The organism is Fictibacillus sp. Mic-4, assembly GCF_049843615.1.
Classification (GTDB): Bacteria; Bacillota; Bacilli; order Bacillales; family Fictibacillaceae; genus Fictibacillus_A; species Fictibacillus_A gelatini.
Map to the genome: position 1 here is coordinate 1 of NZ_JBBHZM010000018.1, position 55,040 is coordinate 55,040.

Here is a 55,040-nt window from a genome sequence, read left to right on the forward strand (position 1 = left end):
TGTTTTTGTGAAAATTTGTAGAAATTTGCCGATAATATTTGCGAATACTTTAATTATGTTGTATAATATCGCGTAAATAGGAGGTGTGGTCTATGGGATGAACAGATGCTCCAAAATCGGGGATGTCGTTTTAGCTGCCAAGCCACAATCACCAGAGATGCAATTTACGAAAATAACGTGTTCAAAAATGGTCAATACTAGCTCTAATTTGTTTTGAACATTGATGTGGGCTATAGCAGCGAAGAACCGACAGAGGGTTTCTTCGCTTTTTTAATACTTTTAAAAAATATAATGAAATTGCAAGAAAAAATTAAACAGTTTTTTCATACTTATTTAACAATAGAGCGTCTATACTGTAGTATGAAACCATTAAAAACGTAGGGAGTGGTTTTTTGAGTCCTTCAACTGACCGAATGTTAACCCGTGTTAAAGCCATGTATCTTTTTATCCGGAAGAAAGGAACTGTTACAACACGAGAACTAGTTGAAGAATTTGGAATCACGCAACGAACCATCCAACGCGATTTAAATGTATTAGCATACAATAATTTAGTGAAAAGTCCTAGTCGGGGCATCTGGCAACCGACTTCAAAAAAAGTTAAAGTATCATAAACCGCTAAAGCGTTTTTCTACTAAGGAAAGCTCCCTATGCTTTACACAGGGAGCTTTCCTTATCTTGTCTTTAGCGGAATATCATTGATCTCTTCTACTAACTGATCCTTCATAACCGGTGAAACGATCCATTTTTCATTGAGCCAATCCACTTTTCCTTCCAGTGGCATATATTTGGTTCCTTCTCCCAACAATTTCGACCAGAACCCTTCGGAAAGCTCAAATCCGACCGCTTTCATCGATCTTGTTTCAAACACGATATCTTTAATTTTCCCAATCTTTTCGCCATCGGCCATCTCAACTTCCCAATTTTTCAATTGTCCGGCAGGGAAACAATTTTCCGTTTCTTCGGTTTGCCGTTCATTCCCTTTATATAAAATAACATTATCAATCGAAACGATCTCATCCACTGGTATATAGAACGTCTCTTTTACATATTCCTGACCGGCAATCGGCGGCATCCTTCCTGGAATTCCAGCATTTGCTGCACCTAATCCATTCGTCGCTGCAATCACGTTTTCAACCAATCGGTTATCCGGTTCATTTAAGGCTTCTTTTTTTCTCTCTTCAATCAGGGCTTTCTCTGTAAAGGCCAGACAACATAAGGAATAGTCATTTTTGTTAAGTAAAATACTGCTTAACTCAATATTTGTCTTACCGGTATGTTGATGTACAACTTTCATATTTAACAGATCTTTCCCTTTGATCAACATGAACCTTTCCTCCTTTAAGCTAATCAGAAGCCCTTACATTCCCATCGCTTCTCTTAAAGAAGATATACCCCGAAAAAGATTTTTACAAACTTACTTTTCTTTTAACGCTTCCACTTCATCCTCTGTCAACTCGCGGTATTCCCCTAATTCAAGTGACTCATCAAGGGACAAATTCCCCATTTTTATTCGTTTTAAATATCGCACTTTCTTTCCGACGGCCGCAAACATTCGCTTTACTTGATGGAATTTCCCCTCAGTTATGACAAGTTCAATCTCCGATGTCTCCCCCGAACGCAAGATCGTTAAATCTCCCGGCTTTGTTTTGTAGCCGTCGTCCAATAGAACCCCTTCTTTAAAAGCGGACACATCATTTTCATCGACACGTCCTTCAATGATCGCGTAGTACGTTTTTGGCACATGTTTTTTCGGTGATAAAAGAGCGTGGGATAGTTGCCCATCGTTTGTTAATAACAATAGCCCTTCCGTATCTTTATCTAACCGGCCAACAGGAAATGGGGCAAAATGTCTATCCTCTTCTGAAAGCAAATCAATAACGGTCTCTTGTTGCACGTCTTCCGTTGCAGAAATCACGCCCTGTGGCTTGTTCATCATTAAATAAATAAACTCTTTGTAAACAACTTTTTCTCCAAGTAAAAAAATCGTTTGCTCAACGGGGTTGACTTGTGTCTTTCCATCTTTTATGACAGTCCCCTCAACCTGTACCGCCCCTGACTTTAAAAGCTGCTTGACTTCTTTTCTACTGCCGAAGCCCATATTCGATAAAAGTTTATCAAGACGCACTCATCTCACCTCATACATAAGTCATGATTATTTTTTCCTATAAATTTGTAAAATTATGTTTTATACTGGATGAAACGTGGTATTTTACTCTTATAAGGGGGAAAGAACTATGAAACGCAAAATCGGGTTGCTTGCAACGGCAAGAAAAAAAGCGGACGAGCCTGCAGCCGCTATCGATTTATACATAAGTCCTTTGTTTCAAAAGTCGGTTCGATATGCCGTGCAAAACTATGATGATTTCTATTTATTTAGCGCAAAAGAAGGGCTCTTACAGAAAAACCAGTTTATTTATCCTTATAATGTTTCGATTAAAAATTTCAGCTTAAAAGAAAAACAAGAATGGGCAAAAAAGGTCATTTCCAAACTCCGTGAATTCGAGAGACCGGATCTTTGTATCATCTACCTTCATGGCGGCTGGGTGTACCGTGAATTCCTGCAGCCCGAACTCGAAAAGAACGGGTATGCCTATGAAGTTCCGTTAGAAGGATTAGGCATAGGAAAACAGCTTAATTGGTATGACTTACATATTAAGTAAGAAAGACCATAGCGCTTGTTTTTCTTACGAGGTGAGAAGTGAGAGGTTGGATTAGACTAAATTGGCGAAATGCCAATTTTTCACTTTTTAAGAAAGCAGGTCGATGCTCCGACCTGCTTTCTACCCTCGCTGTTGTTTTCTTTTTTTCAAAAATGCCAACCGATCGCCAAATATAATTCCGAGCAAGCCTGATCGGTAGCTTAAGAAAAAATAGACGAGAGCACCAAGCCCAGCTCCTACAATTAAAGTGAAGATGGAGCTCCATTTTGTATATTCCCCGCCAAACATCGCAAGAAGCGGTATTTTCACGAGCCACACGATGAACGCCATAATAAACGAAAAGAGAAGGATGAGCACTGTTCTCCGATACACCCATTTATACGAAAAGTTCCCATACTTTTTAATGACGACTAAATTCAAGCCGACTGATACGATATAACCGCCATTTGTCGCCATTAATGAACCGATTCCTTCAAACCAATGAATGAACGGTTCATTAAATACCATTTTAAATAAAACACCGAGCAGCATGCTTAATAATGCAAATTTTTGTTTATTCAAGCCCTGTAAAATTGCCGCTGTAATTGTAAACAATGCAAAAAGGATCGCTGTCGGCGAGTACCATTGAAGCAGCTGCCCGCCAAAATGGTTCATATCTTTAATCGAAAATAATGTGCCGTATGCAGGATAAGCAAGGACAGACAAGCCAATTGCAGCCGGTACGGTTAAAAATAAGACGATTTGAAAGGTTTGCGAAATGTTTTTATTTAAAGCCTTATAGTCATCCTTTACATACGCCTGTGTAATAATAGGAATCAGTGTAAGAGCAAACGCAGTTGCCAATGATACAGGAATCATCACCAGTTGATGAGCGGTCTGCGTCACAATGGCGACAACATTCTCTGCCGCGCTTTGCTTATATCCGTCTTGTTCAAGCGCCCTCACTACTGTAAATTGATCGACCATTTTATAAAGCGGAATTGCAATGCCGACCGCAACGAATGGAATGGCATAAGTAATCGTTTCTTTATACATTTGCGCAAGTGAAATGTTAGAATTTACTTTATTCTCTTTATAAAGTTTTTGCAAATGCGGACTTCGTTTTTTCCAATACCAGAGAAGCACAATTAATCCGCCAACCGCTCCAATCGTTGCGGCAAATGTAGCAAGCCCTACAGCCGTCGTAATTTCACCATGAAACACTTTAATGACGACGAAGCTTCCAACAATGATAAAGACAATCCGAATGATCTGTTCAATAACTTGTGATACCGCTGTCGGACCCATCGACTGAAACCCCTGGAAATACCCGCGGATTAAGCTCATCGATGGAACGATGATCAATGCCGTGCTGACCATCCGAATGACAAACGTAATATCTTCCTGACTGTTCCCCTGCGTTCCGCTTCCGCCGACAATCCGCGAAGAAAGGAATGGAGCAATTGTAAATAGAACGATAAAGGCTAAAAAGCCCGTTAAGGTCATTAACAATAACCCGGTTTTTAAAAGCCTTCTCCCTGTATTGTAATCGCCCAGCGCATTGTACTTGGAAACAAATTTTGAAACCGCTAGCGGGACGCCCATTGTCGCAATACTTAGCAAAATCGTATAAGGATTGTACGCATACGTATATAGTGCTACACCTTTCAATTTGACTAAATACGTAAACGGAACGATATAGATCATCCCAATGAATTTTGAAAAGAAAGTTGCAATCGTTAATATAAATGTTCCTCTTAATAATCGAGACATTGATTCCTCTCCTACAACTACCAAACTGCTTGAAGTCTTCTTTAAGGCAATACTAGTATTGTATCACATCTTCCCGCATTCGAGAAAAATGTCGATAATTCTTACAAAAAAATTAGTTGGAAGCGGTAGATGTCGATTTCTTTTTTTGGCGAAACTATGATATCGTTTGTCTATATATACATAGGTGGGATTGTAATGAAAACAGACGTTATTGTTATTGGCGGAGGTCCATCAGGGTTGATGGCGTCCGTTGCTGCAGCAACTCAAGGAGCCCGTGTGCTGCTCATTGATAAAGGAGATAAACTTGGAAGAAAGCTTGCCATTTCCGGCGGAGGGCGGTGCAATGTAACAAACCGGCTTCCTGTCGCTGAAATCATTAAACACATTCCGGGAAATGGCCGCTTTTTATACAGTGCGTTTTCAATTTTCAACAATGAGGACATTATCGCGTTTTTCGAAGGGCTTGGAATCCGGTTAAAGGAAGAAGATAATGGGCGGATGTTTCCCGTCAGCAATAAAGCGAAGGATGTCGTTGATGCACTGCTCGACAAAGTAAAATCACTCAATGTACTAATTCGTACGAATGCTCCTGTGAAAACGATTAACTTTTTAGAAACCGGAAAAAAAGAAGTTGTCTTAAAAAGCGGCGAAGTGTTATCCGCTTCGGCCGTTATCGTTGCTGTCGGGGGCAAGTCCGTTCCACATACTGGATCGACGGGTGACGGCTACGCGTGGGCGAAAAAAGCGGGTCATACGATTACGGAACTTTATCCGACAGAAGTTCCAATCACATCAAAAGAGAAATTTATAATGAAAAAAGAGTTGCAAGGATTGTCATTAAGAGATATTCAGTTATCCGTCTGGAATCCTAAAGGCAAACCAATCATTTCGCATCGCGGGGATATGTTGTTCACCCATTTCGGCATTTCTGGCCCAACAGCGCTCAGATGCAGCCAATTTGTCGTAAAAGCGCGAAAAAAATTCAATGTGGATGAGATCACGATGAGCCTCGATGTATTTCCGGATAAGAATGAGGAAGAATTGTTTCAAGAAGTGACAAAGCTATTGAAAAACGAGCCGAAAAAAGCGGTCAAAAACGTGTTGAAAGGATTTTTGCCTGAACGTTATTTGTTGTTTTTATTAAACCGGGCGGAAATCGGGCATGAAACAACATTTGAGCATTTGCCGAAACAAAACTTGCGCCAATTCGTCGCTTTCTTAAAAAAGTTTCCATTTCAAGTAAACGGTACGCTTTCCATTGAAAAAGCGTTTGTGACGGGTGGCGGGGTGTCGATTAAAGAAATCCATCCGAAGACGATGGAATCCAAAATAAAAGACGGGCTTTATTTTTGCGGAGAAATTCTCGACATTCACGGCTATACTGGTGGATACAACATTACCGTCGCATTCGTCACCGGGCATTTGGCCGGAACAAATGCAGCGTTAGGAAAGAACATGTAAGGGAAGTCGGCTTATTCGATTTCCCTATTCTCGATAAATGATCATTGCGGAATACGAGTAAATCGTTTCATCTTCGTCGTCTTTTAAACTATCGCTAATGGCAACCTGGTATTGGATCTCTTTAAGCTGGGGTTCTGTTATCGTCTCAAGAAACGCGTTAACCGCTTCTTCAAGGTCTTCCTCATGTTCCTCGTCAAACAGCTTCACTTTGAGCATTTTCAGCACCTCCTGCATGAAAATTTCAACCAGGAGCCTGTCGAATCCTTTGTAGGAAATTGACTAGTTTTGCAATCAAAAAACACCTTCTGGCTAACTATACAGAAGGTGTTTTTCAACTTACTCCGCTTTATTATATTTCAGCATGCCGCCAACCATGTTTTTTACCTTATAACCATGATCCTGCAAGAACTGGCATACCCGTTCACTGCGTCCACCGGAACGGCAAATGATAATATGTTCCTCATCTTTGTCGATCTCATCCAAACGTTCCGGAATATCGCCCATTTTGATATGCTTCGCTTCCGGAATTTTCCCTTCCGCTACCTCTTCATCTTCACGAACGTCGATAAGAGATACTTTTTTACCTTCTTTCAAAAGTTCTTTTACTTCGTCTGTTGTAATTGTCGGTACTTGTTGTTCCATTTTATCATCCTTCCATTTGTTTTCATTCCTTTATTTTTCATGTTCAGAGGATGAAAGTCAAGTTTGCAGCTGAAGTTTGAATTCATTTTTAAAACTATTCATATTCGAACATTCTTATTAGTTTTGTTGATATAATGTAAACAATCATTAATTTCCCCGGAGGATGGAATGAATCCCGAACCACGAATTACACGCAGACAGTTTTTAAAAAAAAGTAAAAAATTGCTTCTTGGTGCAGCTGTTATTTTAGCAACCGGCTCTTATTCTACTTTAATCGAGCCGTTTTGGATTGAAATAAAAAAAGTTCATATTAAAATAAATAACCTTCCTCCTGCTTTTGATGGATTTAAGATCATCCATTTTAGCGATATTCATCTCGGCTTTCATTTTCAGCCCGGACATTTACCGAAAATCGTGCAAATTATCAATCGGTTAAAGGGCGACCTTATTTGTTTTACAGGTGATTTGCTTGATACTATTCATTCGCTAGATTCATTGCCTGGTTCAATTTCTGCCTTGCAGCACCTTAAAGCTCCATTAGGCAAGTTAGCTGTTTTAGGGAACCATGACTATATGGCCGGAGTTGATCGGGTATCCCAAGGACTTAGACAGTCGGGATTTCAGTTATTAATTAATGAAAATACGGTAGTTAGCAAAAAGCGAGATCTTCTATTTATAAGCGGGATTGATGACAGCCTGTTCGGGTATCCATCTCTTGAAAAAGCAACAGCAAACGTTCCGGATAATGCGTGCCACATTCTATTGTCCCACGAACCTGATATTGCCGAGATTAGTAGCCGATACCGGATTGATCTACAGCTCTCCGGCCATACTCATGGCGGACAAGTCCGTCTTCCATTTGTCGGGCCAATTCTTACTCCTGACCTCGGAAAAAATTACGTTTCAGGATTATACCGGGTGAATCATTCTAACTTGCAAGTGTACACGAACCGGGGATTAGGAACGACCCATTTGCCTATTCGTTTTTTATGCCGCCCCGAGATCACGCTCATTACCCTTGAAAAAGCTAAAGACCGCAGGTGAGCGGTCTTTTTAGTTTGCAGGAAACCCATCTTCTACTCATTATTCCGCCAATTCCAATAATATTTCCGCCGAAATTGGTTATAATTTCGCCGATTTAAGGCAGTATTCCGCCAAAGGAAAAGACCGCTCATTATAAGCGGTCTTTTGGACTTAATTCGCAACAATATTGACGAGTTTGCCTGGTACGGCGATCACTTTACGAACCGTTTTTCCTTCAATGTTGCTTTGTACGCTTTCATGGTTCAACGCAACTTCTTCCATTTCCTCTTTCTTCAAATCAGCAGGAACATTAATCTTCGCTTTCACTTTCCCGTTAATTTGTATAACGATTTCGATTTCTTTCTCAACGAGCTTCGACTCATCCCAGATTGGCCATGAGCTATAGGCGATTGTTTCATTGTGCCCTAGCTTCTCCCATAGCTCTTCACAAATGTGCGGAGCGATTGGGGACAATAGCTTCACGAAACCTTCCATGATCTCTTTCGGCAATCGCTCTTGCTTATTTGCCTCATTGATAAATACCATCAATTGTGAAATAGCTGTATTAAAGCGAAGTCCTTCAAAATCTTCCGTTACTTTCTTCACCGTTTGATGATACACTCGCTCGAACGCTTCAGTCGGTTCGACCTCTTGAATCGCCGGATGAAGCTCACCTTCTTCAGTTACATATAATCGCCATACACGGTCAAGGAATCGGCGGGCACCATCTAACCCTGTCGTGCTCCAGGCGATGGATGCGTCAAGCGGTCCCATGAACATTTCATACAATCTTAGCGTGTCTGCTCCGTGGCTCGCGATAATTTCGTCAGGGTTGACGACATTCCCTTTCGATTTGCTCATTTTTTCATTGTTTTCACCAAGAATCATGCCCTGGTTGAATAGACGCTGGAACGGTTCCTTCGTTGAAACTACACCAAGATCATAAAGCACTTTATGCCAGAAACGGGCATACAATAGGTGAAGGACCGCATGTTCAGCACCTCCGATATAAATATCGACCGGAAGCCAGTGCTTTAATTTTTCTGGATCGGCCAGCTTTTCGCTATTATTAGGGTCGATGTAGCGAAGGTAATACCAGCAGCTGCCCGCCCATTGCGGCATTGTGTTCGTTTCGCGGCGGCCTTTTTTACCGGTTACCGGGTCAACGACATTCACCCAATCTTCAACATTTGCAAGTGGCGATTCTCCAGTTCCGGAAGGCTTAATTTCATCCACTTGAGGCAATGTAAGCGGAAGCTCTTCTTCAGGAACAGTTGTCATTGTTCCGTCTTCCCAGTGAATGACCGGAATGGGCTCGCCCCAGTAGCGCTGGCGCGAGAACAACCAATCGCGAAGGCGGTATGTGACTTTCTTTTCGCCTTTTCCTGTTTCTTCAAGCCAGGCGATCATTCTTTGAATCGCTTCATCTTTTCTAAGACCGTTAAGAAATTCAGAGTTAACGAGTTCTCCGTCCTCCGTATAAGCGGCTTTTGAAACGTCCCCGCCTTTAACGACTTCGATAATAGGCAAGTCAAACTTTTTCGCAAATTCATAGTCACGCTCATCATGCGCCGGGACCGCCATAATTGCGCCTGTTCCGTAGCTTGCTAGCACATAATCGGCGATCCAAACCGGAATTTTCTTGCCGTTTACCGGGTTAATCGCATAAGCCCCGGTAAATACGCCGGTCTTCTCTTTTGAAAGCTCAGTCCGTTCAAGATCGGATTTCGACGCCACTTTTTCTTTATACGTTTGTACAGCTTCTTTCTGCTCGTCTGTCGTAATTTCATCAACGTAACGATGTTCCGGTGCAAGCACCATATACGTCGCTCCGAACAATGTATCCGGACGGGTCGTAAATACAGTCACTTCTTTGTCATGGCCGTCGATCGCAAAGTGCACTTCAGCCCCTTCAGAACGTCCGATCCAATTGCGTTGCATTTCTTTCAAGCTTTCCGGCCAGTCAAGTTCTTCAAGGTCTTCAAGTAGCCGGTCAGCATAAGCGGTAATTTTCAACATCCATTGTCTCATCGGCTTACGAACGACCGGATGTCCGCCGCGTTCACTTTTCCCATCGATGACCTCTTCATTTGCAAGAACCGTTCCTAATGCTTCACACCAGTTCACCGGCACTTCGTCCACATAAGCAAGGCCTTTTTTAAACAATTGAATGAAAATCCACTGCGTCCATTTGTAATAATTTGGATCTGTCGTGTTGATTTCGCGGTCCCAATCGTATGAAAAACCGAGCTCTTTAATTTGCCGGCGGAACGTATTTATATTTTTCTCTGTAAATTCTGCCGGATTGTTCCCGGTATCAAGCGCGTATTGTTCGGCAGGAAGACCGAATGCGTCCCACCCCATTGGATGAAGGACATTATAATCTTGCATCCGCTTCATACGAGAAACGATATCTGTCGCCGTATAGCCTTCCGGATGTCCGACATGAAGTCCGGCACCAGAAGGATAAGGAAACATGTCTAGCGCATAAAATTTCTTTTTGCCGATCTCATCCTTCGTTTTGAACGTTTTATTTTTTTCCCAATAGGCTTGCCATTTCGCCTCTATTTTTCTGTGGTTGTAATACATAGGTAAACTCTCCTCCATCTTATTGACTTACACTGCTCCTTGCGAGCGATCTTATTGTTAGAATTAAAAAAACCTCCCGTCCCAATAATAGGGACGAAAGGTTGTTTCATTCAAAAAACCTGCCGCGGTACCACCCACATTAGCACTCAAGCTGAGCGCTCGCTCAATTTCCCTTAACGCGGATATACGGCAAGCATTACTTTGCATTTTCACACTTGCAACTTCGAGGCGAGTTCAAAAAGATCCGGGATTGACTTGCACCGACCGTCAATTCTCTACTTCCCTGTTCTTATTTACTACTCCTCATCATCGTCTTTTCAATTCATCATTATTATTAATTAGTATTTTATGAATGTTACAGAAAAATGTCAAGAAAATTTAAAAACAGTTTCGCCTGAACTAGCATATTTTATACATCAGCTAAAGAAAGGATATACAATCGAAGTCAAGCTGCTAATGACGACTGTGATCGCGTTTTGCAAAACATTGAAAAAATATTGGTTTAATGGTGTTATGATGATAATGAAGAAAAGCAAAATACCAAAGTGTTCAAAACGCATCATCGCCTGCCTGATTGTATCCGGGGCCAGTTCCTCCAGCACGCGATAACCGTCGAGCGGTGGAAGCGGAAATAAATTGAAAACGAATAAAAGGACATTCAATTTAATAATATTCGTAATTAAATCATTGATCATTTGCAATTTATCTAATGATACGTTTTGTAAAATGCCAGTATGAAAAAGGGCATAAAACACAATAATACCGATGAACGCAACGATTAAATTGCTTAAAGGGCCAGCGATGGAAACAAGAATGCTATGAAGGTGCGGCCGTTTAAAGTTTCGGCGGTCAACCGGAACAGGTCTTGCCCAGCCAAAACCGGCAATTAGAATCAATATCGTGCCAATCGGATCGATATGTGACACCGGCGAGAGCGTCAATCTTCCTAAATTTTTTGCCGTCGGATCCCCGCATTTATAAGCGACGAGTGCATGGGCGTATTCATGGACGGTAAACCCGATGACAAAAGCAATAATTACATAAGGCAACTCTTGCAACGAAAAAGCTAAAAATTGTTCCATAATTCTCTCCCAACGATTTAGTTTCCTATTTATTATAAGCGATCACCTTCTATATTCCTATTGACAAAATACGAAATTAAAATCCGCTGTTAAACGAAACAGCGGACTTCATTATTTAAATATCCAGAGGCTTCTCTTTTACTTTGATAGAAGGGATCAGGCGATCAAACGCCTGGGTTACTAGCATCGATAGAATAAAAAATCCAAAAATGATGCCAAAAAGTGTATTCATACCAAATTGGTCAACAATAACTCCACCAAAAACCGGGCCGATCATTCTACCAGCCGTTGCCGTGCTGTTGACAACTCCTTGATAAAATCCCGCCCGGCCGTCAGGTGCAAGTTCATTTGCGATAGAAGGGATGCCCGGCCAGACAAACATTTCCCCAATTGTTAAAATCAGCATGGCTATTAAAAATCCGCTAAACGCGTGAGCGGTACTGACGACGATAAACGAGACGATAAAAATAGAATAACCTATCATAATTTGTGCTTTTGATGAATGAATCCACTTTTTCAAGACTACATTCAAAAAAGGCTGCCCGAGGACAATAACAGCACCGTTGACCGTCCATAATAAACTATATTGCTTAAGGTCGATGCCAATTTCCTGAGTGTGTGAGGCTATAGAGGAAGTCCATTGAACATAACAAATCCAAGCCAACAAATACCCCGTACATAAAACAAGCAATGCTTTGAATACGCTTTTGTTTTTAATTCGTTTGTTTTGGGTAAGCACACTTTCCGGTGATACCGCATGGAGAGCAGTTCCCATGCCCCTATAACCAAAAATGACCAAAAGCAAAAAGACGATCACTAATAGCGTATTGCCGATAAAAGACCATTCAAAAGAAATTGAAGCTGCTAAACCGCCAATTGCGGCACCGACCGCAACGCCGACGTTTTGCGCAACATATATGGCATTAAAAGCTTTTCTTCCCCCTTCTTTCCAAACCGTTCCCGCCATGGCAAACATCGCCGGAAACGTAACGCCGCTTCCAAACCCGATAATGGTGAGCAATATCGCATACGGTAGAAAGCTGTGAAAAAATACAAGAGTAATTAATGATGCCGTAGTAATGCTTAATCCAATGATAACGGTTTTATACCCGCCAAATTTATCAAACAACGTTCCTCCGATTAAATTGCCGATTACTCCCGCACCCGAGTTCAACATAAGAACAATTCCTGCAACCGTTAATGATCTTCCCAGATGGTCATGCATGTAGATCGTATTTACCGGCCATAAAAACGATGTTCCTGTTACATTAATCATCATTCCGATCACTAAGAGCCAGACTGCTTTTGGCATGATGCTCTCCCCCACTTCTCCAATATCCTTCTGTATTGTAGTTCTTTTTCTATTCAATGACAATTAACTTTACTCCATTTCCAAAAATTATCTCGTTCTCATCCGTTTGGAATATGGAGACTGGCATGTTACAATGGCAGGTAGTGCTTTTTTCTATTTTCAACAAAAGCATTACTATGGAAAGGAGTTGTTTGTTGTGGCTCACGTAACAAAAGTTCCAGCACACTTTGGCGATAAGCGTTTTTATACATGGAATCAACATTTAAAGGAGCACTTTGGTGAAAAAATTATTAAAATTCCGCTTGATGGCGGTTTTGATTGCCCGAATCGGGACGGCAAGGTAGCTTATGGTGGATGCACCTTTTGCTCCCAGAGTGGATCCGGTGATTTTGCCGGAGATCGCCGGGACGATATTATTACTCAATTTAATACCGTAAAAGAGAGAATGCATCAAAAGTGGAAAAAAGGAAAATATCTCGGGTACTTTCAGGCGTTTTCCAATACGTATGCTCCTGTAGAAAAGCTGAAGGAGATGTATGAAACGATTCTCGAACAAGAAGGTGTCGTCGGCCTTTCAATCGCAACGCGCCCGGACTGTCTACCTGATGATGTGGTCGAATATCTTGCCGAATTAAATAAACGGACGTACCTCTGGGTCGAACTTGGCCTTCAAACCGTTCATGAGCGTACAGCTCTCCTTATTAACCGGGCACATGATTATCCAACATATGTTGAAGGCGTCAATAAACTCCGAAAGCATAACATTCGCGTCTGTTCCCACATTATTAACGGCCTGCCGCTTGAAACACCGGAAATGATGATGGAAACGGCCCGTGAAGTAGCAAAATTGGATGTTCAAGGAATCAAGATTCATCTTTTGCATTTATTAAAGAAAACGCCAATGGTCAAACAGTACGAACAAGGACTATTAGAGTTTCTCGATTTCGATACGTATGTCGGGCTTGTTTGTGACCAGCTTGAAATTTTGCCGCCGGATATGATGATCCACCGGTTGACAGGCGACGGACCTCCCGACTTGATGATCGGACCGATGTGGAGCTTAAAGAAATGGGAAGTCTTGAATGCGATTGAAGATGAATTAAAACGAAGAGATAGTTTTCAAGGCAAATTTTATCAACCTGTGGTGAAAGTGCAATGAAGCTACAAGGAATATTACCTTTTGCAAGAACGTTGCTTGCCTCAGCTGTCGGGGAAGGTGATATTGCGGTCGATGCGACTTGCGGTAACGGCAATGATACACTCTTTTTAGCCAGACTTGTCGGAAAAGATGGCCATGTTTTCGGATTCGACATTCAAATTGAGGCAATCGCGGCCACGAATCATAAACTGGAAGTTAATAACTGCCGCCAGAACGTAACCTTATTCCACGCTTCACACGCCGAATTGAAAAACTATATTCCTGACACGATGAAAGGGAAAATAAAAGGCGCTGTGTTTAATCTCGGTTATCTTCCCGGCGGGAATAAAACGATCGTAACAAAAGGCGACTCGACCATTTCTGCAATTGAAAGTCTTCTTGAGCTAATGGGAAAAGAAGCGGTTATCGTTCTTGTCATTTATCATGGACATGAACAGGGGAAGGTCGAACGGGATGAAGTAATGGCATATGTCAAGAGCCTTGATCAACAAGCTGTTCACGTTCTCCAATACGGATTCATTAATCAAAAAAACAATCCGCCGTTTATCGTGGCGATTGAAAAAAGATAAAGCTCTTTCCTTTGGGCGAGGAAAGAGCTTTTCTTATCCTGATGACATCTTCAGTCGTTCGTACAGTTTTCTGTTTAAATAAAAAAATAAAGTTGAGCCGCCGCCAAGTCGAATAATTTTATCTGCCGCTTCTTTCGTTTGCTGATCTTTCCTTACTTTTTGATCCGCTAAGTATATGCCAAGAAGGCCGCGATTGATCAGCCGGTGAAATTTATAGTTCGGAAGAGCGCGAATGCTTTTGTCGGCCTGTTTGACAAAGTGGGTAAAACGCTCCAGTAAATGCTGATTGTTATCATAGTATGAACAAAAGTTCAAATCCCCTCCTAATCGATCTTCTTCTTGATCGACTAAGTAATCAAGCAAAATATGGAGGCCCTGAACCCAAGGGAAGTAACCTTCCTTAACTGTATGTACCAACTCTTTCGAACATTGATTGCCAAATGCATATGACACTAAACAAAAAATTCCGAGTGTAGAGCCGGCACAGGCCGAAAACTCATACCAGCTCATTTCCGGCAAAGACTTTTGATGCTTCGAATGCCACGCCTTTAATCGAGGAACCCGTTCATCAACCTTCACATGTTTATGAACTTGCAGGTCGCAATAGTAACGGGCCAATTCAATTAATGCATCTTGTATGAAATGAAACTTCGGTGCTTTTTCTAAAACATCCTGGCATGTCTCTACAAGTGCTGATAAATAACCGCCATCATCTTGTTCCGCACGATATCGATAATAGTTCACATGAATGGCGCCCGGTGTTAGCGCATGAATCATTGACTCGTGCAATGCTTCAAAATCAACCGGGTCAAGAGACGTACTGCGGTCACATAAATTATCAAGATAATCGCTGATCGTTTGATAAGCGACGACAAAACGAATAACCTCATCTTTATGTTCGCCGGATAGCAATGCAAAAATGGAACCGCCTTCACAGTGGAACGTTTTTGTGTCAATGCTGGCGAGTGCTTGTTTTCTTAATTCTTCATTCGGAATCGTATTCGCTCGCTCTTTCCATTTCCTAAGATAAAAGGAGACAGTTGGAAAGATATCGCGGTAAATTCTATACATAAGTGTCCATGGCTGCTCCGGTACATTCATTCTTTTCACTCCTTGCTCCAAACCAATTGTCTCCCTACTATAAATGCATGGATAAATACGTCACAAAATAACGAAAAACGTCATCGCGCTCCGGCTCATTTAACACTTCATGATATAGCTTTGGATATTCTTTATACGCCTTTTCTGTTAACTCTAACCGATTAAACCATCCGCGCACTTCGTATTTATTGACAATGCGATCTTCTCCCGCCTGCATGATTAAAAGCGGAACATCCGGGAAACGCTTCACCGTTTCATTGGCGATTTTCATTGCTTGAACTAACTCTCTATACCATCTAACCGATACTTTTTTTACAAGTAGCGTATCTTCCGCGTCCCTTAACCTTACTTCTTCATTTCTCGTTGCACTTTCAGGCTCAATATTGGCTGCAAACCGTACGGACGGAGCAATTTTATTAAGTACTCTCGATAATGCTTCCTTCCCTTTGGATGGCGGATTGACAAGTCCAAGACATGGGGAAGATAGAACGACGGCATGGACTGTAAACCTTTTTTCTGTAATCGCACGGATCGTTGCAAGACCCCCGAGACTATGTCCAAAAAGGAAAACTGGCAATTGGTATTTATTAGCTTCAAGCATCCACTGTTCAATCGTCTCTATATATTCATCAAATGAATCAATATGCCCTCTCCTTCTTGTTGTCGTGCCCTGGCCGGGCAAATCGCCCATAATGCAATGAAACCCTGACTCATTCAACTTTCTTATAACCCATTCATAGCGGCCGTGATACTCTCCAGCACCATGAACAATCACAACGACTCCTTTCGCTTGTTCTTTTGATTCCCATCGCCACATATTCTTTACCCCCTTCTGTTATATTTTTCACTTTGGTAAACTAATATAAGAGTCAAAAAAAATTGAGGATGTGAGACGATGATTTACCCTTTTCATGATAAAAATCCTGTTATTAGTAAAACCGCTTTTATTGCTGATTATGTAACAATTACAGGCGATGTCACCATTGGCGACTATAGCTCGATCTGGTTCAATACTGTCATTCGCGGGGATGTGGCCCCGACCATTATTGGAAATGGCGTCAACGTCCAGGACAATTCCGTTCTTCACCAGAGCCCGAACAAGCCGCTTATTCTCGAGGACGGTGTGACGGTTGGACATAGTGTTATATTACATAGCTGCATGATCAGACAAAACGCCTTAATTGGCATGGGTTCACTCATTTTGGATGGCGCTGAAATCGGTGAAGGTGCCTTTATTGGAGCGGGGAGCCTTGTTTCTCAAGGAAAGAAAATCCCGCCCAATACATTGGCCTTCGGACGCCCGGCAAAAGTTATTCGTGAATTAACCCCGGAAGACATACAGGATATGAACCGAATTCGCCGTGAATACAAGGAAAAAGGTCAATATTATAAATCATTGCAATCTAAGCGTTAAACTCAATTTGATTGCCGTCAGGATCACAAACAAACACTTGATGCCATCCTGTCTGGCTGTTCGTTTTATTTAAATAAGGAATTTGATGATGATCAAGAATTTTCAATAACTTATCCATATCCTTCACCCGTATGGCAAAATGGCCATCCCGGCTGTCCAGGTCCGTCGTCCCCCTTCGCGCTTTTCCGTTTGGATGAACAATTAAATGCAATTGTGTGTTGCCAAAATCATACCAAACACCCGGAAAGTCGAATTGGGGACGTTCCTTGCTTTGCTTGAATCCAAGTATACCTTCATAAAAATACAATGCCTTTTTCAAGTCGGTAACAAGCAATGACACATGATGAATTCCTTCGTACATTCCATCCACTCCTTATTTTCCAACCCTGGTAATCACTTATTTTACCATACTTCCATATAAATGATTGAATTTTTACCTTCTCAACAATCTTTTGTTAGCGATTTTTTGTCATGTTGGAAAAGTCCTCCTAATAGAAATAATAGAGAATGAAAAACAGGAGGTGCAAGCCAGGCATGAACACTAAAGGAACAAAAACGTACATTCCCTATCATAGTCCGTATGATCCGTGTGATCCGATCGGAAAAAAGTATTATTCTACCCCGCCAAACCTTTATATGGGGTTTCAGCCTTATAATCTTGAACAATTCTCCCCGAAAGAAGCATTAAAAAAAGGAACGTTATGGCCCGCCTTTTATGATTATTATGAAAATCCTTATGAAAGAAAATCGTAAAGGGGTGAGATGACATGGCCCAATTACCTGCAGAATTTTATCAATTGATGGAAGAACTGCAAGCCGTTGATTTTGTATTAGTGGAATTAACTCTTTATCTTGATACACACCCTGAAGATACAAACTCCATTCATCAATTTAATCAATTTGCACAAACGAGAAAAAAGCTGAAACGCGCAATTGAATCGAAATACGGCCCGCTTCAACAGTTTGGCAACAGCTATGCCGGTGCCCCGTGGAACTGGGACAGCCCACCATGGCCGTGGCAACTTTAACTTCTGATTCAACAACAAGGGGGGACTAGTTTTCAATGTGGATTTATGAAAAAAAACTTCAATATCCCGTTAGAGTAAGTACGTGCAACCCGAAGCTGGCAAAATTTTTAATTGAGCAATATGGAGGGGCTGATGGAGAACTGGCCGCTGCATTGCGGTATTTAAACCAGCGTTACAGCATTCCGGATAAAGTTATTGGATTATTAACGGATATCGGTACAGAGGAGTTCGCCCATCTCGAAATGATCGCGACAATGGTTTATAAATTAACGAAAGATGCAACGCCACAGCAACTTCGCGACGCCGGCCTTGAAGGCCATTATGCAGATCATGACAGTGCGCTTCATTATCATAATGCAGCCGGAATACCGTGGACAGCCACTTACATTCAGGCAAAAGGCGACCCGATAGCCGATCTTTACGAAGATATCGCGGCAGAGGAAAAAGCTCGGGCAACGTATCAATGGTTGATCAACATGTCAGATGATCCGGATTTAAATGACGGGCTTCGCTTTTTAAGGGAAAGAGAAATCGTTCATTCCCAGCGTTTCCGGGAAGCCGTGGAAATTTTAAAAGAAGAGCGCGATCGGAAGGTCTTTTTCTAAACCGCCAATTAGGCGGTTTTTTTAAAATAAAAACCATGGCTTTTTATAAAAGCCATGGTTTTAAACATTAAATATTTGCCTGTTTCTTTAGTTCTTCCGCTTTATCTGTTTTTTCCCACGGAAGTTCAACATCCGTGCGGCCAAAGTGACCGTAAGCAGCCGTTTGCTTATAAATCGGACGGCGAAGGTCGAGCATTCTTATAATACCTGCCGGACGAAGGTCAAAATTGTTGCGCACGAGTTCCACGAGAACTTCTTCGGACACTTTGCCAGTGCCAAATGTATCGACAGAAATGGATACCGGTTGCGCAACACCGATCGCATAAGCAAGCTGAACTTCAACTTTTTCAGCAAGGCCAGCTGCAACAATATTTTTTGCTACATAGCGGGCCGCATAAGCAGCAGAACGGTCCACTTTTGTAGGATCCTTACCGGAGAATGCACCGCCGCCATGGCGAGCATAACCGCCATACGTATCAACAATAATTTTACGCCCAGTAAGCCCTGCATCCCCTTGAGGTCCGCCGATTACAAAGCGGCCAGTCGGATTGATGAAATATTTTGTTTTCTCATCAATTAACTCCTCTGGAACGACAGGTTTAATAACCTTCTCTTTCATATCCGCTTGAATTTGCTCTAAGCTAATCTCTGGATGATGCTGGGTTGAAATGACAATCGTATCAATACGAACCGGCTTTCCATTTTCATCATACTCAACTGTTACTTGTGTTTTTCCATCCGGACGCAAATAAGGCACTTCTTCCGATTTACGCACTTCAGCTAATCGGCGGGATAAACGGTGAGATAAAGAAATTGGAAGCGGCATTAATTCAGCTGTTTCGTTGCACGCGAATCCGAACATTAACCCCTGGTCACCTGCTCCGATGGCTTCAATCTCTGCATCCGTCATTGAACCTTCACGTGCTTCAAGGGCCTTGTCAACACCCATTGCTATATCCGCTGATTGTTCATCAATGGATGTAAGAACCGCGCACGTTTCAGAGTCAAAACCATACTTTGCACGATCATATCCGATTGCCTTAATTGTCTCACGGACAACCTTTGGAATATCGACATACGTAGATGTCGTAATTTCCCCGGCAACTAATACCAACCCGGTTGTTACAGACGTTTCGCAAGCTACGCGGGCATTCGGATCATTTGCTAAAATTTCATCTAAGATCGCATCGGAAATTTGATCGCAAATTTTATCCGGATGTCCTTCTGTTACAGATTCTGAAGTAAAAAGACGACGACTTACCTTTTTTGACAATTGAGGATCCTCCTTCTCCGAAAAGGGAATATAAGATACGGTACTCATTCCTATATATCAACAGTTTAAAACGTTCTAATGGACATAAAAAAAGCCTTTTCCATTACAAAACCACTTGAGGAAAAGGTCCATTCTTTAAAGCCTTCAACCTCTTATTTTCCAAGGTAAAGTTACCTTGCAGGTTAGCACCTTTTCACCTTCGAAGTAATCTCCTTCGTTTTTAGTGTCGGTTGCTGGGTTTCATAGGGCCTGTCCCTCCACCTACTCGGAATAAGAGTAGCCGTTCCCGAATTATAATAGCGTAGTTATATAGTGATGTCAACCTAAACATGAATAGCATTTGCATCACAAGCGAAAATTATTTTTATATGCTTGTATTTAATTTTTACTTATTATATATGTCTCTACTCATTCACCATTTCGCCATAAATCATGAACCTTTTTTTAAAAATCACAATAAAATAGTATACATCATTTGTTTTAATGTGTTATACTAATTCCAACTTAAACAAGTCATTAAAAAACTCTCTTAAAAGGATGGTTTTGCGTTCATGAATACCGTTGAATTCACAACTACATTAAATGATATCTTAAATAGTTCAAAAACATATCATAATCTGCCTGTTCCTATCTTAGTTGAAAAGGCGTTGCTGCGCAATGAAGGAAAGCTTTCTTCCACTGGTGCATTTCAGGCTGTTACCGGGAAATACACTGGCCGCTCACCGAAAGATAAATTTATTGTAGAGGATGAAAGCGTCAAAGACAAGATTGACTGGGGAGATGTCAACCAGCCGATTGCCCCGGAAAAATTTGATCTATTATATAAGAAAGTCCTTCAGTACTTAAGTGAAAAAGAAGAACTGTTTCACTTTAAAGGTTTTGCCGGTGCGGATCATGCATACCGTTTACCGATTCAAGTCATCAACGAATATGCATGGCATAATTTATTTGCCCATCAATTGTTCGTCCGTCCAAACGAAAAAGAAGTAAATGAATTAGAGCCGGAATTTACAATCGTTTCCGCTCCGGGGTTTCTTGCAGATCCAGAAGTTGATGGAACAAATTCTGAAACATTTATTATTGTTTCTTTCGAAAAACGTGTCGTATTAATCGGCGGAACCGAGTACGCAGGAGAAATGAAAAAATCCATCTTTTCCGTGATGAATTATTTGCTTCCTGAACAAGGAATCCTTTCAATGCACTGTTCTGCCAACGTTGGTCAAGAAGGAGACGTTGCCCTTTTCTTCGGATTATCCGGCACTGGAAAAACAACGCTTTCTGCTGACCCGAACCGCCGATTAATCGGTGATGATGAACACGGCTGGGCCAATACCGGTGTATTTAACATTGAAGGCGGCTGCTATGCGAAGTGCATCAACTTGTCTCAAGAGAAAGAACCACAAATTTGGAATGCGATTCGCTTTGGAACGGTTCTTGAAAATGTCATTCTTGATCCTGAAACGAGAGTGGCTGACTATAACGACTCAACATTAACAGAAAATACGCGTGCGGCTTATCCGATTGATGCGATTGATAATATTATTCAACCGAGTGTAGCAGGCCATCCAAATGCGATTATTTTCTTAACGGCTGATGCTTTTGGCGTATTACCGCCAATCAGCAGATTAACGAAAGAACAGGCGATGTACCATTTCCTATCCGGATACACAAGCAAGCTTGCAGGAACAGAACGCGGAATCACTTCCCCGCAGGCAACATTCTCAACTTGCTTTGGAGCTCCATTCTTGCCGCTTGAAGCCACTGTTTATGCGGAAATGCTCGGTGAAAAGATCGATCAGCATGACGTTGAAGTCTTTTTAGTGAACACTGGCTGGTCCGGCGGAGAATACGGTGTTGGAAAACGCATGAACTTAAACTATACGAGAGCGATGGTTCAAGCAGCATTAGAAGGCGAATTAAAATCGGTTGAAACAGCGATTGACCCTGTATTCGGCCTTCACGTTCCGCTTCGTTGCCCTGGCGTGCCTGACCAAGTCCTTCAACCGAAGAAAACGTGGGACAATCCTGAAGAATATGACAAGAAAGCAAGAGAACTTGCCAACAAATTCAAAGAAAACTTCAAGAAATTCCAAAATGTGTCCGCTGCTATTCAAAACGCCGGCCCATTAGTATAACACATTAAATGAAGCCCGTCCTTGACGGGCTTCATTTTTTTGAAGAAAAGCAGGTTGATTATCTCCTCCTTCTAGTTATTTATGTTACAAAATGGAAAAGGAGTGAAAGGCTTATGTCATCAGCTGTTATTTTTTGGGAAGCATTGCTTTATTTTACTTTTTAGTGATGATTCCCGTTCAATATTCCTACATTTCCGGCATAAAAGACAAGTTGAAAAGAACGAATCTTTCACAAGAACATTTATTTGAAAAAATGTCATTTGAAGAAGAACAACTTCACTTTTCTATTCAAGGCAATCCGTTCAATATACCTTCAACGATTGTAGCTAATCTCATATACAAATTACGTCATGGCAACAACTAAAGCACGGTTAGTCAACCCGTGCTTTAGTTGTTAATTCAGAAAGAAACGGATAAGCAAAAATAGCGCTTATCCGTTTTCCTCTGGAGAATGGCTTTTCATCCAATCGCATAATGCTTTTGTTATCTTCCGTTTTTCCCTTGGCGGAAAGTGATGGGTAAATTGCGGGTAAAGCCATTCTTCATGTTCCTTTCCAAGCTTCGCTAAACAGCGCTTCATTTGCAATGTGTGCTCTACGTTCACGTTTTCATCACACATGCCGTGGATCATTAAGAGGGGTACTTGAAGGTCGTGACAATAATATAAAGGAGAGCGCCATTCGTATTCTTCCGAGTATTTGTCAGGGCTGCCGCCGATGACCCGTTTCATCATCCGCCGCAAATCAACCCTTTCTTCATACGTCCACCGCATTTCCGTCACTCCTCCCCATGTCACAACCGACCGGATTTCCGGAAACTTTATCGCTGTAAAAAGAGCCATCGGGCCTCCCCTTGAAAAACCGAATACATGAATATCATTTTCTTTTACTTGAGGAAGCGACTTTAAGACGGTATATGCATGGAATGCATCGTAGCGGTCTTTCCCGGCAAAATCTTCATTCCCCTCTCCACCTTCGTTTCCGCGATAAAACGGAGCTAGAACGACAAACCCGTGTGCGGCAAACTCGATGAGTCTTGCAGGACGGACCATTCCGACTTTTTTGATGCCTCCGCGCAAGTACAAAAGCCCTGGCAGCGGTTTAGATACAATCGGTACGGAAAGCATCCCTTTCACTTTTAATCCTTCACTTAAATACGTCACTTTATATAACTCAATGTTCGGATGCGGTGAAGGAAATCTTTGTTTATAGATGATCTTCTCGCTATGTATCACCGTAAGAACCTCCGTTCCAATGTTTGTTCCCATTTCCACTTCAAACAAAATAACGTTACCTATTTTGTTCTAGGTAAACACACAATTAAATGCTCCTACATAAAGTATTACATAAAACAATAACTTCATCCTAATCTAAAGGAGTTGAACACAATGAAAGGGATTAAAGCAAAGATCTCCCTTCTTGTTTCCCTGGTGCTTTTATCATGTGTTCTCATCAGCGCTTGCTCGAAATCGTCCATATCTAAAAAACAAACAACGGTTAGGGTCGCGGAAGTCACTCGCTCTATCTTTTACGCACCACAATATGTCGCAATTGAAAAAGGTTTTTTTAAAAAAGAAGGGATTAAAGTCGACTTAAAAACAACGTGGGGCGGGGATAAAACGATGACTGCCTTACTCTCCAATGGAACAGATATTGCTCTCGTCGGATCAGAAACTTCCATTTATGTTTATGCGCAAGGGGCAAGCGACCCGGTCATTAATTTTGCCGCGCTCACTCAGACAGACGGAACATTCCTCGTTGCCCGAAAAAAACCGGCTGTCTTCTCGTGGGAACAGCTTAAAGGAAAAGAATATTTGGGTCAACGAAAAGGCGGCATGCCAGAAATGGCGGGCGAATTCACATTAAAAAAACATGGCATTGACCCGCATAAGGCTATTAAGCTGAACCAGAGCATCGATTACGCGAATATTCCTAATGCTTTTGCTGCTGGTGTCGGTGATTATGTGCAATTATTTGAGCCGCAGGCAAGTTTATTTGAGAAAAAAGGAATTGGCTACATCGTCGCTTCATTCGGCTCGGAATCTGGAAAATTACCGTATACGTCCTATATGGCAAAACAAGGTTACTTAAAAGAGAACAAAGACGTTATTGAACGATTTACAAGGGCCCTTTATAAGGCGCAATTATGGGTGGAAAACCATTCCGCTAAAGAAACGGCGAAAGTTATTGCTCCTTATTTTGAGGATACTCCGATGGACATTATCGAAACCGTTGTTGATCGTTATAAAAATCAACACAGCTATGCAACAAGCCCGATTTTAGAAGAAAACGCCTGGAATCACTTATTAACGATCATGCAAGAAGCAGGCGAATTACCGAAAAAAGTAGATTACAAAACGTTAGTCAATTCCGAAATTGCTAAGAAAGCAGTGAAATAATAAACTGGAGGGATCGAAGTGGCCTTTTTGCAATTAAAGTCGATTGGTCAGACGTATTTTTCGAAACGGACGGCCACGACGGCCTTAGAAAATGTAACGTTATCGGTTCATGAGGGGGAATTTGTTTCCTTCCTTGGCCCGAGCGGATGCGGGAAATCTACGTTGTTATCGATCATCGCCGGGCTCCTTGCGCCCACAGAGGGAGATATTTTCCTTGAAGAACAGCCGATCAACGGACCGCATCCGAAGATAGGCTACATGCTTCAACAAGATTATCTTTTTCCGTGGAAGACGATTAAAGAAAATGTTTTGCTTGGATTAAAACTACGTGGCCAATTGAATGAGGAACAAGTATCCAATGCATTATCCCTTTTAGATGAAATTGGATTATCTCACGTTCTCGATCAATATCCTATGCAACTTTCCGGGGGGATGCGGCAGCGTGTGGCACTCGTAAGAACGCTCGCAACGAACCCCAAAATCTTGTTGCTCGATGAACCTTTCTCCGCTTTAGATTACCAGACCAAATTAAAGCTCGAAGATCTTGTCTCTTTTCTACTGTCAGAGTACGATAAAACGGCGATACTCGTCACCCATGATATCGGAGAGGCGATCGCCATGAGCGACCGTGTCATTTTATTTTCAAAAAATCCCGGGTACATTTATCAAACGTTTAACATGCCCGAAACGCTTAAGAAGCTTACCCCCTTTGAGACGCGCCAGCACCCGGATTACTCAGTCATGTTCCAGCAAATATGGAAGGAGTTGAAGAACATTGAAGAAAACAATAGTGACTAAAACGCATGCTGATTTTTTAAAAAACATAAAAAAAGAAAAACGCCATGTTCTTCTTATTCAGCTTTTCATCTTCTTCGCGTTTTTCGTTTGTTGGGAACTGTTTTCAAGACAAAAATGGATCGATCCGTTGCTCTTTAGTTCACCGGGAAAAATTTGGGGACTATTTGTAACAAAAATCAGCGACGGCAGTTTATTTGTTCACATAGGCATGACCTTATCGGAAACGATTATCGGGTTTCTTTTAGGCACGTTGTTCGGAACAATGCTTGCTACATTATTATGGTGGATACCGTTTCTTTCGAAAGTGCTTGAACCATATTTAGTCATTTTAAATGCGATGCCGAAAGTTGCTCTTGGACCGATCTTGATCGTCGTCCTTGGTCCCAACTTTTCATCCATCCTGGCGATGGGAATATTAATCTCTGTCATTATTACAACGATCGTCATTTTTACAGCATTTAACAATGTCGATCCAAACTATATTAAAGTTGTCCGTTCTTTTGGAGGATCGAAATTTCAATGTTTCAAAGAAGTCGTTCTGCCTGCCTGTTTTCCAACAATCATTTCAACATTAAAAGTAAATGTCGGACTCTCATGGGTTGGCGTGATTGTCGGGGAGTATCTCGTTTCTAAACAGGGCCTTGGCTACATGATTATTTACGGATTTCAAGTGTTTAATTTTACCCTTGTCCTTCTCAGTCTTCTTATCATCGCCGTTTTAGCGACAATCATGTACCAGCTCGTCGATTTCCTGGAGAAAAAACTGATAAAAAATCGTTAAAGGCTATTTACTAAAGTAATAGCCTTTTTCTCATAAAAATTTTTTCCGGGCATAGTCTATACTTTGAATTAAAACTTGATCTTTCATCATAAAGCTGAAGCGTTCATTGTTTTCCATCTGATTCGGCAGATCATCCAACAATACTGGGCCATTTGTTTCGTAATAACGGTCTTTTAATAAAATTTTGTCCACTGTCGCAAAATAAATGTTTTTAATAATAATGCCGCCCTTTCCATCCACCTTATATTGCCCCATATAATTTAACGTCGCTACATGGCCACCCGTTTCTTCAAACACTTCACGCTTTGCTGCAATTTCGGCCGTTTCACCGGGCTCCACTTTACCGCCGGGAAATTCAAGCCCTCTTCTCGGGTGTTCAGTAAGAAGCCACTGTTCTTTAAAACGGCAAATGACCCAAACATGTTTTGGCTCCTTCGAAAAAGGATGGTCTTCAAACGAAAGTTTAACGGTGTTATCGTAGTAATCTTTAAACGTAATCATTTCCATGTGATAAACTCCATCTCAAGGTAAGTTTCTTCTATTTTAATGAAAATAGCTGCCATTTGTCCAATTTCTACGGAAGAAAAGCACATGGAATACACTCCATGTGCTTTATTTTATAGAAACTGAAGAAATGATCCAGCGGCCGTTGTTCCATAAAAAATCCATTTTTATTGTATAGAATCCATCTAATTCATTGGAATTATGTTGAATTAGATGGTATGATTTGTTTGATGTCTTTTTTAAATGATAATTCTCTTCAGGATTAAACCACGGAGGGAGATCGGTTGGAATTACGTACAAACCATCGTTCTTCTCCTCGAATAACAAATCCACGTATTTTTTTGCTACGCTTCTTGAAGCTACTTTTTGCAATTGGTTAATTAATTCCTTTTTTGACGAAACTCCAAGTACTTTATAATGGCTATTCGACTTAGGATTTAACTTCTTTATAAACTCTCTTGCCAAAAGTTCTACATTGGGCTTCGGCTTCACGTTCTCTTTAGTCGCTACATCTTTTGTTGCCACAGGCACCATAGATACCTTCTCTGTCTTTTCAACTGGCACTTGCGTGTTAGGAGTTGCTGAAAAGGTTACTAAAAATGCAAGAATACTGCTGACTGCTAATTTCATCATGAATCACCGCCCATAAAGTTTTCTCGTTCTTCATAATAGCTTGCCAAAAAATGAACCGTTATAGTTTACCCATTCCTTTTATTCGGATCAAAAAAACATGTTTTTGAATAAAAAGAATGGAACTTTGGTAGAAAGCTTGCATAATATGAAAAGGTGTCTGATTTTTAACACCTTCTTGTCCTTGTTTTTTTTCCAAGCTCGTAAAGGCCTGTCGCAGCCAGGCCCGCTATACCGCCAGACCACATGCGAAGCACCGTTTGCAGATCTGTAAACGGGTAAGCAACGATCCCAACAAAAATTCCGATAAAAAAACTAATTAATGGAATATACTTTTTTTTAACGGTTAATGTCCGTTTGATTAACTCTACTAAACCTGTAACAAGGGGGGTCAGTAATGAGGCAAACATCAACATTTGTTCCATTCTTACTCCTCCTCGCGCGACTTTTTTCACCGATGAAGTGTCATGTGTGTAATGCCTTTTTTTGGCACATACTAAACATAGGTTAATAACCGTAAGATCATGTAAGACAGGAGTGGAACGTACGAATGTGTAAAGAAGACGATCTTTATCTTCTAAAGTTAGAGTCTAATGAATTATCTTGGTGGGAATACGCGAGAAAAGTGTTACCCGAAAATAGGCCAAATGAATATATGACTTATTGGTCATATTTAAAAAATAAAGGGAAAATTCCAAGACGATTAATTAAGGAAGCAGAATGGCGTATGGAGGCACGGAGAAAAGGGTTACTAGACACATAACGGCCCTCTTTGGCAGAGGGCCGTTATTCTTTTAAACACCAGCATTATGTAACCGAACAAGCAGATCATTTAGCTGCCTGGTGCGCCGTTCCTCAGAACCTTTTAAACCAAGCTCTATTTCCGCCAGCTCTGAACTCACCAATTCTTTTGCATACCTTTGATTTAATAATACGTCAACAAGCAACTCTTTTTCCTGGTCACTTAAAACGATTGTTCTTTTTTCCATGCAACTCTCCCCTTTTCCGCTTTTTCCGCCAAAATTAAAGCGGTTGACACCTTCATTATACGTGCGACAACGGGAAAGCGCTTTATGAAACTAATGGAAATCGAAACGAAAAGATCTCTCTTCTCGTTTCACTATCAATTCCAAACTATAAAGATGTCCGTTATGCCCTATCCTTTTTCATCTGATTTAGCTGCAGGACTTGCTCCACTCTTCATAGACAGATTGCGGTGCATTCCAACAAAGCCAGGATACCATTGTCTTCAAACCATTATTGTTGACATACCAGTATTCATAGCGCCTTTTTGAAAGATTTCTGTAAATTCCTGTTTTGTTTACGATACTATCCATCATACATCGCCTCCTATCTTTTATACTAAAATTCTAGATTTTCAGAAATTATCCTTCAAAAATAAATCGCAATAATTGACAAGAATGTCGAATGATGACCTGGAGAACAAAACCTTGTTCAAAAATTTTCCGGAAACGAATAAAAGAGCATCGATTTTAATGCTCTTTCATAACAGCAGCCTCCTCGGCCGAAACCTTCTCGTGATCATCGGAAAAAAAATAAGAATCCAACCGCTTATCGTCTATGCAGTTTTGAACGAGTTCATGCATTTGCACAATCCTTCGTTGATGCTTTATCAGTACAACATGGCTGATAAGGAACCAACTGACCATAAATAGCAATGTTTTGACTACACTTTCTTGTGTTAACATGAAATCATCAATACGAAAGATTCCAAGAATGAAGCTGGATAGCAGACCTAGAAAGATTGCCGCTGCGCTTGCAATGGTTTTAAGGCTTCTCACACTTTGCTTTAACGCAACCAATTCCGTTTCTAGCAACCGTAATTCTCCTGTTCTTAAGCTAAGCAATTGGCTTCGTACATATTTAAGATTCATTAACATCCCTTTAGATTTTTCTTTCTTTAAGAGACTTTCCATAAATAATTTTAATTCGTATGAGGAGCTTAAATCATTCTTTATTTTGCGGTGAATGAAATTATGAAAATAATAATATCGGATAAGAAATTCTATTGCAGCGATAACTGCAGAAATAACGAGTAAGGTCCAGGCAAACTGAAACCAAAAATTTTGAAATGCCGTTTCAATCAATTCTTTAATTGTCAAATATTCGGAACTGGCCTTTGCCCATATAAGTTTTCCAACAAGTACGACAAGTTTTATGATATCTTCCACAAGCCGTTTCCTCCTTGCCCCAACGATCTCTATATCTATTTCTATCATACCATTTTTATCTAGTAAATTCTCCCTTTAATTATTTCTTTCGCTACCGCACCCCTTTACTTCAGTTGCAACGGTCGAAATTTATAATAAATCGTGTGAATGGAGGATTAAGTTATGAAAATTGTCTACTACGAAGAAGGCGATCTTAACATCATTGTCGGTTCTTCGCAATTAAAAGGTGAGTTAACGATAGAACAAATAAAAACAGAAAGTGATAAAAAGGCAACGCAAGATCGGCTTTATGATTGACATGAATGGCAAGCTTCAGGCGAAACTATAACAAATAAAAACCCTTGAAAGAATTATTCCTTCAAGGGTTTTACTACTTTTAGCACCCGTTTAGAAATGAGAGTGTACCCTCTTTCGTTCGGGTGAATATAATCAAAAAAATAAGTGTTCTTATTAATGTGCGTAAATAAATCGAAAGTGGGAATATAAGTAGCTCCTGGAGTTTCTTGACTGATCTTATAAATCGACCGATTCCACTTACGGATCGTCGGCCCACAATGTTTATCATCAACTTTCCCCATGTATGGATTATATAATCCGATTATATAAATGGGGGCATTTTTATTTTGCGAACGAATAATTTTTGTTATTTGCGCTAAATTTTTTTGAAGTCTTTTTTGTCCCTCAGCCATTCGCTCCGGGTCGAGATGAAAAAAGTTCCAACTTGCGCTTTTTCTAAAGTCATTCGTGCCGATAAAAAGAAAAATATCATCAGCTTCATTGAGCGATTTAAGGACAACTTCATTTCTCAATTGAAGAAGTAGTTGATCTGAACGTTGCCCACTGATCCCAAAATTATTTAAGATGACCGGGCGGCCGCTTTTTTTCGCCAAACCGTCCCTCACCCTGCCGATATATCCTTTTCGCGTTGGGTCTCCTTTTCCATATGTTAAGGAATCACCTAATGCAACGATTTTTAATTTATTCGATTGGTTGTCACGGCCGTATATATGCATGCTGAAGAAAAACAGCAAAACAGCCATCGACGCCGCACCTAAAAAAATGACTTTTTTTGTCCCTCTCAAACCGATCCCCTCTTATATCCATATACTATTTATCTATTTAAACAACTATTGAAGGAAATAGCAAGTTTCGAGGAACAATTGTCAAAGAATCGTGAATGAATTAGCCGTTTAAATGATAATCTTTCGCTTTTAAATCGTTATTCTCCCACAAATTCTCAATATCGTATCGGGTTGTATCAGTTTCACCAAAACGCGTTAGTCCGTAAATAATGGCAAATAAAATCGCAAGAATAGGTATCAATGTCACGATAAAAATTCCAGCCATTTTTATCCCCCTCTCTGTCCAACCATCATATGACGAAGAAAGGGAATTTATTCTAAAAAAACTCGAGGCGGTTAATTAAACCGCTTCGAGTTTCATTTCCATTCTATCCAGCCATTCGCTTCTATAATTTGCATGAACTTTACAAGCCGCGGGAGAACTGGAGCCGCGCTTTTTCCGAAGCGTTCTTCAACCAATGCCGCAAGTTCATTTACCGGCCGTTTGCCATTAATATGAGAGATCACAAATGAACCGAGTTGATCAAGCTTTACTTTGCGTTCTTGAGGCTGTTTTAAAAAGCGGACCGAAAATCGTTCGATTGGATTTGTCCGCGGAATGACGAGAAAAACAGTTCCATTGTCAAGTCGTTCCAACCTGTATTTTTCTTTTATTCGCGGAACCATCAAAAGCAAATTCCTTTTTTCTTTCTTTAAGTGAAATAACAATCCCATTACTTTCTCTCTGCCTTTGCGCTCTTTGATACGAAATACAAAATAATGCAAATCGCCAAAAAGATCACAAGCGGAATGACCCGATTATCCGTAAGCGCGGCTGATGGAATAGGCACTTTGAAGAAAATAAGAATCGCAATAATCACACCGAGAAGTGATTCACCCGCAATTAAGCCCGATGCGAATAATACCCCTTTATCCCCGCGGGCTTCCCGTTCTTCTTTTGACTTGCTAGTAATATCTACAAGCCAGCGCACAATACCGCCAAACATAATTGGCATCGAAGTATGGACGGGAAGGTAAAGTCCCACTGCAACAACTAATGAATTTAGCCCGAGAAATTCGATTGAAACTGCGACCGCTGCACCGATTAATATCAATGTCCATGGCAGGTCACCTCCAAAAATCCCTTGCACGAGTATTTTCATTAATGAGGCTCTTGGCGCAGGAAGCGCTGTCGACCCAAGACCGTAAGACTTGTTCAAAATGATAAGGATAATGCCAATCACTGTACCCGAAGCAACAACTCCTATACTCATCGCTACTTGTTGCTTCCATGGTGTTCCTCCTACTAAATACCCTGTCTTTAAATCCTGGGAAATATCCCCTGCAACGGCAAGAGCTGTACAAACAATAGCGGCAACTGTCAAAGCGGCTGTCATTCCATGAACACCGTGAAGGCCAGCCATTTTATAAATGAGTGTGACAATTAAAAGAGTGGCAATTGTCATCCCGGAGACCGGCGAAGAAGAGCTTCCAACGAGCCCGACAATGCGGGAGGCCACAGCTACAAATAAAAAGCCGAAAATGGCAATCGCAATCGCTCCAATGATCCCGACATTTGTAATTGGGGTAAACGCAATGATCACGATGATCGCCAATACACCAATGATCACATACTGGAACGGCAAATCTTTTTCCGTTCGCTTAATTGATAGAGAATTGGCATTTCCCGATGCCAGGCCTTTCATCATAGTTGCCGCAGTTCCTATTAAAGTTGGTAGAGTTTTAATAAGCGTGATTAATCCTCCAACTGCAACGCTACCAGCTCCGATATATTTAATATAATTATCCCAAATGCCCCACGCGTCCAATTTGCCAATCGGGACATTAGCGGGAAAGATCGCTTTAGCACTATCCGCACCAAAGAAGGAAATCGCCGGGATAAGAACAATCCAGGCAAGCAAGCCGCCTGCGAGCATTTGTCCTGCAATGCGTGGGCCGATAATATATCCAACTCCGAGCAAGGCCGGATAGATGTCCGTTCCAATAACGGCATTTTTAAATTTATAGACGGTTGTTTCGATCTCGGATTTAAACAGCATAAATCCGTCAGCAAGCGTTTTCACCAATCCGCCGAAAAGAAATCCAAAAGCAACCGTTTTCGCATTTTCCCCGCCCTTTTCGCCTGACTTCAACACCTCTGCACAAGCTGTTCCTTCAGGGTAAGGCAATGTTTCATGTTCTTTTACAATCAACATTTGCCGGAGGGGAACCATCATGAAAACACCTAAAAGCCCCCCTGTTAACATAATGAAAATAATAACCGCCTGGGAGAGCTGAATATTAAGCATGAAAAAGGCAGGTAGGGTAAATACAGCACCCGCCCCGATTGCTTCACCGGCTGTTGTCATCGTTTGCACAATATTATTTTCTAAAATAGAATCTCGTTTAAAAAGTCCTCTAATGATTCCCATTGAAATGACAGCAGCCGGAATGGAAGCGGAAACGGTGAGTCCCACTTTCAGCCCAAGATAAGCGTTCGCAGCGCCAAACACGACTGCTAGAATAACCCCGAACACAATCGCTGTAACCGTTAATTCCGGCAGAGATCGTGAAGAAGAGACGTAGGGAACAAAGGATGACTTCTCTTCATTATTACTCATGATGTACACCGCCTTTAAAACTAAACTAGTTAATGCACGAAAATTAGTATATCATAAATCTACAAATTCTAACTATTTTAATACTTTATTTTATTACTATTTTTAATTTTATTATGCTGTTGCCTTCACCAATAGTATCGCAATTACTATACCGCCTTATCACAATAATAAAAAGAACTCACGAATCATCGCGAGTCCTTATTTAAATGCACTTTTTAATTGACTTTTTTTATGTATGTTGGCACAAATTTAAGCAAAATCGAGATGATCATATTGTATTGTTCTGGAGAGATGTGAATTCCATCATTTGCGATAAGTTCTTCCTTTAATTTCACAAGACAGTCCATTTCATCAAGTCTGGATTCCAAGGCGCAATGCTCGATCGTATTGATGAGTTCTAACAGTTGATTATTTTCATTCGTAATGAAATACGTTTCCATCAACCTAACCACCCCCTTTATAATATTAAGCAGGGCTTGTTTATTTTCCTACAAAAATAATTCGTCAAATGCCGACACCTATTACTTTATTTGGATTAAGCGGAGTAGAAAACGGCCTATTCCGTCAAAAGAACTCGAAACATCGCTGAATTGGAATATAACCGTTTCGTTTCCGACATTCACTTACCCAAACAACTTCGCTAAAGAAGCGAAAGGTGAATGACTCGAACCTTCTTCATCATCTTTTGTTTGGTAAACTAATTTTTCAGGCTCGAACAATTTCGATTCCAAATATGACATTGGATTCTTTTTCAGCGTAATATCTTTATAAATTTCTTTAAAAATTTTTGCCGTGTTTAATGCATCATCCAATGCCCTGTGCTGAGATCCTTCCTGCTTTATATTCAATTTATTTAATGCCCTCGTAAGCCCATAGCGGAACCCTTTTTCGCTTTCATGAAGCATACTGAATAAAAATTGTAAATCATTATGGTTAATAATCCAATCGATGGGTATATTGTGATAGGTGGCATCCGTAATAAGAGCCCATTTGTCTTCCGGTCCCCAAGAACAAAGGTAATATTCCCTCACGCCAATCCATTCCTGAAAGTCTTTGATCACCGCAGTGAATGGCGGTGCCGTTATTATATCCCCTTTTGTAATCCCCGTTAAACTCATGATTCGATGATTTAACGTATCCATTTTCGGTTGCACAAAAGATTGAAATTGATCCACTGCTTGGAGTTCGCCTCTTATCATTCGAAGCCTGACTGCACCAATTTCAATGATTTCGGATAGGCGATTTGTCATTTCAAGGTCATATACAATATAATCCATCACCTTCACTCCAATCTGTTCACCGCTCCTTCATGGCTGTAACGATTTAGTGCCGATTCAATTCTGCCGCTTCTTTTTTATATTATGAGCCCAACCGAAATAATTGCTTTTTCAACAGAAACGTTTCACTCATTTATCTCATAAAATTCCGCTCATGCCTTTGTTTCTCTTTCTTTATTCATACATAGAATATAGTGAGGATAAAAGGTTCAACCTCGTAAAATCAGTACGGGAGTGAGTTAGCATGTCAGGAGGATTTGGATTTAACAATTTTGCCTTAATTGTTGTATTATTCATTCTGCTTATCATTATCGGCTGTGTTTGCTGGGGAGGCTACGGCGGATTCGGCGGATATGGCTATGGATATTGGTAAAAAACAAAAACCGAAAGCAATCTTCAAACGGCGAGAAACACTCAGGTACGCCAAATAAACAAAACCCATCTTTTTGAAAAAGATGGGTTTTTCATTTACATTTTTTCTCTCATTGCTTCTGCAACTGCTTCAACGTCCGTACCGACAACGACTTGCAAATCGGTCTGGTTTAACTTAATAACCCCTTTTGCACCCGCCCGTTTTAATGCAGGTTCATCGATTTTAGACATATCGACTACTTTTAAACGCAAACGTGTGACACAGTTATCAAGATTCGTTATATTCTCTTTTCCACCAAGGCCGGTTAAATAATTGTCAGCAAGACGGGCATATTTATCGCTTGATGTAGTCGTTCCTTCTTCTTGATTGTCCACATCTTCCGTTATTTTTTCATCCTCATCTTCCCGTCCCGGTGTCTTTAAATCCAGTTTTGTAATTAAGAAGTAAAAGACAACAAAATAAATAACCGCATAAATAATCCCGATACCCAATAAAAGCCATGGATGCTGTGTATTGGATTTCCCAATATTTAAGAAAAAGTCAATTGCGCCGGCCGAAAATCCAAAGCCCTGATGGATATTTAACATTGTTGCAACAGCCATGGAAAGCCCTGTTAAAACGGCATGAATACCGTAAAGTAAAGGGGACAAAAACATAAATGAAAATTCAATCGGTTCTGTTATCCCTGTTAAAAATGAAGTAAAGGCCAGTCCAATCAACATTCCGGCAATCGCTTTCCGACGATGTTTTTTCGCTGCAGCGATCATGGCTAAACACGCGGCCGGAAGACCAAACATCATAACCGGGAAGAAACCAGCCATAAAGAATCCGGCAGATGGATCACCTTTAAAGAACCGATTTAAATCACCTGTTGCTCCATGATAGTCGCCAAAGACAAACCAGACAAAACTATTTAATACATGGTGCAAACCAAAAGGAATTAACAAACGGTTAAATAACCCGAAGAGTCCTGTACCTACAGCCCCTAAATCAATGATCCATTTCCCGAGTTGGTTTATTCCATCTTGAATAGGCGGCCAGATGAAACCGAAAATGACAGCTAAAACGATCATGGCCCCGGACGTAACAATCGGGACAAACCGTTTTCCCGCGAAGAAACCGAGCCATTCCGGCAGCTTAATATTATGGAAACGGTTGTAAAGCAGTCCCGCTACAACACCGACAATGATTCCGCCAAGCACTGACATATTAATATGCTTGTCGATTGCCGAAGTGGCATTTGTTAAAACAAGGTAACCGATAGCTCCTGCAAGACCGGCTGCACCATTATTATCTTTAGAGAGCCCTATGGCAACACCAATCGCAAAAATTAATGCAAGATTATCAAAAACAGCTGCTCCTGCCGCATGGATGAACGGGATGTTAAAAACATCTTCCGCCCCCAGCCGATTTAATAATGCTGCAGCAGGAAGGACAGCAATCGGCAACATTAACGCTTTACCAATCCGTTGTAAAAAACCTAACATATTGATTCACCCTTTTTCTATGAAGTATGTTATTGTGCTTAGATGAATTCATTTATTTCTTATTTTTTATCGAATCAATAGCTTGCTTTAACCTGCCATCATGCGCTCTTAGCAAACGTTTTGCTTCTTCAGATGAGACATCTGTCAAAAGCTGCAATATAGCAGATTTGGCATGCCCTTGTTGTTCGTGTAATGCTTTTTTTGCTTCTTCTCTTGTTGCACCGGTTGCTTCCATCACGATATTGACCGCGCGTTCAACCAATTTTTCATTGGAAGGAATGACGTCGACCATCAAATTGCTGTACACTTTTCCCATTCCAATCATCGAAGCCGTACTGATCATATTTAGGACGAGCTTTTGTGCCGTTCCCGCTTTCATTCGCGTTGAACCAGTGATGACTTCCGGACCGACCAAACAGGCAATTGTATATTTTGCGATTCGTTCTAACTCGGAATCGGAAGTGCAGACAAGTGCAACAGTTGTTGCACCGATTGCATTGGCATATTGGATCGCCCCAATAGCATATGGGGTTCTCCCGCTTGCCGTAATAGCAATGACAATGTCTTTATTGGTTAACTGTATATGTTCTAAATCCTTTCGCCCTAACCCTAAATCGTCTTCAACATCTTCAAACGCGGTTTGGATCGCTTTATTCCCGCCAGCTAAAATGCCGATGATCATTTCAGGCGGTATGCCGTAAGTTGGAGGACATTCTGATGCATCCAATACGCCAAGGCGTCCGCTCGTGCCCGCACCGATATAAATGAGCCGCCCGCCATGTTTAAAAGCATGAATGACGCGCTCAACGACGGCTGCTATGTCAGGTAAAACTTTGCCGATAGCTTCAGGAACTTTTCGATCTTCCTCATTAATTTTCCTGACGACTTCAAGCATCGAAAGCTCATCAATATCGAATGTATTCCTATTCCTTTTTTCCGTTGAAAGTTTTGTTATGTCCATTGTCTATCCTCTCTTTTTATCATTTGTCATAAAACGCTTTCAATTCGTCTTAAAGATATCGATTTTCTTTAAGAACGATGCATGTCAATGACAAATTTGTAACGGTCTCCACGATAAATGGAATGAACAAATTCTAACGGGCATCCATTTTTCAAAAACGTGCGGCGCTTAATATGGAGAACCGGTGCTCCTTTTGCTATATTCAATAGTTCGCTCTCCGTTTCTCTTGCGACAGATGATTCAAGCTCCTGTGTCGCATAATCGATTTCAAGCCCAAGACGTTGCTCGACAAATTGATAAATAGAGCCTTTCGCAACTTCTTCCGTTAAATGATGAACAAGTTGGACGGGCATATAGTTGGTTTCTAAAGCCATAGGAAATCCATCCGCCAAACGAATCCGTTTAATTTCATAAAGAGCATCCCCCATTTGGACATTTAAATTAACGGCAAGTTCATTTGTCGCATCAATCTTTTTAAAATCAAGCAATAGGGTTGAAGGCACGTGGCCACGCGCCTTCATATCTTCCGTAAAGCTCGTTAATCCGAGCAATTTTTGTTCAATTTTTTGACTTGCGACAAACGTTCCTTTTCCTTTTTGCCGAATCAAATACCCATCATTCACAAGATTATTGATAGCCTGCCTTACTGTCATCCGGCTGATTTGATAGTTTTCGGCATACTCCCTTTCGGAAGGAATCATATCACCTGGCTTCAAGTCCCCTTTATCAATCAAGTTTTTGATAGATTGTTCAATTTGATAATAAATTGGCACAGGAGAATGTTTGTTAATCATATTTTTTGTCCCATTTCTTCTTGTTTTACAAGACGAAGCGCCTCGCTATCTGCGATTACGGTTACGTTTGGATGATTTTTCAAACTGGAAGCAGGCATTTCTTCCGTCACTTCGCCATAAAGCAAATTATAGATTGCCCGGGCTTTACTTTCACCCGAAGCAAGCAATACTATTTCCTTGCTTTTTAAAATAGAGGCGATGCCCATCGTTATCGCTTTCTTAGGCTGTTTCGATGGATCAGAAAAATATTGCGCATTTGCCTGTAAGGTTGATTGCGTTAAATCAACAATATGTGTTTTTGTGCTAAAAGGTGTTCCTGGTTCATTGAAACCAATATGACCGTTTCGTCCAATGCCGAGCAACTGCAGATCAATGCCGCCCATCTGTTCGATAATTTCATCATAGCGTCTACATTCCTCTTCAAGGTTATTTGCAGCGCCATTTGGCAAATGTGTTTGCTTAAGAGGAATATCAATATGTTTAAAAAGCTGTTCATACATATACTGATTATAACTTGTTGCATCAGATCGGCTTAACCCTACATATTCGTCTAAATTAATGGTTGACACATGTTGATACGACGTACCGTTTTCTTTAAAATCCAAAATAAGTTCTTTATATGTCCCAATCGGTGTACTGCCGGTCGCTAAGCCAAGCGTCACGTGTTCAGCTGAACGAATTTTTGCAATGATCAGCTTTGCACCCGCTTTACTCATTTCATCATAATTTTTCACTTCAATAACTTTCATTGCTTACAGCTCCTTTTGTCAGTCACTAATTTGCCGCGGCAAAACGTATAAAGGACGTCCATCTCTTGATTAAGAACGACGATATCCGCATCTTTGCCTGATAAGAGACTTCCTTTTCGGTCATATATACCTAACTCTTTCGCGGGATTGACAGATGTCATTTGAATGACATCCCGAATATCGCAACCGGTAAATTCCATCATATTTTTTGCAGCATCTTTCATTTTTAAAATACTGCCTGCAAGGGTGCCATCAGCTAATCTTGCCTCATTCCCTTGAACAGTCACATCCTGTCCGCCTAATGTAAATGAACCGTTGCCCATGCATTTCGCCCTCATCGCATCGGTAATTAGTACCATTTTTTCACTACCTTTATTTCGATAGGCGAATTTCACCATTTCAGGGCGGGAATGAATACCATCGGCAATGATTTCAGAAGTGATCTCATCATGCATGAGCACCCCGCCAAGCACGCCGGGTTCACGATGATGAACTCCCCTCATTCCGTTATATAAATGAGTCGCATGAGTAATCCCCGCTTCGATTCCTTGAACGACTTCTTCATATGTGGCATCAGAATGTCCGATAGAAGCAATAACGCCCGTTTCCTTTAAATAAGAAGTCAATTCAAGTCCACCTTCTTCTTCGGGAGCGAGTGTCACAAGCTTAATATGATTGTCCGATAAAGACTGCCATTTTTTAAACAGCTCAACATCCGGATGAATGATTTGGCCCGGCGGTTGGGCCCCTGCTCGTTTTGGCGATAGAAATGGGCCTTCTAAATGAATCCCGATCACTTCTGCTTCGCCAGGAGCAGTATGCTCGTTAATATACTTGGCAGCATTCTGAAGCGCTTTTTCGATTTCACCTTTTTCTTGTGTCATCGTAGTCGCAAGAAAGCTTGTCGTTCCTTCTTGAGGTAACACTTTTGCCATCGTTTGCAGCGCATCCGTTGTAGCGTCCATCGTATCTGCTCCCGCCGCTCCGTGAATATGCATATCAATCATTCCTGGAATAACGATCGAATCTTCTGGAAGCTGGATCACATCATACTCAGCTACATTCAAGCGTTCTGGTTTTTTACCTATTTCTATAATTTTTTCTTCATTAATAATAAGATAGCCGTTTACAAAAACATCGTTTTCCGCGTAAATCCGTCCATTTAAAAGGAGTATAGATTTCATCTCGGTTCACCTCTATTAAAGAATACATCTTTTTAATCTAGTTGTCTATACCAGTATAGATAACTTAAAAAAGCCGGATATAAAGATCCGGCTTTTAAAAAAATTATTGCATTGGCGGGGTGTGCGGAAACTGTGCTGTATATTTTGTAAATTGCTGCTCAGCTTGTTGAATTTTTTGCGGGTCTTCTGCTTCCAGCGCATACCATCCTTTTTTAAACATCATGTCAAAAAGTGAACGTTGCATTTGGTGAGCTTCGGTGCATAGCGATTGAATCTCCTGGAATAGCGCTTGATGGCTTGCCTCATTTCCGGCTATACCATAAGACGAAACCATATACTTTTCATAGGCCAGAATATCATTTATAAAATCGCGGTCGTTCATTTGCGGTGTGTTCGGTGTTTGCGTTTTCGGATTTTGGATTTTATTTGGATTCATGTTCATTTCACACAACTCCCTACTGATTCATTTGGTTCATTTGATTTGGTTGATTGGTCTGATATGCTTGATTGGCGGTTGGATTTAAATGTTTTAATATTCTTTGGTAATGGCTTTCGTGCATATGACAGGCCTTTTCAATCGCCGCTTTAATTTCTGGATCCTGGCATTGGCTTGCCGCAAAATGCGCTTTTTTAAAGCCAAGCAAATTCCAGGAAAGCATATCTTTTAAGTAGTTATAATCTTTTCCCGTTATGACATTTGGTGGTTGTTGATACGTTGGCTGTTGTTGATTTTGCATTTGATTCGGTTGTTGCTGTTGTTGCATACCATAGCCTCCTTAAGTTTTGCGGCCAATAAAAAAATAAGCCGCTAAATCTTATAATAGATTGCCTCCTTTTAACGGAGATTATGCAATATAGCCCATCTTTTTAAATTGGGTGTTGACAGCCCCCAAAAAATAATATAAAATTTAATTTGTCCCGGGGTCTTAGCTCAGCTGGGAGAGCGCATCGCTGGCAGCGATGAGGTCAGGGGTTCGATCCCCCTAGATTCCACCATACATAGTTTTCAATCCCTCTTGCAAAATGGCAGGAGGGATTTTATTTTACGACATAACGGCACATTCATCTCGATGAATGTGCCTTAGGCTTAAACCACTTTCGAATCCCCTGCGTAAAAAGGCTAATACTACTTATAATAAACGTAAACAAACCGAACAAGAGGAGAAAATAACTAATCAAGTTACGATAATTGTTGAGCTTGTTGTCCTGCGTTTTGCGCCTGGCCTTGCTGATTCCCCTGCTGGCCACCCTGTTGGTTCATTTGTTGTTGCGCTTGCATAATGGCCTGGTTCACCTGATTTAAAGCCTGATTGGATTGAACATATTGCAAGCTTTGGTTCAGTGTTTGAATGGCTTGCTGAATACTTTGCTGCAATTGCTGATCCGTTTGCTGCAACTGTTGGAGAGCCTGATTGCTGAATTGTTGAATTTGTTGCATCAACTGATTTTGGCCTTGTTGTCCGGCTTGCCCGCCTGCTTGCCCTTGCTGTGCATTCGTTTGGCTCATTTGTTGCGCTTGTTGTGGTTGTTGTAATTGGGAAATGGAATTTTGCAATTGGTTAAGTTGTGTTTTAAAAGCATTAAGTTCTTGAGCGATTTCAGTATCAGCAGATTTTTTCGCGATCGATTCAATGCGTTTTTCTGTTCGTTTATCCATAGTGTTGCCTCCCCATTTTAAAAAGTGTGTGTAATGAACACTTTTTTAGAATGTGCTCTCAGGTATCATCTATACTGACTAATAATTGGTTTAAAACGATGTCTAGAATGGGAAACAGACGCAAAGTAATGATGAAAACAATAATAAAGCCGGCTTCTCCTAAGATGCCGGCAATGTTATTTTACTGTTCAGATGGTTTAAATGTTTTACAGTCAGTTTCTTCCGTTTTCGAAGCCTGTTTTCCCTGGTGGCTTACAACGTAAATCCGGTCAGCATTACATAAATTACCTTCTCCCCAATATGAGCAATTGTTCACTTCACAAAGTACATCTTTTGCCATATTCCACACCTCCCTTCTTCTCTAGTTTTGACAGTGTATTTTTAAAAATACTCTTAGAAAATTCTAGTAATTTTGCCTTTTTCATAGATTTTAGATACTCGTCCGTTTCTAGTACGCTACCCCTGAATACTATAGTACAAGAAAGGGGGGATTTAAACATGTGTATGTGCAATGATAATGGAATGAGACCGCAGGCTACGCGAGGCGCACAATCAAGAAATGCAAGCTGCCGTTGTTTTTGCCGAAATTTCTGTAACCAGTTTTCTTCTAACAGAGAACAATGCATGCGCGATTGTTTAAGATGCCAGGGTGTGCAAAGACCTACTGGGCAAAGACCTGCATACCAGAGCTGTGGAAGAACAGCAGGTGCAATGGATGACGATTTCTATATGGATAATGACTATAACGACAATGATATCAGAGGAGATTACTACTTCACTGATTATTAATCGTATTGAAAAGCACTCTTGTCAAAAGAGTGCTTTTTCTTTTTAGACATACTCGGGTAAACATACAAAAAATCCACGAATACCCCCGTGTCGATCATTTATGACAGGACATACATTGTTAAAGAAAACGGATTTCAAATATAGGAGGTCATGCAATGTACCCATGTAATGTTATTGTTCACCCGACTCAATGTTGTATCCAGCCTCATTTTTATGCGGAAGAAGTAGTTCATGTTCATCCAATTCATATTCAGCATCAGAACCACCTTTTATGCCAGCATAAGCACGTTTTCCCGGTAACTCAGTCGCAAACGATGTCCGTCTGTGAAGAAGACCTTTATTGCGGACATCCAATCGGTTGTGGAGGGTACGGATATTATTAAAAAGAAATAAAAGAACTTTCGCTTAATGGCGAAAGTTCTCTTTATTTATTAAGAAAACCATGCCGTTACGCCCAAAAAGGTTACGCCGGCAAAGGTGTTGTAAGCATTTATTCATTTTCGGTTATGACATATTTTCTAAGGGCGAAGGCTACGCCATCTTCATCATTCGTTAACGTCGTTTGGTGGGCAAGCTCTTTTATTTCATCGAGCGCATTGCCCATTGCAATGGCTAAGCCGGCTGTTTTCAGCATCGATACATCATTTAAATTATCGCCGATAGCGACTGTGTCCTTCATCGGAATATTAAAATGGTTGGCCAGTTGAGCTAAGCCGTTTCCTTTTGTCGCATCAATATGGTTGATCTCCAGATTATGATCAGCCGATGAGGTGACCGCTAAATTTGGATTTTTCAATAGCGATTTACGCAAATCCTCCATCTTTTTCGTTTGATAAGAGAACGGTAATATTTTAAAAAACTCCAATGATTCGCTCTTTAAAGCTGCAGCACTGTCAATAGTATTCAATCCAAATTGATGAAGATACATTTTTGCAACATTTTTCAATTCCTCCTCATCCGCTTCCGGATTAGCGCTTTTAAAGATGTCTAACTCAACGGCAACGCTTTTTTCTCCATTTTTCGGAGCGAATATGCCTTCGTTCGTATAAACATGATAGAAAATTTCTTGTTTCTCAAGCTGGTGTAATATTTCCAACGCCTCGCCATGAATGAGCGGAGTACTGTTGACAATCGCTCCATCCACTGACACAATCGCACCGTTGCCCGCGATGATTGGACAATCGAGATCCGCCATCTGTAGCAGCCTGCGGACATCATCGATATCCCGTCCTGTGCATATGGATACGACATGGCCTTTTCTTTGCGCTTCCTTAATTGCTTTTTTATTTTCACCGCTAATGACGCCTTCTTTTGATAAAAGCGTCCCGTCTAAGTCTATTGCAATTACTTTCATTTTCTCCTCCATGGTGTTAGCTCTCTTCAGATTTTGAACCCGGAACGATCATCAATTCAATCGAGTAGTTTTCAACTATTTCTTTCATATTTTGATCAATTTTCTCATCGGTTACGACAATATCGATGGCATCTAAGTCACACACTTTTTGAAAAAAAGTTTTATTAAATTTCGTCGAATCCGTAAGAACAATGACTTTGTCCGACCGCTTGATCATTTCCCGCATGAGATAACCTTCTTCTTCAACCGGAACAGACAGACCTTCGGCTGAAATCCCGCATGCTCCAAGAAAGAGTTTATTCACTTTATAATCCGAAACTTGTTCAATTGTTCGACTGCCGTATATCGACCGGTGTTTATTGTTTAACGAACCGCCCAATAAATGGATGGTGGTATCTTCTTTTTGACTTAAAATACTTGCAATATCAATAGAATTGGTAACGACCGTATTGTTTCTACTTGCCAGGTTTTCAGCAACAAATTGAACGGTTGTCGATGCATCTAAAATAATATGGTCTCCATCTCGAATGAGCGTAGCCGCAAATTTGCCAATTTGGCTTTTTATATGCGAAGCTTTTTTCAAACGCTGCTCATAGTTATGCACTTCATATGTAAATGAAGGAAGTTTTGCCCCGCCACGTGTACGAACGATCTTTCCCAGCTCTTCCAGCTTCACAAGGTCCCTTCTTGCAGTATCTCTTGAAACATTGTTCATTTCACAAATCGTTTCAATATCTATCCGGTCATGATTGCTTAAATACTTTAAAATGACTGTCATCCGTTCATCTTGATACATCGTTTCCACTCCTTGTTAAAAATTATAAGTCAAATTAAGTTATTATGCAATATTTTAAGTGAAATTAATTATTTTTAAGCAAAAGAAAAATGGAGTAACATACTCCATCTTTATTCCTTAAGCTGTTCCACTTTCAATGCGACTGCGGCTGCAATATTTTCGGACCCGTATTGTTTATTTTTAACAAAGATATCTAATTCCTGAATAGCTTTTTGGATCGATGATTGACTTGCAGAACGATGGTCTTTTTTTAGCCTGGATTTTATTAGGTTGAACTTTTCGCTTTTCGCAAGGTTCATCCAATCTTGCCCTGTCATCTCATTGAAATTTCTTTCTAAACGGTGCTCTGACGATTTTGTGGATTTAACGACATAATAGCCCCATATCCATTGTTCAATTGAAAAAAGCAATAAACATAAGAGGAGAATCATGAAGCCCCCCTCTCTCCAGGCCACTATCTTTCTTATTCTTTTTTCTTTTTTATATTCATGTAAAAAGACAACCACTTTTTTCGCAGTATCCATCATTCCCATCAGCCCCCTCCATGAGCTTTTAGAAACTTTAATTGAATACTACTTCCATATAAACCGGTAAAATCCTTCAATAATCCGAGCCTTAAGCACTATTTTTTGAATTTTAAGCAATGTTTTTTTAGGTGGATCAATGAAATTCTTTATTATCCAAAACCAGGACTTTTGCCCTTGTTGATTTTGCCATTTTTTTCGTATGCTCGACAAGCCTGATAATGTTTCGATGTGATTGTTTAGCACCTTTTACGAGTAAGGGAACACCAATTGTATCAACTTTTAACGCTCTTGAGAAAAAACCACCAAATGTCATTGCAATCGGCACTGTTGGAGAAGTATTGGAAAAAACGGTCCGTTCATCAATTTCATACCTTTCTTGCAACAACAGATCAATATTTCGCATTGCGGGAATGACAACATTTGAAGATCCGCGGCCGACCGTATACACTTCATTCCCTTCTTCATCCTCACCGTGAAAAAGAACTTTACCCATATCTGAATAAGTTAGTTGATTAAAACGATCTAGCGATAATATTTCTTCTTTTGTAGGGACACGATGTATCGGCAATTTATTTAAATGATAGGCTGCAGCAAGTACGGAAGAATGGGTACCGCCATAACAGTTATAGATGTAGATCATATCTCTCATCCTTATTTTAGTCATTCATTATTATCTCCATTATTTCCATACATTCATCGTACATACATCTTGAGTTGTTGCATTCAAAAGTTATTTTATGAACCCCTAAACGCCAAACAAATGGCCGAATACTTTAATAGAGAGTCATTCATTTTAGCAACAATTCCAGTCAAAGTATTCGACATATATCATAACAACCGCTCTTGTTGTCATTGAAGATTCCTAACATCTTAGGGCTATTTGCCTGAATTGGAGGCAACAACTGTGAAAAAAGGTATAATTATCGAAGTGGGGAAACGGCATCTCATTGTTTTGGCAGAAGGCGGCGAATTTCGTAAACTTAAGAAGAAAAAAAGATCATACACGGTTGGAACTTCTATTATCATTCCAATCCAAAAAGTTCGTTCACGTTTAATTGAAATGGTCCTAAACTAAAACCAGGGAGTACACCCTGGTTTTAGTTTAGTTCCTTCAGTTCGTCCTTTAAATATTGATTTCTCATTGTAATAAAATCCTCAATAAATTCTGGTTCTTCGTCAAACCAATCAAGGTCGCGGTGTTTAAACGGGTCTTTGATTACATGATCCCTTAACGATTCATACAATTCAGAAATGAAAGGCCGCATCGCATCAACAGTAAAATGTTCCTCCAACACCTCTTCCATAATTGTCTGATATTGTTTCCTGAATTCTTTCACATACAATAATCTTGACGTCATTGTATTGTACCCTTTTATCGGTACATAATCATATTCCATTATATCTCCATGTACATCTCTTCCCCATGTCGCGTCATAGTCCCACGGAAGAATATGGAACAGTCCGTTTTCTCTGTTTCGATATAATGCATAATTATGAATGAATCCATCGAAATTTTGTGTACAAACAACACCCGCAAGCCAACGCAAGTAATTATCCACATTGAACCACTCTTTAACTTTCGCGGGGAACTCTTCTTCAGAAGCATTCACAATCATTTCCATCAGTCCCTTTAACGCTTCAACATCTTCTTCCGTCCCATACTTTTGCTCATAACCCCATAATAACGATTCTTTTACCTTTTTCGTAGACGGGCTATACAATGAAAAGTTGGCGTTTTCATCTACCGCATAAAAAATCCCGCCGTCTGGAAGTCCTCTTTTTTCTAAAAACCGTTTATCTACTGAATCTAAATGCAAATAAATCCCTTGAAAAAACCCATTGATATAAAGCAGCACATGCTGTGAGGATGGCGCTATCGCGCCGATTCTTTCAAAAAAATCAAATGACAGCTTATTCCTCATAAAGGATGGATCATTGTATTCAGCGTTAAGATGAATTGCCCTTTCTCCAAAGAATGGTTGATTTTTAGTAAATAGGAGGTCATAAGACTTTTTTGGAAATGAAAAGATATGTGCTCCTCTTGTCATAATGAGTGTTTCAACCGAGTTTCCATTTACTTTTATATTTCCTTGAATAGGGTCTATTGCCCATTTTCCTGATTTAATTATTTTTGCTCCTTTAACAGGAACAGACACTTCATATACCGGCAATTTTTTTTCTGTCATGAACATCCTTCCTTTTGAAACTTTAGTTCCATTTCCGTCACTTCATTCGTCTATTTTTCAATGAATGTTTATTTGTCCAGTCCGTTTGCAAAACGGGTGCGTATGATAGATTGAGAAAAGGGGACACCAAAGGATTCTCTTTTCCAGATTATGTTTGAGGAGGATATTCTGTGAGTCATTTTTTCAATGATCCTTGTGAAAGAGAAAGCCGTACTAGCAGGAGCCGAAGAAGAACTTCCCGTTCAAGCTGTCGGAGAAGTTCTAGGAGAAGCTCTAGGAGAAGCTCTAGAAGAAGACGTACATCATCGTCTACATTAGTATGCTGGTGCAAGAGACGCAGCCGCAGGACAACTTCAGGATTTAGAAGAACGTCCAATGTTAGACAGACTTCCAGAGGTAGAAGAACAAGCCGGGTGAGACGTACTTCTAACTTTAAAAGAACAAGCTGCTTTAAACGTACTTCTAACTTTAGAAGAACAAGTAGAGTAAGAGGCACATTTGATAGAAGATTGTTTACTACTTGTAATAAGCGCCGTTCTTCTAACGTTTTTAAATGCACTTGTCGAAAACAACATCGTAAATTTTTTTAAATAAAATTCGGTAAGGAACTTCTTCCTTACCGAATTTCTTGTTTTTTAATAGCGAATGAAGTTTCTTTCTTTGCCGTTATGAGCATACTGTAAGTAATGTGTTATTTGAAAAGGCGGTCTAAGACTTGAGGCATTATTTATTTTTTTATTTAAAGCTTCCATTGATGATTCGGATCCTGATTATTATCGTTTTATTTATGATCAGTTTCGGGATTATTATTCATTTTATTGAACCAAAGACGTTCCCAAGCATTTTTGAAGGAATCTATTGGGCGGTAATTACAGCAGCAACAGTTGGTTATGGCGATTACGCACCAACGACAACCATTGGGCGATGGATGGCGATTTTGCTTGTATTATCAGGCGGGGCTTTTATCGTCTTTTTTTTCGGTCATGTTGCTTCCGTTACGTTTAAAAAACAAAATGAATGGAAGGAAGGAAAAGTGATGTTTACAAAGAAAGACCATTTAATTGTTGTCGGCTATAATGAACGTTCCAAAACAACTATTATGAAACTCGTAAATGAACAGCCTTCTCTTCCAATTGTTTTAGTTGATTTCTCATTAAATGAAAACCCATTACCCGATCGAAAGATACATTTTATAAAAGGCAATGCCACACATGATTCCGTTCTGGAGAAGGCGAATGTAAAACACGCAAAAATGATTTTAATTACTGCAGATGAAAATTTAAAAGAAGCCGATGCAGATATGCATACAGTGTTAAGCATTCTTATTGCCAAAGGATTAAATCCTAACATTTATGCGGTCGCTGAAATTTTAACCGAAGAACAAAAAATCAATTGCATTCGCGCCGGTGTTGACAAAATGATCGAGACAACCCGTCTTGCGAGCAAGACAATGGTCGACATCCTTAAAGGACACATTTAAATTGGCCGTTAAGGACGATCCGAATTGGCGAAGACAATTCAAAAAGCCCGAAGTGCAATCACTTCGGGCTTCTTTTTAATCGTTTTTCCAGCTCTTCTTTTTCTTTTTCAAAACCGGGTTTGCCTAAAAGGGCAAACATATTTTTCTTATACGCTTCCACACCCGGTTGGTCAAATGGGTTTACCCCTAAAAGATAGCCGCTGATCGCGCAAGCTTTTTCAAAGAAATAAACCATATAGCCAAAATGGTAAGCTGTCATTTCCGGCAATGTGACGACTAAATTCGGAACACCGCCATCCGTATGGGCAAGAAGCGTTCCTTCAAATGCCTTTTTATTGACAAAATCCATCGTTTTGCCCGCAAGAAAATTTAATTTATCGAGATTTTGCGGATCTTCTTCAATTGTTATTTCTCTTCGAGCTTTTTCTACATTAAGTACGGTTTCAAAAAGGTCACGTCGTCCTTCTTGAACATATTGGCCCATTGAGTGAAGGTCTGTTGAAAAATCAACGGACGCCGGGAAAATTCCTTTATGATCTTTCCCTTCGCTTTCACCAAATAATTGCTTCCACCATTCCGAGACATAATGCAAACCAGGTTCGTAGTTGACCATCAATTCGATCGTTTTTCCCTTGTTATAAAGGACATTTCGAACGGCCGCATATTGGTAAGCTTCATTTTCTGAAAGGGCTTCATTGTTGTAGTCCCTGCTAGCATCGGCTGCTCCTTGCATCATTTCTTCTATATTTACCCCACTGACGGCAATAGGCAACAGGCCAACTGCAGTGAGAACAGAATAGCGTCCCCCGACATCATCTGGAATGACAAACGTCTCATATCCTTCTTCATCAGCCAGTGTTTTTAATGCGCCTTTAGCCTTGTCCGTCGTAGCAAAAATTCGCTTTTTCGCCTCTTCTTTTCCGTACTTTTCCTCCATAAACGTTTTAAAAATACGGAAAGCAACCGCTGGCTCTGTCGTTGTCCCTGATTTTGAAATGACGTTAAGGGAGACATCTTTTCCGTCTAAAAGATCGAATAAATCTTTCACGTATGTAGATGAGATATTTTGGCCAGCAAAAATGATTTGTGGTGTTTGGCGATTTTCAAGCATATTGTAGAAGGAATGGTTCAACGCTTCAATCGCCGCTCTCGCACCTAAATAAGAGCCTCCAATACCAATTACAATGAGCACATCAGAATCGGATTTAATTTTTTCAGCGCATTTTTGAATGCGTGAAAATTCGCGCTTATCATAGTTCGCAGGAAGGTCGATCCATCCTAAAAAATCATTTCCCGCACCCGTTTTTTGATGCAAGCTAGCATGTGCTGCTTGAACTGCATCAGATAAATAAAACACCTCATGCTCGCTCATAAAAGAAAGTGCATTACTGTAGTCAAATCGCAGTTTATTCGACATGTATGCATGACCTCCAATATGTATTTTTTTCGCAAGAAGGTTCTTCACATCGTGAAGAACCTTCGAGCTAGATTCGCTTATTTCTTTAAGCGTTTATTTAATTGAGCTTGACGGTCTGTTGATTCTTTCAACCATTCCTTTAATTTGGCTTCTAATGTATTAAAGCCTTTTGAACTATCGTTTGCCGCAGCTGCTTTTTTAGCCGGGCGACGTTCTTTTTTAGGTCCTGGAGCCGGAGCTTCTTGTGTTTGGCGAATGGAAAGAGAAATCTTTTTGCCCTCTTCGTCAATCGATAAAACTTTTACTTTAACCGTATCCCCTACCTTAAGAACATCGTTAATATCTTTCACATAGCCATGTGAAATCTCAGAAATATGAACCAGCCCCTGGATTTCGTCATTTAAAGCAACAAATGCACCAAACGGTTTGATACCTGTTACTTTACCTTCTACAATACTGCCTACTTCAAAATTCATGAAAACACTCCTAACTATTTTTTAACTTATTAATTATAACATAAACACTTGAGAAAACAAAATGAGACAAATGGAGTGTTTTTCCCATTTAGAGAAATATACACAGATCTTCTAACATTATACGTTTGTAGCCATTGTTTTCTCTTGATCTTTGCTTAACCATTCCTCACCAAATGAATATACCTTTTCAATATTAATTTGGTGCCATAACATGAAGATTAATACGGTCCAAATTTTCCGGCTGTAGTCCCCTTTTCCTCTGCAATGGTCGTCTAGTAAACCAAGAATGATATTTTTATCAAGATAACGATCTGTTTCACTTGACTTAATGAGATTTACAGCCCAGTCATAAATTTCATTTTTTAACCAATGGCGAATCGGAACAGGGAAACCAAGTTTTCTGCGATAAAGCACGGAGTCAGGAACGATGCCCTTCATCGCTTCCCGAAGCGCATACTTCGTTGTTCCATTTGTCACAGTAATATCAGGATGAAGCTGCGACGCGACCTTAAACACTTCTTTATCGAGGAACGGTACGCGAAGCTCAAGTGAATGAGCCATCGTCATCTTATCGGCTTTGACAAGTATGTCGCCGCGCATCCACGTGTGTATATCAACATATTGCATTTTATGAACATCGTGAAGAATTTTCGCCTTTTCATAAAGCGGGCGTGTAACGTTCTGGTAATTAAATGCTTTATTATAGTTCTTTAGAAGCGTGCTCTTCTCTTCTTCGCTAAACATTTTGGCATTACCAATGTAACGTTCTTCAATGCTCATTGCACCACGTTCAAAGAAACTTTTCCCTTTCATTCCCTCAGGCATAATTTTAGCAAGAGATGCCAGTCCCTTTTTCAATCCATCAGGCATGTTTTTAAAATAACGAAGGGAATGTGGTTCGTTATAAATATTATATCCTCCAAACAATTCATCCGAACCTTCACCTGATAAGACAACGGTAACGTGTTTGCTTGCTTCACGGGCAACAAAATACAATGGCACAAGCGCCGGGTCGGCAACAGGGTCGTCCAAATGCCAGACAATCTTCGGCAATTCCTTAATGTATTCTTCTGGCTTTACAATATAATGAATGTTCTCCACATTGAGTTCTGCCGCTGTTTGTACAGCCACATCTATTTCACTGAATCCTTCTCGCTCAAATCCGACCGTAAACGTTTTTAATGCCGGATGTAATTCGCTCGCTAAAGCCACGATGGCACTTGAGTCAATCCCGCCCGACAAAAACGCGCCAACCGGCACATCAGATCGCATATGCATTTTAACGGAATCGCGCATTACGTTGCGAATGTCTTCAATTGCGTCGTTTAATGGAACAATTTTCGGATAAAAAGTCGGTTCCCAGTACGTTCTTATTTGCATCGCACCGCCGACTTTTTTTGTAAAATAGTGTCCCGGCTCCAATTTTTTAATATGTTTCGTCATCGTCATCGGTTCTGGAACAAACTGATAGGTTAAATAATGGTGAAGGCTTTCAACATCCACCTTTTGATCTTCAGTCGCAAGCACAATACTTTTCTTCTCAGATGCACAATAAAGAATTCCATCTTTTTCTAAATAAAAGAATGGTTTTATTCCAAATGGGTCGCGCGCCCCAAATAATTCTTGTTTTTCTTTGTCCCAAATGAGGAAGCCAAACATTCCGCGGAGCTCTTTAACCGCCGCTTCTCTTTTGTCTGCGTAAAGGGCAAGAATGACTTCAGTGTCAGAAGACGTTTTAAAGGTATACCCTTTTGCCTCTAATTCCTGGCGCAATTCGATATAGTTATATATTTCACCATTAAAAATAATCCAATAGCGATCATCTTCATAAGACAACGGTTGCTTTCCGCTTTCTAAGTCAATAATGCTTAAACGACGAAATCCGAAACGGACATGCTGATCTACAAAATGACCGGAATCATCAGGACCACGGTGTGTAATAATATTGGTCATGTTCTTTAATTGGTCTGTTTCCGGTTGTTCGATTGTCTCTGGCTTATCCAGCATATAACCGATAAAACCACACATAATTTACTGCCTCCTATTTACCTTTTCAATCGTGTCAATCTATTTCCTTTATGTCCTAATCATTAAAGTCAAAATCAACATATTTCATTATAACGTGTGTTGAGAGTGTTAACTACTATTTTCACTATAATTATATAAAAAACATTACGACTTGTATTTTTGCAGTAAAAGTGTGGTTAAATGGTCTAAACTAAATTTTCCGGTTTTAACGCTTTTTCCGCTTCCTCTTTTGTCACATAGCCTTTTTCGATTGCTACTTCCTTGACAGTCTTTCCTTCTCTGAAGCTTTCTTTCGCTACTTCTGCCGCTTTTTCATAACCGATATATGGGTTAAGGGCAGTTGCGATCGCACTGTTTTGTTCCAAAAGCCCTTTAATTCGTTCTTCATTCGCTTTAAGACCTTTTAAACATCGTTCAGTAAAGCCATTCATTCCATTCGATAAGATCGTAATTGATGAAAGAACGTTAAATGCAATTACTGGCATCATGACATTAATTTCAAGCTGGCTGCCGATTCCAGCTGTCGCCACGCACGCATCGTTTCCAATGACCTGGGCTGAGATCATATACACGTTTTCTAAAATAACCGGATTCACTTTTCCAGGCATAATGGACGACCCTGGTTGAACGGCTGGAAGCGTTAATTCAGCAATGCCTGTTCGCGGTCCGGAACTTAATAAGCGCAAGTCACTGGAGATTTTGATGAGATGAATCGCAAGCTCTTTTAAATGGCTGCTTATTTGAATGGCGGCTCCTGTATTTTGCATAAATGTAAAACGGTTAGAAGGCGGCGTAAATGGCAATCCTGTTCTTCTAGCAATTTCATTAATGGCGCGCCGTGCATAATCGGGATGGGCATTAATCCCCGTTCCAACCGCATTGCCACCCAGTCCAATTTCATATACAAAACTTTCTGCTTGCTTCAATGATGTCAAGACTTGTGAAAGCGTCCCGGCATATCCGCCAAACACACTTCCTAGACGCATCGGAACGGCATCTTGCAAGTGGGTTCTCCCGGATTTAATGATTCGATGAAACTGTTTTTCCTTCTCTTTTAATGCATCTATTGTTTTTTCGATAGAAGGATAAAGGGTGCGATGGAGCTCTTCGGCTATGGCTATGTTCATTGCGACATGGATCGTATCATTCGTCGATTGGGCCATATTGACATGGTCATTCGGATGAATGATGCTCCAATCTCCCTTTTCTCCTCCTAATAGCTCTACAGCCCGGCTTGCAATGACTTCGTTCGCATTCATATTTTGCGAAGTCCCTGCTCCTGCCTGGTACGCATCTACGACAAATTGGTCATGAAGCTTTCCATCTATGATTTCTTCAGCCGCTTGAATAATCGCGTCCGCCTTTTGTTTATCCAGAACTCCGCAATCTCTGTTGGCGACAGCTGCACTTGCTTTAATAATTGCTTGAGCGCGAATAAACGAACCTGGTAGGTGGAGTGAACTGATTTGGAAATTTTCAACGGCTCTCTGTGTTTGTGCCCCGTAATATGCATTTGCTGGAACTTTTACTTCACCAAGGGTGTCTTTTGCTATTCGATATTCGGACATATGCTACTCTCCTCTTTTCATTTTTAATGTCTTCTCCATTTTTCTTATTCCCTATTTTTAAAAATTATCATCCAAAAAAATATCCCCGCTTTATTCCGGGGATCTTGCATGCCTTTTATGTATGGAAATGACGGTCGCAGGAGGCTTGTTTACAAATCGGTGTTCCGTTCGAAACCCGGCCTTTTTCTGTTTTAAAAACGTAGCTTTTGAAATTGGCCGCGGTGTTGACCAGGCAATTGATTCGGGTTTTCTCCATGAGTCATGTGTAATAAGTTCGGTTTTATAATAATAACAATTGCCACTTATATACTCCTCACATATATAAAGTACAGTATGACGATTGTGCATTGCTTTCTCTCCAATTTTTTCTTTAGAATTCCATTTTTTTCTTTAGTATTCCATACAGGTAACGCAAGTATTCATAGGAAAGAGCTTGAGGTGCCAACTCAAGCCCTTCGCTTTATCTTGTCGTCCACCACCAGAATCCACAGACGACGAGAATAATAAATAAGATGACGGCAATTGCCCATCCAGCCCATGCAAACGCCCAGGTCCACCAGCTGCCTCCACCGCCATAGCCGTAACCATATCCATAGCCGCCATAGCCGCCATAACCGCCATAGCCAAATCCACCATAGGCCATTTTCTGCAACCTCCTTCTTACACTAAACATGCTTTCTCCATATTAAAATATGTAATGATGGGGAAATGCGGAATAGAGGCAAAAGCGGATTTTCAAGCAAAAGAGCCATTAGAATGGATGATCTAATGGCTCTTCTCCTTATGTGTTGATGTTTTTCCCGACAATGCCCGTCTTTCTGGCTGTACCTTCTTGCGATCCCTGTCATTTTCGTTTTCTCAAGCCCGGCTATAGTGGGATTATTGGTTACGTTAATTTTTTACAATACTTTGTCATTTCACTTCACTAGCTCAGTGGGTGCTATTGCTTACGATGCTTTGTCATTTTCGCCTCACTCATTCGGCTCAGTAGATGCTACTGCTTACGATGCCTAGTCATTTTCGCTTCGCGAGCTCAGCTCAGTGGGTGCTATTGCTTACGATGCTTTGTCATTTGCTGCCAAACGGAGCCTGCCGCTTCTTCACCGCTTTGAATTCGTTCGAGGGCAATTCTTACTTGAAGGCGAAC

General features: G+C 40.6%; 67 protein-coding genes, 1 tRNA gene, 1 riboswitch and 1 other annotated feature (1 of these 70 running past the window's edge). Of the genes, 22 read left to right on the forward strand and 46 right to left on the reverse strand.

What is annotated here, in order from left to right:
• Nucleotides 1–392 precede the first annotated feature (392 nt).
• The gene (locus tag WD019_RS12475; protein WP_026676637.1) at nt 393–611 is read left to right on the forward strand and encodes a DeoR family transcriptional regulator; all 219 of its coding nucleotides are present in this window, start codon (nt 393–395) and stop codon (nt 609–611) included.
• 59 nt (nt 612–670) lie between these two features.
• Here WD019_RS12475 and WD019_RS12480 read toward each other — a convergent pair whose 3' ends face one another.
• Both WD019_RS12480 and WD019_RS12485 read right to left on the reverse strand, forming a co-directional pair.
• Entirely contained in the window at nt 671–1,324 is a 654-nt protein-coding gene (locus WD019_RS12480; RefSeq protein WP_425711711.1) for a PRC-barrel domain-containing protein, read from the reverse strand.
• Between the two features lie 90 nt (nt 1,325–1,414).
• A complete protein-coding gene (locus tag WD019_RS12485) occupies nt 1,415–2,125 on the reverse strand; it encodes a pseudouridine synthase (protein ID WP_425711712.1) in 711 nt (236 codons plus the stop codon).
• A 109-nt stretch (nt 2,126–2,234) separates the two neighbouring features.
• On the opposite strand from WD019_RS12485, the gene WD019_RS12490 reads away from it, so the two are divergent.
• Nucleotides 2,235–2,660 carry a DUF6884 domain-containing protein gene (locus WD019_RS12490; RefSeq protein WP_035350093.1) on the forward strand — a complete coding sequence of 142 codons (426 nt, stop codon included), beginning with the start codon at nt 2,235–2,237 and terminating at the stop codon, nt 2,658–2,660.
• A gap of 120 nt (nt 2,661–2,780) precedes the next feature.
• Here WD019_RS12490 and WD019_RS12495 read toward each other — a convergent pair whose 3' ends face one another.
• Nucleotides 2,781–4,412: a putative polysaccharide biosynthesis protein gene (locus WD019_RS12495; RefSeq protein ID WP_425711713.1), complete on the reverse strand. Its 1,632-nt coding sequence runs from the start codon at nt 4,410–4,412 to the stop codon at nt 2,781–2,783.
• Between the two features lie 195 nt (nt 4,413–4,607).
• On the opposite strand from WD019_RS12495, the gene WD019_RS12500 reads away from it, so the two are divergent.
• Complete coding sequence (locus WD019_RS12500) at nt 4,608–5,873, forward strand: NAD(P)/FAD-dependent oxidoreductase (RefSeq protein WP_425711714.1); 1,266 nt, start codon at nt 4,608–4,610, stop codon at nt 5,871–5,873.
• Nucleotides 5,874–5,897: 24 nt separating this feature from the next.
• Here the strand turns inward: WD019_RS12500 and WD019_RS12505 are convergent, their stop codons facing one another.
• Complete coding sequence (locus tag WD019_RS12505; RefSeq protein WP_026676642.1) at nt 5,898–6,089, reverse strand: sporulation protein Cse60; 192 nt, start codon at nt 6,087–6,089, stop codon at nt 5,898–5,900.
• A 120-nt stretch (nt 6,090–6,209) separates the two neighbouring features.
• On the reverse strand, nt 6,210–6,515 hold the full coding sequence (locus WD019_RS12510) for a rhodanese-like domain-containing protein (protein WP_026676643.1): 306 nt from the start codon (nt 6,513–6,515) through the stop codon (nt 6,210–6,212).
• A gap of 168 nt (nt 6,516–6,683) precedes the next feature.
• Here WD019_RS12510 and WD019_RS12515 point away from each other — a divergent pair, with 168 nt between their 5' ends.
• Nucleotides 6,684–7,559, forward strand: coding sequence for a metallophosphoesterase (locus WD019_RS12515; protein ID WP_425711715.1), 876 nt, complete (start codon nt 6,684–6,686; stop codon nt 7,557–7,559).
• A 150-nt stretch (nt 7,560–7,709) separates the two neighbouring features.
• On the opposite strand, the gene leuS is transcribed toward WD019_RS12515, so the two are convergent.
• From leuS to WD019_RS12530, 3 genes are all read right to left on the reverse strand, one after another.
• Entirely contained in the window at nt 7,710–10,127 is a 2,418-nt protein-coding gene (gene leuS / locus WD019_RS12520; protein WP_425711716.1) for a leucine--tRNA ligase, read from the reverse strand.
• Between the two features lie 86 nt (nt 10,128–10,213).
• Nucleotides 10,214–10,446 (reverse strand) — a binding site (T-box leader).
• A gap of 97 nt (nt 10,447–10,543) precedes the next feature.
• Complete coding sequence (locus tag WD019_RS12525) at nt 10,544–11,209, reverse strand: site-2 protease family protein (RefSeq protein ID WP_026676646.1); 666 nt, start codon at nt 11,207–11,209, stop codon at nt 10,544–10,546.
• A gap of 115 nt (nt 11,210–11,324) precedes the next feature.
• Nucleotides 11,325–12,521 carry an MDR family MFS transporter gene (locus WD019_RS12530; protein WP_425711717.1) on the reverse strand — a complete coding sequence of 399 codons (1,197 nt, stop codon included), beginning with the start codon at nt 12,519–12,521 and terminating at the stop codon, nt 11,325–11,327.
• Nucleotides 12,522–12,717: 196 nt separating this feature from the next.
• Here WD019_RS12530 and WD019_RS12535 point away from each other — a divergent pair, with 196 nt between their 5' ends.
• Nucleotides 12,718–13,680, forward strand: coding sequence for a TIGR01212 family radical SAM protein (locus WD019_RS12535; protein WP_425711718.1), 963 nt, complete (start codon nt 12,718–12,720; stop codon nt 13,678–13,680).
• Nucleotides 13,677–14,249 (forward strand): tRNA (mnm(5)s(2)U34)-methyltransferase, encoded by a 573-nt coding sequence (locus WD019_RS12540; RefSeq protein WP_026676649.1) that lies wholly within the window; start codon nt 13,677–13,679, stop codon nt 14,247–14,249. Before WD019_RS12535 ends, WD019_RS12540 begins: the two co-directional genes overlap by 4 nt.
• A 33-nt stretch (nt 14,250–14,282) precedes the next feature.
• On the opposite strand, the gene WD019_RS12545 is transcribed toward WD019_RS12540, so the two are convergent.
• The gene (locus WD019_RS12545; protein ID WP_425711719.1) at nt 14,283–15,350 is read right to left on the reverse strand and encodes a tetraprenyl-beta-curcumene synthase family protein; all 1,068 of its coding nucleotides are present in this window, start codon (nt 15,348–15,350) and stop codon (nt 14,283–14,285) included.
• 37 nt (nt 15,351–15,387) lie between these two features.
• Complete coding sequence (locus WD019_RS12550) at nt 15,388–16,167, reverse strand: lysophospholipase (protein ID WP_425711720.1); 780 nt, start codon at nt 16,165–16,167, stop codon at nt 15,388–15,390.
• A 78-nt stretch (nt 16,168–16,245) separates the two neighbouring features.
• Here WD019_RS12550 and WD019_RS12555 point away from each other — a divergent pair, with 78 nt between their 5' ends.
• Complete coding sequence (locus WD019_RS12555) at nt 16,246–16,764, forward strand: gamma carbonic anhydrase family protein (protein ID WP_425711721.1); 519 nt, start codon at nt 16,246–16,248, stop codon at nt 16,762–16,764.
• On the opposite strand, the gene WD019_RS12560 is transcribed toward WD019_RS12555, so the two are convergent.
• Complete coding sequence (locus WD019_RS12560; RefSeq protein WP_425711722.1) at nt 16,754–17,125, reverse strand: VOC family protein; 372 nt, start codon at nt 17,123–17,125, stop codon at nt 16,754–16,756. The genes WD019_RS12555 and WD019_RS12560 overlap by 11 nt on opposite strands.
• 173 nt (nt 17,126–17,298) lie before the next feature.
• Between WD019_RS12560 and WD019_RS12565 the strand changes: the two genes are divergently transcribed.
• From WD019_RS12565 to WD019_RS12575, 3 genes are read left to right on the forward strand one after another with little or no spacing between them, the layout of a single operon-like run.
• Nucleotides 17,299–17,517 carry a spore coat associated protein CotJA gene (locus WD019_RS12565; RefSeq protein ID WP_026676654.1) on the forward strand — a complete coding sequence of 73 codons (219 nt, stop codon included), beginning with the start codon at nt 17,299–17,301 and terminating at the stop codon, nt 17,515–17,517.
• Nucleotides 17,518–17,531: 14 nt separating this feature from the next.
• On the forward strand, nt 17,532–17,792 hold the full coding sequence (locus WD019_RS12570) for a spore coat protein CotJB (RefSeq protein WP_026676655.1): 261 nt from the start codon (nt 17,532–17,534) through the stop codon (nt 17,790–17,792).
• 35 nt (nt 17,793–17,827) lie between these two features.
• Nucleotides 17,828–18,397 (forward strand): manganese catalase family protein, encoded by a 570-nt coding sequence (locus WD019_RS12575; protein ID WP_026676656.1) that lies wholly within the window; start codon nt 17,828–17,830, stop codon nt 18,395–18,397.
• A gap of 67 nt (nt 18,398–18,464) precedes the next feature.
• On the opposite strand, the gene metK is transcribed toward WD019_RS12575, so the two are convergent.
• Nucleotides 18,465–19,670 (reverse strand): methionine adenosyltransferase, encoded by a 1,206-nt coding sequence (gene metK / locus WD019_RS12580; protein WP_026676657.1) that lies wholly within the window; start codon nt 19,668–19,670, stop codon nt 18,465–18,467.
• A 149-nt stretch (nt 19,671–19,819) separates the two neighbouring features.
• Nucleotides 19,820–19,947: riboswitch (SAM riboswitch) on the reverse strand.
• Nucleotides 19,948–20,221: 274 nt separating this feature from the next.
• On the opposite strand from metK, the gene pckA reads away from it, so the two are divergent.
• Nucleotides 20,222–21,805 carry a phosphoenolpyruvate carboxykinase (ATP) gene (gene pckA / locus WD019_RS12585; protein WP_425711723.1) on the forward strand — a complete coding sequence of 528 codons (1,584 nt, stop codon included), beginning with the start codon at nt 20,222–20,224 and terminating at the stop codon, nt 21,803–21,805.
• A gap of 166 nt (nt 21,806–21,971) precedes the next feature.
• Nucleotides 21,972–22,169 (forward strand): DUF3949 domain-containing protein, encoded by a 198-nt coding sequence (locus WD019_RS12590; RefSeq protein WP_425711756.1) that lies wholly within the window; start codon nt 21,972–21,974, stop codon nt 22,167–22,169.
• A gap of 66 nt (nt 22,170–22,235) precedes the next feature.
• Here the strand turns inward: WD019_RS12590 and WD019_RS12595 are convergent, their stop codons facing one another.
• Entirely contained in the window at nt 22,236–23,036 is an 801-nt protein-coding gene (locus WD019_RS12595; RefSeq protein WP_026676661.1) for an alpha/beta hydrolase family protein, read from the reverse strand.
• Between the two features lie 156 nt (nt 23,037–23,192).
• On the opposite strand from WD019_RS12595, the gene WD019_RS12600 reads away from it, so the two are divergent.
• The 3 genes from WD019_RS12600 to WD019_RS12610 are packed head-to-tail and all read left to right on the forward strand — an operon-like array spanning nt 23,193 to nt 25,782.
• Nucleotides 23,193–24,203 carry an ABC transporter substrate-binding protein gene (locus tag WD019_RS12600; RefSeq protein ID WP_425711724.1) on the forward strand — a complete coding sequence of 337 codons (1,011 nt, stop codon included), beginning with the start codon at nt 23,193–23,195 and terminating at the stop codon, nt 24,201–24,203.
• A gap of 18 nt (nt 24,204–24,221) precedes the next feature.
• Nucleotides 24,222–25,001: an ABC transporter ATP-binding protein gene (locus tag WD019_RS12605; RefSeq protein WP_425711725.1), complete on the forward strand. Its 780-nt coding sequence runs from the start codon at nt 24,222–24,224 to the stop codon at nt 24,999–25,001.
• The gene (locus tag WD019_RS12610) at nt 24,979–25,782 is read left to right on the forward strand and encodes an ABC transporter permease (RefSeq protein WP_051291272.1); all 804 of its coding nucleotides are present in this window, start codon (nt 24,979–24,981) and stop codon (nt 25,780–25,782) included. Before WD019_RS12605 ends, WD019_RS12610 begins: the two co-directional genes overlap by 23 nt.
• Before the next feature lie 30 nt (nt 25,783–25,812).
• Here the strand turns inward: WD019_RS12610 and ytkD are convergent, their stop codons facing one another.
• The 6 genes from ytkD to WD019_RS12640 all read right to left on the reverse strand — a co-directional run bounded on the left by ytkD (nt 25,813) and on the right by WD019_RS12640 (nt 29,108).
• Nucleotides 25,813–26,283, reverse strand: a complete 471-nt coding sequence (ytkD, locus tag WD019_RS12615; protein ID WP_035350161.1) for an RNA deprotection pyrophosphohydrolase — start codon at nt 26,281–26,283, stop codon at nt 25,813–25,815.
• A gap of 111 nt (nt 26,284–26,394) precedes the next feature.
• The gene (locus WD019_RS12620; RefSeq protein ID WP_425711726.1) at nt 26,395–26,919 is read right to left on the reverse strand and encodes a hypothetical protein; all 525 of its coding nucleotides are present in this window, start codon (nt 26,917–26,919) and stop codon (nt 26,395–26,397) included.
• Between the two features lie 164 nt (nt 26,920–27,083).
• Nucleotides 27,084–27,341, reverse strand: a complete 258-nt coding sequence (locus tag WD019_RS12625; RefSeq protein ID WP_026676667.1) for a holin — start codon at nt 27,339–27,341, stop codon at nt 27,084–27,086.
• Nucleotides 27,342–27,710: 369 nt separating this feature from the next.
• Complete coding sequence (abbA, locus tag WD019_RS12630; RefSeq protein WP_026676669.1) at nt 27,711–27,905, reverse strand: antirepressor AbbA; 195 nt, start codon at nt 27,903–27,905, stop codon at nt 27,711–27,713.
• Between the two features lie 186 nt (nt 27,906–28,091).
• Complete coding sequence (locus tag WD019_RS12635) at nt 28,092–28,256, reverse strand: hypothetical protein (RefSeq protein WP_154657896.1); 165 nt, start codon at nt 28,254–28,256, stop codon at nt 28,092–28,094.
• Nucleotides 28,257–28,409: 153 nt separating this feature from the next.
• Complete coding sequence (locus tag WD019_RS12640) at nt 28,410–29,108, reverse strand: hypothetical protein (protein WP_026676670.1); 699 nt, start codon at nt 29,106–29,108, stop codon at nt 28,410–28,412.
• 162 nt (nt 29,109–29,270) lie between these two features.
• On the opposite strand from WD019_RS12640, the gene WD019_RS12645 reads away from it, so the two are divergent.
• The gene (locus WD019_RS12645) at nt 29,271–29,405 is read left to right on the forward strand and encodes a hypothetical protein (RefSeq protein ID WP_425711727.1); all 135 of its coding nucleotides are present in this window, start codon (nt 29,271–29,273) and stop codon (nt 29,403–29,405) included.
• Nucleotides 29,406–29,458: 53 nt separating this feature from the next.
• On the opposite strand, the gene WD019_RS12650 is transcribed toward WD019_RS12645, so the two are convergent.
• From WD019_RS12650 to WD019_RS12675, 6 genes are all read right to left on the reverse strand, one after another.
• Nucleotides 29,459–30,190 (reverse strand): GDSL-type esterase/lipase family protein, encoded by a 732-nt coding sequence (locus WD019_RS12650; protein WP_051291274.1) that lies wholly within the window; start codon nt 30,188–30,190, stop codon nt 29,459–29,461.
• A 100-nt stretch (nt 30,191–30,290) separates the two neighbouring features.
• Complete coding sequence (locus tag WD019_RS12655; RefSeq protein ID WP_154657897.1) at nt 30,291–30,455, reverse strand: hypothetical protein; 165 nt, start codon at nt 30,453–30,455, stop codon at nt 30,291–30,293.
• Between the two features lie 92 nt (nt 30,456–30,547).
• Nucleotides 30,548–30,904, reverse strand: a complete 357-nt coding sequence (locus WD019_RS12660) for a PqqD family protein (RefSeq protein WP_425711728.1) — start codon at nt 30,902–30,904, stop codon at nt 30,548–30,550.
• Nucleotides 30,904–32,790 (reverse strand): OPT family oligopeptide transporter, encoded by a 1,887-nt coding sequence (locus WD019_RS12665; RefSeq protein ID WP_425711729.1) that lies wholly within the window; start codon nt 32,788–32,790, stop codon nt 30,904–30,906. The genes WD019_RS12660 and WD019_RS12665 overlap by 1 nt, the downstream gene beginning before the upstream one ends.
• 215 nt (nt 32,791–33,005) lie before the next feature.
• Nucleotides 33,006–33,233 (reverse strand): hypothetical protein, encoded by a 228-nt coding sequence (locus WD019_RS12670; protein WP_154657898.1) that lies wholly within the window; start codon nt 33,231–33,233, stop codon nt 33,006–33,008.
• 180 nt (nt 33,234–33,413) lie between these two features.
• On the reverse strand, nt 33,414–34,067 hold the full coding sequence (locus tag WD019_RS12675) for a 3'-5' exonuclease (protein WP_026676675.1): 654 nt from the start codon (nt 34,065–34,067) through the stop codon (nt 33,414–33,416).
• 244 nt (nt 34,068–34,311) lie between these two features.
• Here WD019_RS12675 and WD019_RS12680 point away from each other — a divergent pair, with 244 nt between their 5' ends.
• Nucleotides 34,312–34,440 carry a YjcZ family sporulation protein gene (locus tag WD019_RS12680; RefSeq protein ID WP_081412576.1) on the forward strand — a complete coding sequence of 43 codons (129 nt, stop codon included), beginning with the start codon at nt 34,312–34,314 and terminating at the stop codon, nt 34,438–34,440.
• A 95-nt stretch (nt 34,441–34,535) separates the two neighbouring features.
• Here WD019_RS12680 and nagE read toward each other — a convergent pair whose 3' ends face one another.
• From nagE to WD019_RS12715, 7 genes are all read right to left on the reverse strand, one after another.
• Complete coding sequence (nagE, locus tag WD019_RS12685) at nt 34,536–35,927, reverse strand: N-acetylglucosamine-specific PTS transporter subunit IIBC (RefSeq protein WP_425711730.1); 1,392 nt, start codon at nt 35,925–35,927, stop codon at nt 34,536–34,538.
• 52 nt (nt 35,928–35,979) lie between these two features.
• Entirely contained in the window at nt 35,980–36,888 is a 909-nt protein-coding gene (gene murQ, locus WD019_RS12690; RefSeq protein WP_026676677.1) for an N-acetylmuramic acid 6-phosphate etherase, read from the reverse strand.
• Nucleotides 36,889–36,956: 68 nt separating this feature from the next.
• Nucleotides 36,957–37,682 carry a GntR family transcriptional regulator gene (locus WD019_RS12695; protein WP_026676678.1) on the reverse strand — a complete coding sequence of 242 codons (726 nt, stop codon included), beginning with the start codon at nt 37,680–37,682 and terminating at the stop codon, nt 36,957–36,959.
• Complete coding sequence (gene nagB, locus WD019_RS12700; RefSeq protein ID WP_425711731.1) at nt 37,679–38,431, reverse strand: glucosamine-6-phosphate deaminase; 753 nt, start codon at nt 38,429–38,431, stop codon at nt 37,679–37,681. The genes WD019_RS12695 and nagB overlap by 4 nt, the downstream gene beginning before the upstream one ends.
• Nucleotides 38,428–39,615 carry an N-acetylglucosamine-6-phosphate deacetylase gene (nagA, locus tag WD019_RS12705; RefSeq protein WP_425711732.1) on the reverse strand — a complete coding sequence of 396 codons (1,188 nt, stop codon included), beginning with the start codon at nt 39,613–39,615 and terminating at the stop codon, nt 38,428–38,430. Before nagA ends, nagB begins: the two co-directional genes overlap by 4 nt.
• A gap of 103 nt (nt 39,616–39,718) precedes the next feature.
• Nucleotides 39,719–40,051: a spore coat protein gene (locus WD019_RS12710; protein WP_026676681.1), complete on the reverse strand. Its 333-nt coding sequence runs from the start codon at nt 40,049–40,051 to the stop codon at nt 39,719–39,721.
• Nucleotides 40,052–40,070: 19 nt separating this feature from the next.
• Nucleotides 40,071–40,379, reverse strand: a complete 309-nt coding sequence (locus WD019_RS12715; protein ID WP_026676682.1) for a hypothetical protein — start codon at nt 40,377–40,379, stop codon at nt 40,071–40,073.
• A gap of 156 nt (nt 40,380–40,535) precedes the next feature.
• Between WD019_RS12715 and WD019_RS12720 the strand changes: the two genes are divergently transcribed.
• Nucleotides 40,536–40,611 (forward strand) — tRNA-Ala (locus tag WD019_RS12720).
• 184 nt (nt 40,612–40,795) lie between these two features.
• Here WD019_RS12720 and WD019_RS12725 read toward each other — a convergent pair.
• Together WD019_RS12725 and WD019_RS12730 are read right to left on the reverse strand one after the other, a co-directional pair.
• Nucleotides 40,796–41,272: a hypothetical protein gene (locus tag WD019_RS12725; protein ID WP_425711733.1), complete on the reverse strand. Its 477-nt coding sequence runs from the start codon at nt 41,270–41,272 to the stop codon at nt 40,796–40,798.
• A 181-nt stretch (nt 41,273–41,453) separates the two neighbouring features.
• The gene (locus WD019_RS12730; RefSeq protein ID WP_081412577.1) at nt 41,454–41,612 is read right to left on the reverse strand and encodes a DUF1540 domain-containing protein; all 159 of its coding nucleotides are present in this window, start codon (nt 41,610–41,612) and stop codon (nt 41,454–41,456) included.
• Between the two features lie 604 nt (nt 41,613–42,216).
• On the opposite strand from WD019_RS12730, the gene WD019_RS12735 reads away from it, so the two are divergent.
• Nucleotides 42,217–42,444, forward strand: a complete 228-nt coding sequence (locus WD019_RS12735; RefSeq protein WP_026676684.1) for a CotD family spore coat protein — start codon at nt 42,217–42,219, stop codon at nt 42,442–42,444.
• A 107-nt stretch (nt 42,445–42,551) separates the two neighbouring features.
• On the opposite strand, the gene WD019_RS12740 is transcribed toward WD019_RS12735, so the two are convergent.
• From WD019_RS12740 to WD019_RS12755, 4 genes are all read right to left on the reverse strand, one after another.
• A complete protein-coding gene (locus tag WD019_RS12740; protein WP_425711734.1) occupies nt 42,552–43,415 on the reverse strand; it encodes a Cof-type HAD-IIB family hydrolase in 864 nt (287 codons plus the stop codon).
• 16 nt (nt 43,416–43,431) lie between these two features.
• The gene (locus WD019_RS12745) at nt 43,432–44,211 is read right to left on the reverse strand and encodes a DeoR/GlpR family DNA-binding transcription regulator (RefSeq protein ID WP_425711735.1); all 780 of its coding nucleotides are present in this window, start codon (nt 44,209–44,211) and stop codon (nt 43,432–43,434) included.
• Nucleotides 44,212–44,321: 110 nt separating this feature from the next.
• The gene (locus WD019_RS12750; RefSeq protein WP_211235549.1) at nt 44,322–44,738 is read right to left on the reverse strand and encodes a hypothetical protein; all 417 of its coding nucleotides are present in this window, start codon (nt 44,736–44,738) and stop codon (nt 44,322–44,324) included.
• 133 nt (nt 44,739–44,871) lie between these two features.
• Nucleotides 44,872–45,378, reverse strand: coding sequence for a DUF3189 family protein (locus WD019_RS12755; protein WP_026676688.1), 507 nt, complete (start codon nt 45,376–45,378; stop codon nt 44,872–44,874).
• Between the two features lie 264 nt (nt 45,379–45,642).
• Here WD019_RS12755 and WD019_RS12760 point away from each other — a divergent pair, with 264 nt between their 5' ends.
• Complete coding sequence (locus WD019_RS12760; protein ID WP_425711736.1) at nt 45,643–45,813, forward strand: anti-sigma factor domain-containing protein; 171 nt, start codon at nt 45,643–45,645, stop codon at nt 45,811–45,813.
• A 22-nt stretch (nt 45,814–45,835) separates the two neighbouring features.
• Here WD019_RS12760 and WD019_RS12765 read toward each other — a convergent pair whose 3' ends face one another.
• Nucleotides 45,836–46,924: a CotH kinase family protein gene (locus WD019_RS12765; protein ID WP_425711737.1), complete on the reverse strand. Its 1,089-nt coding sequence runs from the start codon at nt 46,922–46,924 to the stop codon at nt 45,836–45,838.
• Nucleotides 46,925–47,110: 186 nt separating this feature from the next.
• On the opposite strand from WD019_RS12765, the gene WD019_RS12770 reads away from it, so the two are divergent.
• Both WD019_RS12770 and WD019_RS12775 read left to right on the forward strand, forming a co-directional pair.
• A complete protein-coding gene (locus WD019_RS12770; protein WP_425711738.1) occupies nt 47,111–47,242 on the forward strand; it encodes a hypothetical protein in 132 nt (43 codons plus the stop codon).
• Nucleotides 47,243–47,639: 397 nt separating this feature from the next.
• Nucleotides 47,640–48,404 (forward strand): potassium channel family protein, encoded by a 765-nt coding sequence (locus WD019_RS12775; protein ID WP_425711739.1) that lies wholly within the window; start codon nt 47,640–47,642, stop codon nt 48,402–48,404.
• Nucleotides 48,405–48,462: 58 nt separating this feature from the next.
• Here the strand turns inward: WD019_RS12775 and WD019_RS12780 are convergent, their stop codons facing one another.
• From WD019_RS12780 to WD019_RS12810, 7 genes are all read right to left on the reverse strand, one after another.
• The gene (locus WD019_RS12780; RefSeq protein ID WP_026676690.1) at nt 48,463–49,821 is read right to left on the reverse strand and encodes a glucose-6-phosphate isomerase; all 1,359 of its coding nucleotides are present in this window, start codon (nt 49,819–49,821) and stop codon (nt 48,463–48,465) included.
• A 77-nt stretch (nt 49,822–49,898) separates the two neighbouring features.
• Complete coding sequence (gene yugI / locus WD019_RS12785; protein ID WP_425711740.1) at nt 49,899–50,297, reverse strand: S1 domain-containing post-transcriptional regulator GSP13; 399 nt, start codon at nt 50,295–50,297, stop codon at nt 49,899–49,901.
• Between the two features lie 117 nt (nt 50,298–50,414).
• Entirely contained in the window at nt 50,415–52,325 is a 1,911-nt protein-coding gene (asnB, locus tag WD019_RS12790; protein ID WP_425711741.1) for an asparagine synthase (glutamine-hydrolyzing), read from the reverse strand.
• 185 nt (nt 52,326–52,510) lie between these two features.
• Complete coding sequence (locus tag WD019_RS12795) at nt 52,511–53,893, reverse strand: class II fumarate hydratase (protein WP_425711742.1); 1,383 nt, start codon at nt 53,891–53,893, stop codon at nt 52,511–52,513.
• Nucleotides 53,894–53,983: 90 nt separating this feature from the next.
• Nucleotides 53,984–54,241, reverse strand: coding sequence for a hypothetical protein (locus WD019_RS12800; RefSeq protein ID WP_026676694.1), 258 nt, complete (start codon nt 54,239–54,241; stop codon nt 53,984–53,986).
• Nucleotides 54,242–54,353: 112 nt separating this feature from the next.
• Nucleotides 54,354–54,536, reverse strand: coding sequence for a hypothetical protein (locus tag WD019_RS12805; RefSeq protein WP_026676695.1), 183 nt, complete (start codon nt 54,534–54,536; stop codon nt 54,354–54,356).
• 405 nt (nt 54,537–54,941) lie between these two features.
• Nucleotides 54,942–55,040, reverse strand: the 3' portion of a protein-coding gene (locus WD019_RS12810; RefSeq protein WP_425711743.1) for a conserved virulence factor C family protein. The gene runs 1,035 nt beyond the window's last position; 99 of the gene's 1,134 nt are visible here — the last part of the coding sequence; its start codon lies beyond the right edge, outside the window; its stop codon occupies nt 54,942–54,944.

Excerpts from the sequence above, each read along its gene's own strand:
- WD019_RS12480 (WP_425711711.1), bottom strand. The coding sequence starts at position 1,324 with ATGTTGATCAAAGGGAAAGATCTGTTAAATATGAAAGTTGTACATCAA.
- WD019_RS12490 (WP_035350093.1), top strand. The coding sequence starts at position 2,235 with ATGAAACGCAAAATCGGGTTGCTTGCAACGGCAAGAAAAAAAGCGGAC.
- WD019_RS12495 (WP_425711713.1), bottom strand. The coding sequence starts at position 4,412 with ATGTCTCGATTATTAAGAGGAACATTTATATTAACGATTGCAACTTTC.
- WD019_RS12500 (WP_425711714.1), top strand. The coding sequence starts at position 4,608 with ATGAAAACAGACGTTATTGTTATTGGCGGAGGTCCATCAGGGTTGATG.
- WD019_RS12505 (WP_026676642.1), bottom strand. The coding sequence starts at position 6,089 with ATGCTCAAAGTGAAGCTGTTTGACGAGGAACATGAGGAAGACCTTGAA.
- WD019_RS12510 (WP_026676643.1), bottom strand. The coding sequence starts at position 6,515 with ATGGAACAACAAGTACCGACAATTACAACAGACGAAGTAAAAGAACTT.
- WD019_RS12515 (WP_425711715.1), top strand. The coding sequence starts at position 6,684 with ATGAATCCCGAACCACGAATTACACGCAGACAGTTTTTAAAAAAAAGT.
- leuS (WP_425711716.1), bottom strand. The coding sequence starts at position 10,127 with ATGTATTACAACCACAGAAAAATAGAGGCGAAATGGCAAGCCTATTGG.
- WD019_RS12525 (WP_026676646.1), bottom strand. The coding sequence starts at position 11,209 with ATGGAACAATTTTTAGCTTTTTCGTTGCAAGAGTTGCCTTATGTAATT.
- WD019_RS12530 (WP_425711717.1), bottom strand. The coding sequence starts at position 12,521 with ATGCCAAAAGCAGTCTGGCTCTTAGTGATCGGAATGATGATTAATGTA.
- WD019_RS12540 (WP_026676649.1), top strand. The coding sequence starts at position 13,677 with ATGAAGCTACAAGGAATATTACCTTTTGCAAGAACGTTGCTTGCCTCA.
- WD019_RS12545 (WP_425711719.1), bottom strand. The coding sequence starts at position 15,350 with ATGAATGTACCGGAGCAGCCATGGACACTTATGTATAGAATTTACCGC.
- WD019_RS12550 (WP_425711720.1), bottom strand. The coding sequence starts at position 16,167 with ATGTGGCGATGGGAATCAAAAGAACAAGCGAAAGGAGTCGTTGTGATT.
- WD019_RS12555 (WP_425711721.1), top strand. The coding sequence starts at position 16,246 with ATGATTTACCCTTTTCATGATAAAAATCCTGTTATTAGTAAAACCGCT.
- WD019_RS12560 (WP_425711722.1), bottom strand. The coding sequence starts at position 17,125 with ATGTACGAAGGAATTCATCATGTGTCATTGCTTGTTACCGACTTGAAA.
- WD019_RS12565 (WP_026676654.1), top strand. The coding sequence starts at position 17,299 with ATGAACACTAAAGGAACAAAAACGTACATTCCCTATCATAGTCCGTAT.
- WD019_RS12570 (WP_026676655.1), top strand. The coding sequence starts at position 17,532 with ATGGCCCAATTACCTGCAGAATTTTATCAATTGATGGAAGAACTGCAA.
- WD019_RS12575 (WP_026676656.1), top strand. The coding sequence starts at position 17,828 with ATGTGGATTTATGAAAAAAAACTTCAATATCCCGTTAGAGTAAGTACG.
- pckA (WP_425711723.1), top strand. The coding sequence starts at position 20,222 with ATGAATACCGTTGAATTCACAACTACATTAAATGATATCTTAAATAGT.
- WD019_RS12590 (WP_425711756.1), top strand. The coding sequence starts at position 21,972 with ATGATTCCCGTTCAATATTCCTACATTTCCGGCATAAAAGACAAGTTG.
- WD019_RS12600 (WP_425711724.1), top strand. The coding sequence starts at position 23,193 with ATGAAAGGGATTAAAGCAAAGATCTCCCTTCTTGTTTCCCTGGTGCTT.
- ytkD (WP_035350161.1), bottom strand. The coding sequence starts at position 26,283 with ATGATTACGTTTAAAGATTACTACGATAACACCGTTAAACTTTCGTTT.
- WD019_RS12620 (WP_425711726.1), bottom strand. The coding sequence starts at position 26,919 with ATGATGAAATTAGCAGTCAGCAGTATTCTTGCATTTTTAGTAACCTTT.
- WD019_RS12625 (WP_026676667.1), bottom strand. The coding sequence starts at position 27,341 with ATGGAACAAATGTTGATGTTTGCCTCATTACTGACCCCCCTTGTTACA.
- abbA (WP_026676669.1), bottom strand. The coding sequence starts at position 27,905 with ATGGAAAAAAGAACAATCGTTTTAAGTGACCAGGAAAAAGAGTTGCTT.
- WD019_RS12635 (WP_154657896.1), bottom strand. The coding sequence starts at position 28,256 with ATGATGGATAGTATCGTAAACAAAACAGGAATTTACAGAAATCTTTCA.
- WD019_RS12645 (WP_425711727.1), top strand. The coding sequence starts at position 29,271 with ATGAAAATTGTCTACTACGAAGAAGGCGATCTTAACATCATTGTCGGT.
- WD019_RS12655 (WP_154657897.1), bottom strand. The coding sequence starts at position 30,455 with ATGGCTGGAATTTTTATCGTGACATTGATACCTATTCTTGCGATTTTA.
- WD019_RS12660 (WP_425711728.1), bottom strand. The coding sequence starts at position 30,904 with ATGGGATTGTTATTTCACTTAAAGAAAGAAAAAAGGAATTTGCTTTTG.
- WD019_RS12665 (WP_425711729.1), bottom strand. The coding sequence starts at position 32,790 with ATGAGTAATAATGAAGAGAAGTCATCCTTTGTTCCCTACGTCTCTTCT.
- WD019_RS12675 (WP_026676675.1), bottom strand. The coding sequence starts at position 34,067 with ATGGATTATATTGTATATGACCTTGAAATGACAAATCGCCTATCCGAA.
- WD019_RS12680 (WP_081412576.1), top strand. The coding sequence starts at position 34,312 with ATGTCAGGAGGATTTGGATTTAACAATTTTGCCTTAATTGTTGTATTA.
- nagE (WP_425711730.1), bottom strand. The coding sequence starts at position 35,927 with ATGTTAGGTTTTTTACAACGGATTGGTAAAGCGTTAATGTTGCCGATT.
- murQ (WP_026676677.1), bottom strand. The coding sequence starts at position 36,888 with ATGGACATAACAAAACTTTCAACGGAAAAAAGGAATAGGAATACATTC.
- WD019_RS12695 (WP_026676678.1), bottom strand. The coding sequence starts at position 37,682 with ATGATTAACAAACATTCTCCTGTGCCAATTTATTATCAAATTGAACAA.
- nagB (WP_425711731.1), bottom strand. The coding sequence starts at position 38,431 with ATGAAAGTTATTGAAGTGAAAAATTATGATGAAATGAGTAAAGCGGGT.
- nagA (WP_425711732.1), bottom strand. The coding sequence starts at position 39,615 with ATGAAATCTATACTCCTTTTAAATGGACGGATTTACGCGGAAAACGAT.
- WD019_RS12710 (WP_026676681.1), bottom strand. The coding sequence starts at position 40,051 with ATGAATCCAAATAAAATCCAAAATCCGAAAACGCAAACACCGAACACA.
- WD019_RS12715 (WP_026676682.1), bottom strand. The coding sequence starts at position 40,379 with ATGCAACAACAGCAACAACCGAATCAAATGCAAAATCAACAACAGCCA.
- WD019_RS12725 (WP_425711733.1), bottom strand. The coding sequence starts at position 41,272 with ATGGATAAACGAACAGAAAAACGCATTGAATCGATCGCGAAAAAATCT.
- WD019_RS12730 (WP_081412577.1), bottom strand. The coding sequence starts at position 41,612 with ATGGCAAAAGATGTACTTTGTGAAGTGAACAATTGCTCATATTGGGGA.
- WD019_RS12735 (WP_026676684.1), top strand. The coding sequence starts at position 42,217 with ATGTACCCATGTAATGTTATTGTTCACCCGACTCAATGTTGTATCCAG.
- WD019_RS12740 (WP_425711734.1), bottom strand. The coding sequence starts at position 43,415 with ATGAAAGTAATTGCAATAGACTTAGACGGGACGCTTTTATCAAAAGAA.
- WD019_RS12745 (WP_425711735.1), bottom strand. The coding sequence starts at position 44,211 with ATGTATCAAGATGAACGGATGACAGTCATTTTAAAGTATTTAAGCAAT.
- WD019_RS12750 (WP_211235549.1), bottom strand. The coding sequence starts at position 44,738 with ATGATGGATACTGCGAAAAAAGTGGTTGTCTTTTTACATGAATATAAA.
- WD019_RS12755 (WP_026676688.1), bottom strand. The coding sequence starts at position 45,378 with ATGATCTACATCTATAACTGTTATGGCGGTACCCATTCTTCCGTACTT.
- WD019_RS12765 (WP_425711737.1), bottom strand. The coding sequence starts at position 46,924 with ATGACAGAAAAAAAATTGCCGGTATATGAAGTGTCTGTTCCTGTTAAA.
- WD019_RS12770 (WP_425711738.1), top strand. The coding sequence starts at position 47,111 with ATGATCCTTGTGAAAGAGAAAGCCGTACTAGCAGGAGCCGAAGAAGAA.
- WD019_RS12780 (WP_026676690.1), bottom strand. The coding sequence starts at position 49,821 with ATGTCGAATAAACTGCGATTTGACTACAGTAATGCACTTTCTTTTATG.
- yugI (WP_425711740.1), bottom strand. The coding sequence starts at position 50,297 with ATGAATTTTGAAGTAGGCAGTATTGTAGAAGGTAAAGTAACAGGTATC.
- asnB (WP_425711741.1), bottom strand. The coding sequence starts at position 52,325 with ATGTGTGGTTTTATCGGTTATATGCTGGATAAGCCAGAGACAATCGAA.
- WD019_RS12795 (WP_425711742.1), bottom strand. The coding sequence starts at position 53,893 with ATGTCCGAATATCGAATAGCAAAAGACACCCTTGGTGAAGTAAAAGTT.
- WD019_RS12800 (WP_026676694.1), bottom strand. The coding sequence starts at position 54,241 with ATGCACAATCGTCATACTGTACTTTATATATGTGAGGAGTATATAAGT.
- WD019_RS12805 (WP_026676695.1), bottom strand. The coding sequence starts at position 54,536 with ATGGCCTATGGTGGATTTGGCTATGGCGGTTATGGCGGCTATGGCGGC.